Source organism: Sphingobium herbicidovorans (assembly GCF_002080435.1).
In the GTDB taxonomy this organism is placed as follows: Bacteria; Pseudomonadota; Alphaproteobacteria; order Sphingomonadales; family Sphingomonadaceae; genus Sphingobium; species Sphingobium herbicidovorans.
On sequence record NZ_CP020538.1, the window covers coordinates 1,251,872 to 1,306,543 of the forward strand.

A 54,672-nucleotide genomic window follows, 5' to 3' on the forward strand; every position below is an offset into this window, starting at 1 on the left:
AAAATATCGTGTTTTCTGCGGTGCAATAAGACTGCTAGGGGCAGGGAGCCATCCGGCCGCGTCCTCGTTATGCGGCCATCCATCCAAGAACCCGAGGAGTTCCGACATGGCCTTTGTTCTGCCTGACCTTCCCTATGCCAAGGACGCCTTTGGCGACATTCTTTCCGCCGAAACCTTCGATTATCATCATGGCAAGCACCACAATGCCTATGTGACGAAGGCCAACGAACTGGTCGCCGCCGATCCTGCATTGCAGGGCAAGTCGCTGGTCGAACTGATCAAGACCAGCAAGGGCGGGCTGTTCAACCAGGTCGGCCAGATCTGGAACCACACATTCTACTGGCTGTCGCTCTCCCCCGAAAAGAAGCAGCCGACCGGCACGCTGCTCAACCTCATCAACGAAGGCTTCGGCTCGGTCGATGGGCTGATCGAAAAGCTCAAGGCCGAGGCCGTGGGCCACTTCGCCAGCGGCTGGGCCGCGCTGATCCTGAAGGACGGCAAGCTGGAAGTGACCAGCTATCATGACGCCGACACCCCCGTCGCGCACGGCCACACGCCGCTGATGATCCTGGATGTGTGGGAACATGCCTATTATATCGATTATCGCAACCTGCGCCCCAGCTATGCCGATCGCGTGCTCAAGGAAGCGATCGACTGGGATTTCGTCGCGCAGAACCTGGATGGCGAAGGCGTGAGCCGCGCCGACCAGCCGGGCTGAACCCGTGCCGCCGCCCGCCGCCGCAAATGCGCGGCGGGCGGCATCGCAGGAAAAATTCTGCTGCCTTCCCAATGGTTTCTTAACCCGTTTGACGGATAAGACTTCCTAAAACGGGAAGGGTCGCATGAATATTGAGCTGTTGCAGAGCCAGCATGACGCCCTTCGCCTGTTGGCGGAGAGGGTGCTCCTTGCAATTGCCGATGAGGGCAGCCCCCGTCCGCTGGGCGCATTGCGCTGGCAGTTTGCGCGCGAACTGATGGCGCACCTCGCCCTGGAAGATCACATCTTCTACCCCTCCATGAAGCGGCGGGCCGATGATTCACTGCGCGAAACAGTCGCTCAGTTGCAGGTCGAGGTGGCGCCGCTGGCCCAGTCTTTTTCCCAATATATGGCGCAGTGGAACGACGACCGAATCGCGCGCGACTGGCGCAGTTTCTGTCAGGAGACCCGCGACATGATCGAAGCGATCATGCGCCGCATAGACAAGGAAAACCGGCTGCTTAAGGCCCTGACGATCGAAACGGGATCCAAAGCGCCCCAGATCAGACGGGCGGGCTGACGCCGCTGTCCGGCGGCGTGAGGCCCAGCATCGCGGACAGTTCGTCCAGATCAGCGTGCCGTTTTACCAGCAACCAATCCCGCGACTGCGCGCCGTTGACGACTGTAACCGCCCCTTTGGGACAAACGCCCAGGCAGTTGACCTCGATGATGCCCGCGGCAGCCTTGCGCCCCTTTTTCAGCGAAAGATGCTTGCGCAGCGCCTTGGCCAGTCGCTCGTCGCCATCGGGACCAAAGCCGCCGTCGAGCTTTTTGGAACATTTGCGGCAGACCAGCACGGCATTTTGCCAGTTGGAGCGGACATGGTCCTTCAATCGGCTGCCTCACGCGGCTTCCAGCTGCGCCGCTCCTCCGCCGAACGCAGCACTTCGTAAGCGGCCTGGATCGTGTGGAAGCGCACTGCGGCATCGGTATCGCCCGGCTTGACGTCGGGGTGATTTTCCTTCGCCAGACGGCGCCAGCTTTTCTTCACCGCCTCAAAATCGGCGTCGTCCTCAAGCTCCAGCGCCTTGAGCGCGTGCAGTTCGTCGCGCGAGCGGCTGCCGTCGCCCGGCCCGCCCCATCCATGATAGGCGCTGCTTTGAAACCCGTTCGCATCACGGCGTTCATCCCGCTCGCGCTGTTCCCGCTCTTCCTTGTCCAGGCCCTGAAAATAGTCCCAGTTGCGGTTATATTCAGCCGCATGATCGGTGCAGAAATACCAGCGCTCGGGGCTGTTGGGCGATTTGGGCGCAGGGCAGCCGCCGGGTTGGTCGCAACCGTGCCGATCGCACAGGCGCACCTGCTGCGCCTCACGCGATGCGCCATAGCTGCGCCAGCGGGGAAATCCCCAGTCATTTGATCGGCTGCTTCTTGCCATAATTCCAAACTAAGTAGGCCGTTGGCGGAAAGCCACCCCCGGCGAATGGTAAATTTCGGTCGCGTGCAGGCATTTCGCATCATGGCCCCAGATCCCGGCATTAGCTTTGCAACCGAGCGGGTCGCCGGGATGGCGATGCGACTCCCTATAATGCCAGAGGGCCTGTAAGCCGGGTTCTGTCCTCCCCTTAACAGGGAGTGGCGACCATTCCTCTAGGGGACGGATTGCTCCGCCCCTCAAGCAACCAACCCGGACGGTCTCAGCCGAAATCAGCCTAGCAGTCGAGCTGCGCGCCGCCCCTATTCGGTCTTGCTCCCGGTGGGGTTTACCGTGCCGCCTTCCGTTGCCGGAGACGCGGTGCGCTCTTACCGCACCCTTTCAATTTCGCTGGGCCGAAGCCTTAGCGACCTGCTTTCTGTTGCACTGTCCCTTGGATCACTCCAGCCGGCCGTTAGCCGGCACCGTCATTTCGTGGAGCCCGGACTTTCCTCGCCGTGGAAGTTACCCGCCACGCCGCGGCCGCCCGACCCTCTGGCAGCCACGCGCTATACACAGGGTTGCCGCCTTAGTCATCCCCCCTCGGCTTGGGCAGCAGCAGGCCGAGCAGGATAGCGCGGCATTCCCCGTCGATGATCCCGTCGATCAGTTCGGGGCGAAACCTTCGCTGGAACGCGACGACCGCCGCCTCCGGCTCCGTAATGTCATAGCCGAAACGCTCCAGCGCCAGCATGAAGCCCCCGTCGCTCCAATGCGGGTCCATGAGATTCCTGGTCGGGCGCGGCAGGGCAAGCCGTAACCTGGCCAGCTGCCCCCAGGGGAAAAGCTCGCCCGGATCCTGCTTGCGCGCTGGCGCCACGTCGCTGTGGCCCACGATATTGCCGCGCGTGATGCCGTGGCGCTGAACGATGGCGTGCATCAGCGGGATCAGCGATCCGATCTGCGCGTCCGGGAAGGGCCGATAGCCCCATTCATGGCCTGGGTTGACGATCTCTATCCCGATGCTCGCCGAATTGACGTCGTCGATGCCGCGCCAGTGCGACCGGCCCGCATGCCAGGCCCGTTTGCCTTCATCGACCATGCGGACGATCTCGCCCGTCTCGGTCACGACATAATGGGCAGACACTTTGGATTGGCCGCTGGCCAGCCAGTTTATCGCGCTCGGCGCGTCCGGCATGCCGGTATAGTGCAGCACCAGCATGGATATGGGCAGCTTGCGATCGTCGAAATTGGGCGACGGCGTGTCGATCATCGGCATATCGGTCATCGGAAAGGCAATCACCACCACATGTATTCGTCACGCCACGGCAGGGCGCGCAGCCGCAGGGCGGACAATGGCCGAGAGCGCCCGGCCGATCAAGCGCGCGCGTTTCATGTGGGCAATGCGATGAACGGATGCGCCGCGATGTGCGGCGTCAGACTGCGCGACGAAGAGGCGCGACCGCGACCCGGCTACCCTGGGGGCGACGCGCATAGGCGCCGCGAAATTCCGGATGGGGTATGAAATCTTCACTATGGCCGATCACGGTCTCGCCCGCCCCCAGCAGCAGCACCGATCGTTCGCTGCTGTGGCGGGTGAGCAGGCGGAACACCTGCTGCCGCCGTTCCTGCGTGAAATACAGCAGCACATTGCGGCAGAGCAGCAAGTCATATTCGCCCGACGGCGCCTTGGCGTCGAACAGGTTGTCCGTGCGAAAATCGATCATCCGGCGCAATTCGGGACTGGCGCGCCAATTATCGCCCACCGGTTCGAACCATTTGATCAGGTCGCTCACGGCCAGACCGCGCTGAACGTCCATTTGCGAGAAGATGCCGTTGCGCGCCTGCTCTATGGCGGCGCCGGAAATATCCGTCGCCAGTATCTCGATGCGCCAGCCCCGCCAGCGCGCCATGTCGTTGCGCAGTTGAAGGGCGAGCGAAAAGGCTTCCTGCCCGGTCGAACAACCCGCGCTCCAGATCCGCAAGACCCGGTCCCCCCGATCCGTATGAAAAGCAGGCAGGATGCTGCGAGAGATCATGTCGAAGATCTGGAGATCGCGGAAAAAGCTGCTTTCATTGTTGAGCAGCGCATTGACCACTTCATCCTCAAGCGCCGGATCGCGATTGCCCAGCAGCCCGGCGGCCAGTTCGTCCATGTCAGCCATACCGCGACTGCGCATGACGGGCTTCAGCGCGGTTTCCATGCGCCAGGCGCGGCTTTCCGACAGAATTTGCCCCGTGCGCGCCTCCAGCAGCGCGGAAAAGATGCGAGCGGCGCCGCGCAAGGATGAATCGGTCGAAAGGGTCAATGTGCCAAACCTCTGCTCTTTCCGCGTCTCGCGACGAAATCCATGATGGCATAGGGGTCCAGAAGAGCGCAGCTCAACCCCGCAGCCGCTACCGATCCGGGCATGCCCCAGACCACGCTGCTTGTTTCATTCTGCGCGACGATCCAGCCGCCCGCGGCGACGATGTCGCGTCCCCCTACGGTGCCGTCGCGCCCCATGCCAGTGAGCACGATACCCGCCGCGCCTGGCCCGTAGGCTTCCGCCATGCTGGCGAACATCGGATCGACGCCGGGCAGGTTGCCCCCGGCCGTGCGTTGAGGGTTCAGCACGACCATGACCCGATCATAAAGACCACGACGGACCTGAAGATTGGCGTCGCCCGGCGCAACATAGACCGTATCGGGCTTCAGCATCTCTCCCTGTTCGGCGACCTTCACCCGCAGGCTGGTCATCCGGGCGAGCTGTTGAACGAAATAGGGTGTGAAGCTGACCGGCAGATGTTGAGTGAGCAGGATCGGCACGCCGAGCGGCGCGGACATGCCTGCAAATAGCTGGCTCAGCGCATGGATGCCCCCGGTCGATGCCCCGATGCCCAGGCAGGCGAGCGGCGCATTCGCCTGCGCCGAAGCCATTTGCAGCGGCGGCGCGTCGCCCTGCGGAGCGGCATTCGCGCCGAACAGGCGGGACAGGCGTTCGATCAGCGATTGGGGAAACGTCTCGCCAAAGCAGCCGCTGCCGGGTTTGGCCAGAATGTCGCTCGCGCCAAGAGCCAGCGCTTCGATCGCAACCGCGCTGCCTTCCTGGCAATTGCCCGAAAGGATGACCACCTTCCCACGCGGATTGGCGCGCAGGAAGGCTGGCAGAGCCGCCAGCCCGCTCTGGCCCGGCAATTCTATGTCCAGCAGAACCAGATCGATATCGTTCCCGGCGATAAAACCCAAGGCCTGTTCGGCGCTGCTGGTCTTGTGAACGACGGAAAAGGCAGGATCGCCGGCCAATATCCGTTCGATGACGGTCCGCACGACGACCGAATCATCGACAACCATCGTGCGGACCGGCGGTCTGCTGTGGCTGGCCATGATCGGCATGACGGCGGTCATCTGGGGACTTTCGAACGAAAATGGGAAACGAAGAGCGAATGGAGAAAAGCGGTCGCTAAATGACGCCGACGATCGCCAGCTTGCTTTCAAGCGTCTCGCGATCAAAAGGTTTCATGACATATTCGTCGGCCCCCGCTTCCACTGCCGCCTTGATATGGCTGATGCCATTTTCCGTGGTGCAGAAGATGATCTTGGGCCGGGCGGTGACTTTCGCCGTGGCAAGCGCCTGAAGAAATTCCATGCCGCTCATGACTGGCATGTTCCAGTCCAACAGCACGACATCGGGCGCGGAAGCCTCACATTGGGTCAGCGCATCCTGCCCGTCGACCGCTTCGGTCACCGTCAGGTCCAGGGACTCCAATATGTGCCGCGCGACTTTGCGAATAACCTTGGAATCGTCGACTACCAGGCAGTTTTTCATGAAGCGTCCCTTAGATTTTTCTTCCTGTGCAGAAGAGATTAGCCGCCAAAGCCGAGTAATTCGTAAACGGCCCGGAAATTTATGCTGCCTGCGCCAGGAAACCGGATTCGATGAAACTGGCGAGCGATACGAGAAGGTGCGGCTGGCCGTCCTGTTCGACGATCGCCCGCGCATAAGGCGACCATGCACGGTCGAGCTGGCCGCGCAGGGGCAGGTCGCCTTCGGGCACCTGGCAGATGTCGTGGACGGCATCGACCATCAGGCCGTAGCTGTGCCCGCTGATGTCCGCGATGATCGCCAGACCGCATTGGGCCGACGGCGTGGGCGTGCCGCTTATCAGGGCGGGCACATCGATGATCGTGAGGACGCGGCTGCGCAGGGCCGACAGCCCCGCTACATGGGCGGGCATGCCCGGCACCGGCGAAATATCGGCGAGCTTCACCACCGCTTCCACCTCTTGCGCCGCAACGGCGACGCGGGTGCCGGCCAGGGTCGCCAGAAGATAAAGCTGGTCCATCGACTGTCTCCTTAACGCCGCGCGCCAGCGATGGCGGCCATCAGCGCATCCTGATCATAACGGTAAATGCTGCTGTCCTGCGGCCCCGTGGGCCGTGGCGAAGCGCGCAACTGCACGACGCGGCAACCCAATATCTCCGCCGCCTGAGACGAATCGCCGTCCGAACACAGCACGATATCGGCCGGATCGACCGCCTCGTCCTGCGGCAGGCCCAGAATGACCTCGTGCCCGGCCTGCCGGAGCAGCGGCGCCAATATCTCGCGCGTCCACCCATCCTGGCTGTCCGCCAGCACGCAGCGTCCGCGCGTCCGCTCCACAAGCGGGCCATCGGGCAAGGCGGCGAACAGGGCGAAGGGGTTGATGACTTCCAGATGTTCGCCGTCGATCACCGAAACGCCGCTGAGCAGGCCGTGCATCGCGACCATGTCGGGCACGGCAGGCATCTCCACGATATCGAGGACCGCCGCCACCGGATAGCAGGCTTCCCGCGTTCCATCGCGCAGGCGCAGCGCCGACACATGGTCCGCCGTAAAGGCGTGAACGCCGTTGACGACAGGCACCAGTCGGCCATCGAGACGGACGAAAGCGTGCGCTCCCGACCGGCCGAACGACGTCACATCGACATCCTCGACCCGCTCGACCAGCGACAGCTTGATCAGCCGCTTTTCGCCCGACAGCTCTTCAAAACGCAGCGCGGAGACCATCTCCGTCCGCGCCGCACGCTCATCCTCTTCTTCCGCCTGACGGTCGGCCCGGTCATCGGCAATATTCGGCAGGCAGGCGGCATTGGCCAGCCCCGCCGCATCCAGCAGCAGCATCGGCTTGCCATTGTCCGGCAGCGTCATGCCGGCATAAACGCCCGTCGCCATCACCAGCGGCGAAGCGGGCCGGATAACCAGTTCCTCATGATTGTCGACGGCGGCAACGCCCAGCGCAAAGGGCACGCCCGTAGCGGACCGCACGACCATGACGGCGCGGGGGCCAGCCTGCGCCGGCTTTTGCATCCCCAGAACATCTTCCAGGTCGATCATCGAATGCCGCACAGAGCGGATCGTCGCGATCTTGGCCCCGCCAACTTCGGCGACGTGCAGCGTTTCATTATTATCGTGCAATATTTCCACGACCGCCGCGCGCGGTATCGCGAAATGCAGCCCGCCCGAACGGATGATAAGGCCCGGAATGATGGTCAGGGTCAGGGGAACGCGCAGGATGATGCGCAACCCCCGGCCAGGTTCATTATGAAGCGCGATCATGCCGCCGATTCGTTCGACATTGGCGCGCACGACGTCCATGCCGACGCCACGGCCCGAAATCGCGGTGACGGCCTGCGCGGTCGAAAGGCCCGCATGGAAAATAAGGTCCAGCTTTTCGGCCTCGCTCATCTTCACCGCCGCGTCGCGCGAAAGCCTGCCCGCACCGACCGCCTTTTCCACAAGGCGGCCCGTGTCGATGCCACGCCCGTCATCGCTGATCTCGATCACGATCTGGTTGCCCGACTGCCGGGCCTGCAGCATGAGCGTGCCCGCTTCCGGCTTGCCCAGCGCACGGCGCTCCTCGGGCGTTTCGATGCCATGGTCGATGCTGTTGCGCACGATATGGGTGAGCGGATCAACGACCATCTCGACCATTTCGCGGTCCATCTCGACGTCGCCGCCTTCAAGGACCAGGTCGATCTTCTTGCCCAGGTCACGGCCAAGATCGCGGACCATGCGGGGGATGGCGGTGAACAGGCGATCGACGCGCTGCATACGGGTTTTGGAGATGGCGTCGCGCATGTCGGCCACACAGGTCGACAGCCGTTCGAACGCGCTTTCCAGTTCCGGGTCGCCCGTCCGTTCCCGCAACTTGCGCGACAGTTCGTTGCGGGCCAGCACCATGTCCGACACGCCATTCATCAACTGGTCGATCAGCGACAGCGGCAGGCGAATGGTGCGGGGTACGGCCTGCGCGCCGCCCAGCCGCGTGGTTTCCACCGCAGGGGCCGCCGCTTCGGGCGCTGCGCCTTGCACCGGCTGCGTCAGGGCGCCGATCAGATAATCGTCATTTTCGTCCGGCAGCGCCGCGCCGATCGCCACCGCTTCGGCCAGTTCGGCGATGCGGTCCATGATGCCCAGCACCGCGCTGACGGTAGCCGGATCGGCAGTGCGATTGCCATTGCGGATTTCCGACAGAACATCCTCGGCCGCGTGGCTCAAGCGCTCGAAGCGCGGCAGGTTCAGGAAGCCGCAGCTGCCCTTGACCGTATGGAAGAAGCGGAAAATAGCGTCCAGCCGGTCGCGATCGCCGGGGTCCGCTTCCCACGCGACGACCTCGCTTGCCAGGGCTTCCAGCGTTTCCTGCGTTTCAGCTATGAATTCCTGAAGTAGCTCGTCCATTCCCTTGGCCTTCACGGATGCGCGCGTCGGCACCATGGGGATGGCGTGGTTAAAGGCCCGTTAAAGACGTGCCGTTCACAACAAAAAGGGCGCCGCAACCTTCGTCGCGACGCCCTTTTTGCTTTTTAAGCGAAGGCTTAGTTCATCTTGTCTTCAACAGCGTCACCCGCCGCCTCGCCCGCTTCGCGGGTCGCGTCAGCCTTGTTTTCCAGGGCGTCGGCGGCGTTTTCAGCAGCAGCTTCGGCGTTGCCGGACAGGTTATCGGCCATGGCTTCCATATTATCGGCCTGGTTGTCGATGGCGTCCGCCTGATTCTCGTATGCGTTCTCAACCTGGTTTTCCTGCTTGGAATCGCATGCAGCAAGCGCGATCAAGCTGGCCAGGCCAAGAACTGAGACGATGGTTTTCACGGCGTTTCTCCTGTTGCGCCCCCCAGGGGCTGACGTCATTCGGCAAGAGGCCCGGCAGCACAGTGCACCCGGAACTCTGATCGCGATCAACTGGTCGCACGGCAGATGGTTCCCATCGCACGACTCCTTTCGTCGCAGAAACGACTTATTTTTTCAGATTGTCCCGAATTTCCCGCAGCAACAATATGTCTTCCGGCGTGGCTGCAGGCGCGGTTTCGCCCGGTTTCGGCATCAACCTGTTCACCGCCTTCACCAGCAGGAAGATGATGAACGCCAGGATCAGGAAATTGACGAGGACGGTCAGAAACTCGCCCCATCCCAGCATGGCGACGCCCGCACCCTTCAAATCGGCATAGCTGCCGGGATCGCCCTTGAACTCCGGCGGAATATCGCCAAGCCGGATGAAATAGCTGGAAAAGTCCGCACCCCCGAACAGGAAGCCGATCAACGGCATGATGAGATCATCGGTCACCGATTTGGTGATGGTGGCGAACGCCCCGCCGATGATGACGCCAACCGCCAGGTCGATCACGTTGCCACGGTTGATGAAAGTCTTGAATTCGGAAATCAGCCCCATTTACGAACCCCTTGTGGTGATTGCATGTTTAAGAGGATGAGACGTTGCGCCCGCATCCACAACCACCTATTTCCGTCCTCGTCACAAAGCCGAGGATGTTCCATGACGATCCTGCGCCGTTTTTCCCCTGCGTTTCTCTTACCCTTGCTGTCGGCATTCGCGCTGTCCGCCTGCGGCATCAATAGCGTGCCAGCCGCCGAAGAGGTGGCCAAGGCGAAGTGGGCCGATGTCCAGGCCCAATATCAGCGCCGCGCCAACCTGATCGGGAACCTGGTCGCCACCGTCAAGGCGGCCGGCAAGCAGGAGCAGGACACTTTGGTCGGCGTGACCGAGGCCCGCGCGAAGGCGACATCCATCCAGGTCAGCGCCGATGATCTTTCGGACCCGGCCAAGGTTCAGCAGTTCCAGCAGGCGCAGGCGCAACTGGGGCAAGGGCTGGGCCGGTTGCTCGCTTCGGTGGAGGCCTATCCAGACCTGAAGGCCAACCAGAATTTCCTCGACCTCCAGTCGCAACTGGAAGGGACGGAGAACCGCATCGCCGTGTCTATCCGGGATTATAACGAAGCGGTCCGCGCCTATAATACCCGCATTCGCACCTTCCCCGACGCGATCGGCGCGAAGATCATCCATGGCGCAAAGCCGATGACGCCGTTCCAGGCCAGCACGCCGGGAGCAGATGAAGCGCCCAAGGTCGATTTCGGTAACTGAAAGCGCACATGCTCCGCCGCCTGATCCTGATCCTTGCGCTGCTGGTGTGGATACCGGCGGCGCAGGGGCAGACTTTTCCCAAGCTGACGGGCCGGGTGGTGGACGATGCCGCGCTGCTTTCACCCGCGCAGGAACAGGCGCTGACCCAGCGGCTGGCGGCATTGGAAAAGGAAAGCGGCCGACAGTTGGTGGTCGCCACGCTGCCCAGCCTGCAGGACTATGACATATCCGATTATGGCTATCGCCTGCTGCGCGCGTGGGGCATCGGCGACAAGGAACGCAATGACGGCGTGCTGCTGATCGTCGCACCCAAGGAGCGCAAGGTGCGCGTCGAGGTGGGCTATGGACTGGAGGGCATTTTGACCGATGCCCTGTCGTCCCAGATCATCCGCAATTCCATCACGCCGCGCTTCAAGGCAGGCGACATGGCGGGCGGTATCGAGGCCGGGACCAACGCCCTCATCACGCTGCTCAGCCTGCCGGCCGATGAGGCGCGGGCACGCGCGCTGGCGGCGGAAAAGGCGCAACAAGGCAACCGGGGCTGCGGCAGCCCGCTCATCCTGATCTTCTGGATCGCTATTGCAGCCTTCATCATCGTGCCGACCATCTTCGGACGGCGCGGCGGCAGGCGCTATCGCGGCGGCGCGGGACCAATCGTCATCTGGGGGCCGGGCGTCGGCGGATCTGACTGGGGATCGGGCAGTGGCTGGGGCGGCGGCGGCGGCGGTTGGGGCGGCGGCGGCTTTTCCGGCGGCGGCGGCAGCGGCGGCGGCGGCGGCGCATCGGGGGGATGGTGATGCGTCTTCGCTTGAGCCAGGCCGATCATGAACTGGTCACCCGGGCGGTGGCCCAGGCGGAACAGGAAACCGATGGCGAGATCGTGACGATCGTCGCCCGGCGATCCGATGCCTATCATGATGCGGGGCTGCATTGGGCCATCGGCGCTGTATTCGTGGCGCTTTCCATCGCGGCGGCTTTCCCCGCGCATTTCCGGGCGCTCTGTTCCTGGCTGCTGCTCAGCTGGGAGCATGAAGTTGAAGACTGGAAGCTGCTGACGGTCCTGCTGGGATTGCTCATCGTGAAATTCCTGGCCGTGCGCTACATCCTTGCCTGGATGCCGCTGCGGCTTGCGCTCACGCCCCGGACCACCAAGGCGCGGCGGGTGCGGCGGCGGGCGATGACCCTGTTCCGTGCGGTAGCGCTGGGCCGGACGAAGGCGCAGACGGGTGTCCTCATCTATCTTTCCCTTGACGAGCACCGCGCCGAAATCATCGCGGACGCCGCGATCAATCAGAAAGTGACCCCGGACGTCTGGGGCGATGCGATGGCGGCGATGATCGACGCGGTGCGCGACGGCCGCACTGGCGAAGGCATGGCGGAAGCCGTCCGGCAGGTGGGTGCGGTGCTGGCCCGCCATTTCCCGCGCAGCGCCGACAACCCCAATGAATTGCCAGACAGGCTGATCGAATTATGAGCGAACAGGACATGGCCGCCGCAGAAGAAATCATGTGGGAAGGCCGTTTCATCACCGCCAAGCGGCGCGGCAGGTGGGAATATGTCGGACGCGCGCGTGGCATCCACGCCGCCGTCATATTGGCGATCGACGAGGATGCGGACGGCACGCGCCATGTCCTGCTGGTCGATCAGTTCCGCGTACCGCTGGGCCGCCGTTGCATCGAGCTGCCCGCTGGCCTTGTCGGCGATGATGAGGAAGGCGAGGAATCCGCCCTGGCCGCAGCGCGCGAGCTGGAGGAGGAAACGGGGTATCGCGCTGGGCGGATGGAGGCGGCGGGCGATTTCTACAGTTCGCCCGGCATGGTGTCGGAAAGCTTCTGCCTGTTCCGCGCCCATGACCTGTGCAAGACCGGCGAAGGCGGCGGCGTGGATGGCGAGGATATTCGCGTTCACCGCGTCCCCCTCGCCACCCTCGCCAGCCAGATCGCCACCTGGCGCGCCGAAGGTTTCGCCATCGATGTAAAGCTGCTGCTGCTGCTGGGCGCGGACATGGCGCGTTAGGCGTCAGGCCGTCACGGCACCCTGTACCAGTCGGCCACACGATCCAGCGCCAGGGTCAGCACCAGCTTGCCCGCCCGGCTTGGCCAGCCCAGCGCGCGTTCCGCCGCGACCAGCCCTTCGCCCGCACAGGCGACGCGCCATAATATGTCGCTGAGCCCCGGTCCTGCAGCGGCGATGGCGGCATGGAAGCGTTCGCGCGCCGACAATTGGGCAACCGTCGGATCGGGCGCGCCTGCCCCGCTCCTTCTACCGCCGCTGGCGGGCGCAGCGTCCCACCGCATGGTGACGCGGGGGCCAAGGCCAGCCCTGTCCCAGTCCGCACGCAGCAGTTCGCCCGCGCGATATTGGCGTTCATTCAAATGCCCCCGCGCGTGGAGCCATGAGATCGGCGATTCGCCGATATTCACCGCGACCGTCTGGACATGTCCCTTTGGATCCTCGATCTTCTGTTCAATGAACTGGCCTGGCATCTCGCGCCTCCTGACAAGGGAATGATAGGAAGGCCTTGCCATGACGAACCAATTGTAGGAAAGATCAAAAACCAAATAGGTAAAATATGGAACAGGCATGATTACCCGCATCAGAGAGGTCCGCAAGGCGAAGGGGCTGACGCTGGAGCAGGTCGCTGCCCTTTGCCAGCCGCCGACCACGGCGCAGACGATCGGCAGGCTGGAAACGGGCACGCGAACCGTATCGGTCAACTGGCTGAACCGCATAGCAATGGCGCTGGGCGTCGGATCGTCCGAACTGGTGGCGCTGCCGGGGCAAAGCGTCGTGCCGGTCGCCGCGCTGCTGGGCCCGGAAGGCGCGCGGGCGCCGACCCGCAGCCTGTCCTTTCCGCCGCCGGCGCCTGCCGACGCGATGATCGGGGTGCAGGTGTCGGCCAGCATCGGCGATTATCGCAGCGGCGACGAAATCTGGTGCCGCCGGATCGGCCCCGATGAATTTACCAGCGCGCTCAACCGCGACATGCTGCTGCCGCGCCATGCCGGGCGCTTCGTGTTCGGCAGGCTGATCGGCCGCGAAGGCGACAGGCTGCACATCCTGCCGCTGGGCAGCGGCAGCCGCCAGCAGGTAATCAGCGACCCGCCCTGGGGCGCGGTCGCGGTTCAGTTGGTGAGACAATTATAGCCAAGGCGATGCTTCAGCCCTAACTCTCAATTAACCGCGATGTCCTAAGGGAGACGGCATGACGCTGAATGTCCTTACGCTATCGACGCTCTTTCCGGACATGAGCCGGCCCAATTTCGGGGTGTTCGTCGAGCGCCAAGCCCGCGAGCTAGCCAGCCGCCCCGATGTGACGGTGACGGTCATAGCGCCGCTGGGCGTCCCCATCTGGCCGATCGGCCTTTCCAGTCACTATGCCGCCCTCCGCGCCCTGCCGCGCAAGGAAAGATGGCAGGACCTGACCGTCTATCGCCCGATTTTTTCCACCATTCCCAAGATCGGCGCGCGCATGAACGTGCGCAACATGACGGGGGCCATATTGCCGCTGGTCCGGCATCTGCACGAACAGCAGCCTTTCGACGTCATCGACGCCAGCTTCTTCTTCCCCGATGGGCCGGTGGCGCAGCGTCTGTCGCGGGCGCTTGGCATTCCCTATTCGGTCAAGGCGCGCGGCGCGGACATCCATTATTGGGGCAGGCGCAGGGACACGCGCGGCCTGGTCAAGCGAGCTGGGGACGGCGCGTCCGGCCTGCTGGCGGTATCCAGCGCGATGCGCCGGTCGATGATCAAGATGGGCATGGATGCCGAAAAAATCCGCGTCCATTATACCGGCGTCGATCTGGACCGCTTCGAGATAGCCGATCGCGCGAGCGCCAAGGAAGCGTTGGGATTTGAAGGGCCGGTGATCCTATGCGTCGGTGCGCTTATCCCGCGCAAGGGCCAGGAATTGCTGGTGCAGGCGCTTCCCCGCCTGCCGGGCGTCACGCTGCTGTTCGCGGGACAGGGGCAATATCGCCGCGCGCTGGAAAAACAGGCGGAGGAACTGGGCGTCGATCGGCGCATAGGCTTTCTGGGGTCGGTTCCGCACGACCGGCTGCCGCGCATCTACGCCGCCGCCGATGTCATGGCCCTGCCCTCCTCGTCCGAAGGGCTGGCCAATGCCTGGGTCGAATCGCTCGCCTGCGGCACGCCGATCGTCATCACGGATGTAGGCGGAGCGCGCGAACTGCTCGACCGGCCGGAAGCGGGCCATATCGTAGATCGGGACCCGGACGCCATCGTGACGGCCATCGGCGACATCCTGACGAACCCGCCCGAACGGGAAGCAGTGCGCGACACGGCGCTGCGTTTCACCTGGGAAGCGAATGGCGACCTGCTGCTCCATCACCTGAAGGGCATCGCGCGGGGCGGTTAAAGCAGCAGCCGTGCCTTGCCGTCAGGGGTAAGGAAATGCCCGCCGTCAAAGGGCAACTCGCCCCAGCGCCATGGCGTCAGTTCATCATAAGCCGGGTTTGAGATCGGCGCATGGCGACGCAGGTTCAGCAGCCTTTCGCCCTCATTCCGGTAAGCGGTCAGCCGGGCATGTTCACGATAGATTTCGGCGGGCCGCTCATAGTGAAAGGCGTCATGCCATCCCATCGACCGCGCGACCTGGGTCAGGCTCCACCAGTCCGGCCTTGCTTCACCGGGCAGGGGGAAAAGGCGGCGTTGGCGGCTGATCAGCCGGTCAGCGCCCGTAATCGTGCCGTCCTTTTCGATCCAGACGGGCGAAGGTAGCGCCAGCATGCCCTCAAGCGGCAGGCCCGGCTCAAGCCAAGGCGTCGACAGGATGACAAAGGGCGCCTTGGGCAACGCCGCGCGCAGCGGGTGGCCCACGGGCGGCAGTCCGCCCAACAGCCATAGCAGCCTGATCCGTCCATCCTCGATCGCTTCCACCAGCGCCGCGCCGGTCAGGCCGGGCTGCTCCGCCATCCGATGCGCGCCCCAGAAGCGGGCGGCCTGAGCGATGGAGTCGGTTGAAAAGTCCCGATGCGCGGCGAGTTGTCCGCTGTCGCACCCCACTTCACGCGCGCCCATCGCATTGGGCGAGCGGGCGATGCCGACCGGCGCGGCGCCGGGGGTTCCGATCCAGCCCATCGCCAGATGCAGGTTCAGGATCGCCTGGGGCAGGCGCTGATCATGCTCCTCGTCCTCGGCCGGACCGTATAGCGTCACTACGCGCCGCGTTGAGGCGAACATATCGTAGAAGGCGCGGACGTCGGCAGGGGCCAGTCCGCAGCGCCGGCCCACCGACCAGAGATCATGATCGGACCGCAAGCGGGTCCAGAAATCCTCCGACACCGTCACATGGCGCGACATAAAATCAGCCGCCAGCAGACCGCTGTCATGGCCGTGCAGCAGCAGGCCAGACAGCAGTGCGGCGGCGCTGCCCGGCGCGATGGGCAGGTGCAGATCCGCCGCAACTGCCGGCGCATCCTCCCCATCGGTCAGCAGGATGAGCCTGGCATTCCCCTGCTCACGCGCCGTCCGAATGCGATCAACCAGCACCGGATGCCGCAGCAGCGTGGATGCGCCCACGGCAAGGATCAGGTCGGCCCGTTCCACATCCTCATAGCTTCCGGGCACGACATCTTCACCAAGTCCAGCCCGATAGGCGGCCTCCATGCCACCATCGCGCCAGCACGGCCCATCGATATGGGCGGAGCCGACAAAGCCCTTCATCAGCTTGTTGGCGACATAATAATCTTCGGTCAGCAGATTGCCTGCGACATGCATCGCGACGCTGTCGGGGCCATGCCTGCCGAGAACATCCTTCAGACGCCGGGCGGCGTGACCGATCGCCCGCTGCCAGCTGATCCGCTGGCCAGCCAGCATCGGGTGAAACAGCCGCCCATCGAGGGGCGCCATCGCGGTGAGCGCATCGCTTTGCGGGCACAGCAGGCCGCCACTGGCCGGATGCACCGGATCGCCTTCGTAGGACAGGCTGCGTCCTTCGCCCGTCACGGCGCGCACGCCACAGCCGACCGCGCACTGACCGCAAAGCGTTCGGACGATAGCCATAAGTCTGCGTCAGCCGGGCCGAATCATTTCTGGCACGCGACGATGGCGGCGATGACGGAAAGCGTTTCCTGCGGATCGCGCACGCGCACGGTGTCCAGGCCAATCTGCTTGGCCGGATAGTCGTTGCCGCCGGGAAAGATCGCGTCGCCGATGAACATCGTGGCGTCCAGCGCAATGCCGCTCGCGTCACGCAGCTTTTTCAAGCCATAGCCCTTGTCCACCCCTTCCCGCGTGATGTCGATCGACGTTGCGCCGCCCATGTTGATCGACAGGCCCGGCAGGCGTTCACGCAAATCGGCCTGGATGATGCGGCGCTTGGCGAAGTCCGGGTCCCATCCTTCCTTCGCACGGACCGGCGCCTGCTGTCCCAATGCGGAAAAGGTGATCTGGCTGCCGCGATCCTCGATCCGCTCGCCCCATGTTTCCTGGGGAACGAAGCCGGTCGCTTCGAGAGATTCGTCGAAGGCCTTGAAAATCTGCTGCTTTTGCCCGTCATCGAACAGTTCGGCATAGACCGGCGACCATGCGCCGTCGCGATGCGTATAGAGCTTGGTGCCGGTGGTCGGCATCAGCCACAGCCGCGACAGGTCCGCGCGGGCCGGAAGGCGGCTGGCGACCTGCTTGTCGAATTGCGGCCAGTCGCCGCCCGAAATCACCGCGACATGGGCGACCGTCAGCAGATCGGCGAGCGCATCGCCCATGTCCTGTTCAAGAGGCTGCTTGCTTTCCGCCAGCGTTCCGTCGAGATCGAAGGCGATCAACTCTTTCATGGGGGCAAGCTCCTGGAATCCTTGTCGGCCGCAGCTACCATCAATTGGCGGATCGGCAAATCCATAGGCCCAAGGAAATGACGCAGCGCATGTTTGATGAGGTAGGAAGCGATTGGACGCTGCTCGGCCGCGGTAAAAGCTCTCAAGTGTTCAGGATCGGCGGGGGCGAGGTCATCAAGATTTTCCACGATGCCGTGTCCGAAGAGATGATAGCGCGGGAAATGGCTGCGGCGGGGATGGCGGCATCGCTGCGCCTGCCCACCGCCGCGCCGCGCATCCGCGCGACTGTCGGGGAGAAGCCAGCCCTGATCTACCCGGAGATTATCGGCCTGTCGGTTGCAGCGGCGATCCGCAGGAAGCCGCTGTCGGCGTCCAGGCTGCTGCGGGACATGGCGAGCCTGCTCCACGCCGTCCATCGCCAGCCCGTGTCAGGATTGCGCAGCGTCAAGTCCGTGCTGGTGACCGATATCGACTATGGTCCCGCCCCCGATGCCATCAAGCGGGCGGCTATCGAATATCTGCATCGCCTGCCCGACGCCGGGCAGTTGCTGCATGGCGATTTCCATATCGACAATATTCTGGTCAGCGACGGCGATCTGGTCATCCTCGATTGGGCGAAGGCCGCGACCGGCGCGCCAGCCGCCGATGCGGTGCGAAGCGAAATGCTGATGCGCTTTGGCGAGGGGCCTGCCGATCCGGTCACGACATTGTGGCGCGATTGGGCGGCGCGCTGTCTGAGCAAAGCCTATCACAAGGCAAGCGGCGTCGGCGAGGATGCGTTGCGCCAGTGGCGGCCCGTCGTCGCGCTCGCCTGGTTAAGGGCGCGTCCGCCCGTCCGCACCGACGCCTTTCACCGCTATCTGAATAAGGCGCTGCGCAGCGCCGGGCTGCCGACGATCAGCTGACGCTGGCCAGAGCGCCGCGCCTGACGCGTACCTGACCTGCCCCTTCCGCAGAGGGCGGCTCCGCACAGAGGCGATCGACCGCATTGCTCACCAGCATCGCAAGGCCCTGATCGCTGAGCAGGCCCCCGCGTATCAGGCAACGGTCGATCAGCACCCGGCGGAAGGCCGCGTACAGCGTCTGGTCAGGCGCGCCCGGGTCTATCCAGAACTCGTCCAACGTGCCCTTGTAGACGACGCCCGGCACCTTGTAGACCGCATGGCCCAGCACCAACACCGGCTTGCCCTTGTTGAGCGCCAGCGTGCCCACGGTGCTGTTGACCGTGATGACGCCGAGTGAGCGCCCCACCACCTGGGCAATGTCCAGATCAGCCAGATAATAGACGCGATCTGCCACGCCATAACGCGCGGCAAGGCGCCGGGTCAGCCGCTCCCAAGCGACCAGCCCGGAATCGAGCGGATGGCGCTTCACCAGCAGAGATGTGCCTTCCGGCGCATAGCGGGCAAAGCTCTTTATCACGAAGCGCAGTGCCGCGCGCATGTTGCCGAAGGGCGAGTGGACACGGATCTGGTAATCGGAATCGAGTTGCAGCGGCAGGGTGAAGAAAGCCTTGTCCTTCACCTTGTCCCATTCGTCGCGCGAGGCGCGCACGTCGCTCTTGCGCAGCATCAGCTTCTTCAACCATCCGGCGGCCTCCAGCAGGAAGCTGTGCGGCCGGTGGGTGCGGTAGAAGGGAAAGACCGGCCACATAATCGCCGACGCCAGCCCGTTGCGGGTGGTGTTGACCGCGCGCTGCCGGAAAGTCGATGGAACCTGCGGTTCCCGCCCGTCTTCAGGCGGCAGATCGCGTGCCTGATCCAGATACCATTGCGGGTCGAGCGGCAGGGTGGAGTTGCCGTTCACGCCATCCTTCTGCAACGTCATGAAGTCCGGGCGGATATAGCCTTCCTCCAGCACGTGAACGCGCAGGCCGCGCAACCGCGCCATCTTGTGCGCAGACGCATGATAGGGGCGGCAGTCGCCATAGAGGATCAGGTCGGTGACGCCATGCTGGACGATGAAATCGTCGAAAAAGAGCGGCCAGTTGCGAAAGGAGCCGCGATAGTCCGTCGCTTCCCCCGGCCAATCGACCTTGTCGCCGCCATTGATGTTGATCCGCAGCGCTGCATGCCCCCGCATCCGCAGTGCGTCGGCCAGCATCGCAAAAAACGGTCCGTGGGGGCCCTGCAGGAAAAGGAAGGTCTTGGTCTGGCTGTCAGCCATGAAGATACTCGGCGGACAATGTCATAAATCTTTGCAATTTCCCCTGTAGCGTCCGTAGCCGGATGAGCCATGAAGTAGGTGACGTCGATCCGCTGCCCAGACGTTCCACCATGATTTCGGGGCCGCAGGGCAACCGGGTTACCGGGTCCAGATAACGAGGATAGAGAATCAAGGCCGCGGCGACAAGCTGGTCAATGGTCAAGCTGCGCCCGCGCCGTCCATTAGGCTCGGCCAGGTCACGCGTCAGGCCCCAGCCTGCATAGAATGGCATGCCATGCACCGTCACTGGCCGGTCGCGCAGCAGCGCCTCGAACCCGGTGAGTGACGACAGAACATGCACAGCATCCACCGCCTGCACCAGCGTCATCAACGGCGCGCCGGTGTCCAGGACGTCGGCATGCCGATGCACCACCGCATCGCTCAGATGGCCGCGCCGCAGCCCCGCCTGCACGTCGGGATGAGGGCGGTAGATGATATGAGCGTCGGGTTCGGCCTGCCGCACCCGCTGCAACAGGTCGAGATTGCCCGCGACCCCCGCCCCGCCCAGCTGCACCGACAGGTCGTCCTCCACCTGACCGACGACCAATACGGTCCGCCGACCGGGCGGGAGGTCGAACATACGGCCCGCTTCCTGGCCATATTTGGTCACGCCCGACGCCCGTATCGCCGCGCGCAGGCGGCGCGCACGTTCGATCAGCGCGGGCGGAAAATCATGGGTCGCGAGCAGGCTTTCCAGATCGCTGGGCCGTGACGCATCATAATAGATGCCCTGCCGGTCGATCACCACAGAGCCCGGCGGCGTCAGTGCGGCGCCAAGACCCTTGGAGCGTAGGAAACCATCTTCGACGCGGGCGATCGGAACGGCCTTCGCACGGGCTTCTTCCAGCAGATCGGCAGGAACGCGCGAGGGCCAGACCGCCAGCGATCCCCCTGCCCGCCTTGCCCGTCGCAATGCCGCTGGAGCGGAAAGGAAGGGGGCGAGCGGTCCCCGTCCCACAGGAACCGCCGCATCGCCTCCCGCTTCCAGAGCGCCATGCCGCTGGCGGCGGCGATGTCGCGATTGCCGTCGAGATGCCTTCGCCAGTCGGCAAGTTGCCGCACAGCATCCTCAGCGCTGGCGACCGCACCGTTGAAACAGTCGCGATAGGTTGCCGCCGCGATCGCCTGCCTTGCTGCATCGCGCAGCCGTTCCGGCGCAATCACGGTCCCGTCAGGACCATGCACCGGCACGCCCAGCAGGCCGCCAATAATCGCCAGCTCGTCCTCCACAGGGGCGTGCACCGAGCGCGCCTGCGCCAGCAGGCTCCACGGATCGACAGGTCTGGAAGGCTCGCGCGCGGGAAGGATTGCGATTTCCGCAGGGCCCAGCCCCTGACCATCGAACGGGCAGCCAGCACGTGCGACCAGTTTCACGCCGTCGCGCCGATGGCCCCAGAATGTTCCGCCAACACGCGCCTGCGCGATCTGATCGAGCAGGCTGTCGGGCACTGCCAACGCATCATGGACGGCGTCGTTGACGATGCTGACTGCCGCAACGGTCCGCGCTATCCCGGGAAAGGGCGGCGAACGCAGAAAGGGTCGCGCCTTCATCCTATGAAGGCCGCATCGCGCGCAGCGGAAAAGTTATGGCGTAAACTCATAACATGCACAGGAATTTCATGATCGTCCCCCGGAACGACGTCAAGCGAAGGCGCAAGCCGTCACATCGTCCAGCAGCCGGGTGATGACGTCGAAATAGTCCGACCAGCGCGGCGCGCGCCAATCGCCGATGCGCGCCATCTGGGCGGCACGCTCCGGCGAATCCGGCTGGCGATAGGCATCGATCATCCGCATCCAGCCGAGCCCGTCGAGCGGGTCGAGATAGTCCGGCGCCGCTCCGCCCACTTCCCGGTGCGCGACGATATCGCTGCAGATCACCGGCACGCCAACCGACAGCGCCTCGATCACCGGGATACCGAAGCCCTCCTCGAAAGACGGCATCAGCATCGCCCGCGCCCCCGCGACCAGCGCATGCATTTCCGTATCGGGCACGCTGCCCGCCTCGATCACATGGCCGCGCAATATCTCCGCGCGCTCCAGCATGTCGACGACATTCTCATTTTCCCAGCCGCGCCGACCGATCAACACCAGCACCGGCGCACCGTCCCCCAGCCGCTCCACCAGCCGCCGCCAGACGTTCAGCAGCAGCAGGTGATTTTTGCGCGGCTCGATGGTCGAGATATAGACGAAATAGGGCCGCGTCGGCACGGCATGGCTCTCGCCGCCAAAAAGGTCGGGCGGGTCCGCGCCGAAATGAGCGACGCAAAGCTGCCTGCCCTCCAGCCCGCGCGTCATGTGCGGGGCGAGCGCGTCGATGGTCGCCTGGCTGTTGCCGATAATGCCGTGGGCGAAGCGATCGATCGTCCGCACCCGGCGCAGATGCTCCTCCGCCCCCTGCGGCCGTGCGAATTCAGGGTGAGTGAGCGGGATGACATCATGCACCAGCGTCACGAAACGCGCGCCTTCCGCGCGCAGGATCGCGCCGACCTGATCGGGATCGTCCAGATGGTGGGGCGACACCTGCAAATAGACGCGTGGCCGGGTGGCGCGCGGCACCGGGCGCGGACGCAGCGCGATCAGGTGCTTGATGACCGCCGCCCTGCTCGCCGCCTCATCCTTGGCAGTGCTGTTACGCCACCGCGCCGCCGTGAAGGCCAGGAACTGGCGCACGGCGGCCTCGTTCAGCCGCCCATAATAGCCCCCCGCCGGATGCACGGCGGCAAAGGCGAGCCTGTCGGGCATCCGTTCCAGCAATTCGCGCGCATAGACATATTCGACCCGGTCGATGCCGGTCGGCGCGGCATGGAAACTGCGCGACAGCAGGCGCGAGATGTCAAGGATGACCTCCGCCCGTCCCTCGGCGGCGGAGAAATATTGGCGCGCGGGCTTGGACCGCAGCGCCAGCCGTGCGCCGGGCGCCTTGAACGGCTTCAGCGCCATGTCAAAGCCCGTGCGTTCGCAACTGACCGGTCATGGACTGAAGCAAACAGATCAGAACTGGGCACGAATCTCTTCCGCCAGCGCCTCAAGAGCCGCCGCGTCGGCGAAATTGCCTTGTGCATGGGCGGAAAAGCCGGTCGGCCCGCCCGCCCATCGCGGCACGATATGGAAATGCAGATGATAGACGGTCTGCCCGGCCGGTGCGCCGTTGAACTGCGCGACATGGATGCCGTCAGGGTTCAGCGCCTTGCGCGTGGCCGTGGCGACCTTCTTCACCGTGGCCATGACCTGCGCCAGCGCCTCATCCTCTACTTCCAGGATGTTGCGCGCCCTGGACCATTTGGAAATGACCAGGCTGTGCCCCTTCGACTGCGGCTGGATGTCGAGGAAGGCATATGTATGCTCATCCTCATACAATTTGGTCGAAGGAATTTTCCCTTGCAGGATCAGGGCGAAGACATTGGCTTCGTCATAGGCGCCGTCCAGGCTCATGCCACTATTCCTCAGCTCAGATAATGAGCCGTGGTCTTAGCGGCGACTTCCTCCGCAGTCACGCCCGGCGCGAGTTCGACAAGCTTGAACGGGCTGTCATGATCGGGACGCTGGAACACGCAAAGGTCGGTGACGATCATGTCGACCACATTCTTGCCCGTCAGCGGCAGGGTGCAGGCCGGAATGAACTTGGGATCGCCGCTCTTGGACGTATGCTCCATGACGACGATGATCTTCTTGACGCCCGCGACAAGGTCCATCGCGCCGCCCATGCCCTTGATCATCTTGCCGGGGATCATCCAGTTGGCGATGTCGCCATTTTCCGCGACTTCCATCGCGCCCAGCACGGTGAGGTCGATATGCCCGCCGCGAATCATGGCGAAGCTGTCGGCGCTGGAGAAATAGACGCTGTTGGGCAGCTCGCTGATCGTCTGCTTGCCCGCGTTGATGAGGTCGGCATCCTCCTCGCCTTCATAGGGGAAGGGGCCGATGCCCAGCATGCCGTTTTCCGATTGCAACGTCACTTCGACGCCAGCGGGAATGTGGTTCGCCACCAGCGTCGGGATGCCGATGCCCAGGTTTACATAGAAGCCGTCCTTCAGCTCCTTCGCCGCCCGCGCGGCCATCTCGTCACGAGTCCAAGGCATCAGGCGGTCTCCCTCTGGCGAACAGTGCGGAATTCGATTTTCTTGTCGTATGGCGCGCCGATAATCATGCGCTTCACATAGATGCCGGGCAAATGGATCGCGTCGGGATCAAGGCTGCCAACGGGCACGACCTCCTCGACTTCGGCGACGCAGATCTTCGCGGCGGTGGCCATCGGCTGGTTGAAATTGCGGGCCGTCTTGCGGAAGATCAGGTTACCGCTTTCATCGGCCTTCCAGCCCTTGATGATCGCGACGTCGGCGAAAATGCCGCGCTCCAATATATATTCCTGCCCGTCGAATACCTTGACTTCCTTGCCCTCGGCGACGGCGGTGCCCACGCCGGTCTTGGTGTAGAAGCCCGGAATACCTGCGCCGCCTGCACGGCAACGCTCCGCCAGCGTACCCTGCGGACAAAATTCCACTTCCAGTTCACCTGAAAGATACTGCCGCTCGAACTCCTTGTTCTCGCCGACATAGGAAGAGATCATCTTCTTGACCTGCCGGGTGCGCAACAGCTTGCCCAGCCCTTCGCCGTCAATGCCCGCATTGTTGGACGCGATAGTGAGGTCCTTGACCCCCGAATCACGGATCGCGTCGATCAAACGCTCGGGAATTCCGCAAAGTCCAAAGCCGCCAGCGCAAAGATGCATCCCATCGAAGAGAAGACCCTCCAACGCAGACGCAGCATCGGGGTACAGCTTCTTGACCATCGCTTTTCCTCCTCTGAAGGCGTCCAGCCCATAGGGGGAAGCAGCCGGAGGGTCAATTTGCTGCGCACGCGAAAAAATAAAACCACAAGCCCGTTTGCCGCCGGCGCAGTCCGCCTATCCATTTCGGCTCTCAACTGCGCCCGAAACGAACGGCAGTCCTGTTCAGATCAACCCGGCAAGCGGGCTGGACGGATCGGCATACATGCGCTTGCCCATCCGCCCCGCGCGATAGGCCATGCGCCCCGCCTCGACGCCAGCCTTCATCGCCGCCGCCATCAGCACCGGGTCCTTGGCCTCCGCAATGGCGGTGTTCATCAGCACGCCGGTACAGCCCAGCTCCATCGCCTCGGCCGCTTCGGACGCGGTGCCCACGCCCGCATCGACCAGCACCGGCAGCTTCGTGCCTTCGACGATCAGCCGGATCGTCACGCGGTTCTGGATGCCGAGGCCGGACCCGATCGGCGCGCCCAGCGGCATGATCGCCACCGCGCCCGCATCCTCCAGCCGCTTGGCGGCGATCGGGTCATCGACGCAATAGACCATCGGCTTGAAGCCTTCCTTGGCCAATATCTCCGTCGCGCGCAGCGTCTCGACCATGTCGGGATAGAGCGTCCGCGCCTCGCCCAGCACCTCCAGCTTGACGAGATCCCATCCGCCAGCCTCGCGCGCCAGCCGCAGCGTGCGGATCGCCTCCTCGCCGGTATAGCAGCCCGCCGTGTTGGGCAGGTAGGTGATCTTCTTCGGGTCGATGAAGTCGGTCAGCATCGGCGCGTTGGGGTCCGACACATTGACGCGCCGCACAGCGACGGTGACGATTTCCGCCCCGGACGCCTGGACCGCCGCCGCATTCTGCTCGAAATTCTTGTATTTGCCGGTGCCGACGATCAGGCGCGACCGGAAAGTCTTGCCCGCCACGGTCCAGCTGTCTTCATCGACCGCCGACACATCGCCGCCGCCCACGAAGTGCACGATTTCCAGTTCGTCGCCATCCTCCACCAGCACCTGCGTCAGGGTGGAACGGGGCACGACTTCAAGGTTCCGCTCCACCGCCACCTTTTCAGGCACGAACCCCAGTTCGCTCGCCAATTGGGCCAGCGTGAGGCCCGCGCGCACGCGGCGATGTTCGCCGTTGATGCGGATGGATAGGGTTCCGTCGACGTGCAATGCTTTGTTCCCGGCAAAGAAGGTGTCTCGACTTGGCGCGACACGAAAGGCTAAAGGTCAGGGCGCATATAGGGGCGGCAGTGCCCCACTCGCAACCATAAGGGGGACTGCCATGGCCGAGGCGCGCAAAATCTATGTGTTGAACGGCCCGAACCTCAACATGCTGGGCACCCGCCAACCGGAAATCTACGGCTACGATACGCTGGACGATATTGCCGAGCGGATGGAGGACGCGGCGACCCGCGCCCATGTCGAGGTCGATTTCCGCCAGTCCAACCATGAAGGGCATCTGATCGACTGGCTCCAGGAAGCGCATGAAGAAGGCGCGCATGCCGTCATCATCAATCCGGGCGGCCTGACCCACACATCCGTCGCCCTGCATGACGCGATCAAGGGCATCAGCGTCCCCGTGATCGAGGTTCACCTGTCGAACCCGCACATGCGCGAACCATTCCGCCACAAAAGCTATGTCGGCATGGCGGCGAAAGGGACCGTGGCCGGCTTTGGCGCAATGTCTTACATGCTGGCGCTCGAAGCGGCGCTCGAATTGTAGGCGTCCGGTCATTTTGGCGCTCAAAAGTTGCGCTTGGCCCCAAATACGCATAGGCGCGGGCAGCAGTAACGATATTCACCGTCCAGGGACTTCAAATGAACGACAAGGCTGAAAAGGGCGCAATGCAGGTGGATGTGCAGCTGGTGCGGGATCTCGCCGCGCTGCTCGACGACACCAACCTGACGGAAATCGAGGTAGAGGACGGCGATCGCAAGATCCGCGTCGCGCGCAAGGCCGGCGGCGGCGGCGGCGCACCCGCCTATATGCACGCGCCAGCCCCGATGGCCGCGCCCGCAGCGCCTGCGCCTGCCGCCGCCTCTGCTGAACCTGCGCTGCCGTCGGGCAACGCCGTGCGGTCGCCGATCGTCGGCACCGCCTATCTGGCCGCCGAGCCGGGCGCGGAGCCCTTCGTCAGCATCGGTTCGACCGTGAAGCAGGGCGAAACGCTGGTCATCGTCGAAGCGATGAAGGTCATGAACGCCATTCCGGCTCCCGCATCGGGCACGGTCAAGGCGGTGTTGGTCGAAAATGGCCAGCCGGTCGAATATGACCAGCCGCTGATCGTCATCGAATAAGGCCGCGTAACTCCATGGCCATCGAAAAGCTGCTGATCGCGAACCGCGGCGAAATCGCGCTCCGCATCCATCGCGCCTGCCACGAAATGGGCATCAAGACGGTCGCGGTCCATTCCACCGCCGACGCCGACGCCATGCATGTGCGGCTCGCCGACGAGGCGATCTGCATCGGCCCGCCCGCGGCCAAGGACAGCTATCTGAACATCGCCGCGATCATATCGGCCGCCGAAATCTCCGGCGCGGATGCGATCCATCCGGGCTATGGATTCCTGTCGGAAAACGCGCAGTTCGCGGAGATCGTGGAGGCGCACAACATCGCCTTCGTCGGTCCCAAGCCCGAACATATCCGCATCATGGGCGACAAGGTGGAAGCGAAGCGGACTGCCGGTGCGCTGGGCCTGCCGCTGGTCCCGGGATCGGACGGCGCGCTGTCGAGCTTCGATGAGGCCAGGGAGGTCGCGGCGAAGATCGGCTATCCCGTGCTGATCAAGGCGGCATCAGGCGGCGGCGGGCGCGGCATGAAGGTCGTGCCGTCCGAAGACCAGCTTGAAACGCTGATGAAGCAGGCGGGTTCGGAGGCGAAGGCCGCCTTTGGCGACGATACCGTCTATATGGAAAAATATCTGGGCAACCCCCGGCATATCGAATTCCAGGTGTTCGGCGATGGCAAGGGCAACGCCATCCACCTGGGCGAGCGCGACTGTTCGCTCCAGCGCCGCCACCAGAAGGTGCTGGAGGAAGCGCCCTCCCCCGTCCTTTCCACCGCCGAGCGCGACCAGATGGGCGAAGTGGTGCGCAAGGCGATGGCCGACATGGCCTATCGCGGCGCGGGCACGATCGAGTTCCTGTGGGAAAATGGCGAATTCTACTTCATCGAGATGAACACCCGCCTGCAGGTGGAACATCCGGTGACCGAGATGATCACCGGCATCGACCTGGTCCGTGAACAGATCCGTGTAGCCGAGGGCAAGCCGCTGTCGGTCGAGCAGCAGGATATCGAGTTTAACGGCCACGCCATCGAATGCCGTATCAACGCCGAAGATCCCCGGACCTTCGCCCCGTCGCCGGGCACGGTCACCAGCTATCATGTGCCGGGCGGCATGCATGTCCGCGTCGATAGCGGCCTGTATCAGGGCTATAGAGTGCCGCCTTATTATGACAGCATGATCGGCAAGCTGATCGTCTATGGCCGCACCCGCGAAGGGGCGATCATGCGGTTGCGCCGCGCGCTGGAGGAATATGTGATCGAAGGCATGAAGACCACGATCCCCCTTCACCAGAAGCTGCTGCAGGACCCGGAGTTCCTGAATGGCGACTACACGATCAAGTGGCTGGAGGAATGGCTCGCCCGCGACGAATAAGCGGGCCGGGGTTTTCAGATTTGTTCAGTGGGGGGAACGGGAATGCAAAAGGGAAAGATCGTCTTCACGGGCCACTTCCTTGAATATTTCATCATGTCGCTCGGCCTGCTTCTGCTGTGCGTGGTCACGCTTGGGCTGGCGCTCCCCTATTACGCCTATTGGAATTTCAAATATTTCTTCTCGAACATGGAAGTCGAGCTGTATCAGGCCGGCAATCCCATCGAGCACAGCAGGTAACCGGGCATGAAGGCGACCATCTGGCACAATCCTCGTTGCTCCAAGTCGCGGGCCGCGCTGACGATTCTTCAGGAAACGCCAGGGGTTGATGTCGAGGTGGTCGAGTATCTCAAGACCCCGCCCACCCGTGCCGAAATCGAAGCGGTGCTGGCGAAGGCAGGCGTCCGCCCCTCGCAAGCGCTCCGCAAGGGCGAGGCTGTGGTGAAGGAAATCGGCCTCGACGTGACGGATGAGGCGGCGGTGCTGGACGCCATGGCGGCGCACCCGATCCTGATCGAGAGGGCCATCGTGATTACCGACAAAGGCGCGGTCATCGCCCGGCCGCCCGAACGCGCAAGCGAAGTGCTTTAAAGACAAGCCAGGACTCGGCAGGTCGGCTCTGGCCCGTATTTTCTACCGCACCCGCCAGCGATAATCTTCTTCCCGCACCTCGGTAACGGCATATCCTTCCGGATCGCGCGCGGGACGGAAACGGTAACGCTCCCTGATGATGCGGCAGGTCATGGCGTCAACCTCCGCATAGCCGCTCCCTTCGATTATCTCGCATTTGTCGATACGGCCTGACGGACCGATGGCATATCGGACGCCAATTTTCAGCCGGCCTACCCCACGCAGCCAATCGGGGAAATCGGAGTTCCGAAAACGCCCATCGGTTTGCCTGGCGCGCGAAAAGTCGCCGCCGTCGCCGGTTCCGTTTCCATCACCATTTCCATCGCCTCGCCCCGATCCGCTGCCGCGTCCCCCGTCGCCGGAGCCGACGCCGTTCGCCGCTTCCGGGGATACAGCTGGGGCAGGCAGTGCTGGCGCAGGCAAAGAGACGACAGGCGGAGGCGCGACAATTGCGCTCTGTTCAATCACCCGCCTTGGCTGCACCTGCGGCGCAGCTGTGGAGCCGCCAGCGGGTTGGGCTTCCAGTGGCTTTTCCGTTTTTGGGCGTTCCGGCTCGATCTCGGCCGGCGCTGCGAGATTCAGCAGCGTCAGCGGCGCGTCATCCTTGATCGCGCGCCATAAAGGGCCGATGCGCAACCCCATGATCAGGGCATAGCCGATAAGAAAATTGACGATGAGCGCAGCGATCGCCGGAGCGACCTTGCCCGATCCCGGCCACCGCTGCGCCCATATATTCTTCATCCTGATGTTGCCCGTGCATCTTGCAGGGCGGTCTGCCGGTTAACGGTAAACGCGGCGGCCGTTGCGATCGATATAATATTCACGACCGCGACGGTCACGCTGCCACCGCCGATCGCCGTCCGACGTCGCGACGCCCACGGCCGCGCCGCCTGCCGCGCCGATCGCCGCACCTTCGGCAACGCCAAGGCCAGGAACCAGTGCGCCCGCGACCGCGCCGCCCACTGCGCCGAACCCGGCGCCGCGCAGGCCGTCACGCGTCGTTTCGCGCGCACAACCGCCGACGGTGGCCGCCGCCGCCAAACCTGTAACCAGCAAAATCATTTTCTTCATGGCTCGTCTCCATATTGGTGAGCTAAGAACGATGGAGACGGCGATAAGTTCGATTAGATCGTTGAGGCCCCAACGCTTTTCGATGCGCGCCCTGCCTGCAGAGCCAAGGCGGACGGGTCAACAACCGCACTGGAGCGCCCCGGGATAACCCGCTATCCCCTGCGCCATGTCCCAGAATCACCTCTATCTTGTCGATGGCAGCGGCTATATCTTCCGCGCCTATCACCAGCTTCCGCCGCTCACCAACAAGCATGGCCAGCCGGTCGGCGCGGTCTATGGCTATACCACCATGCTGTGGAAGCTGGCCGAGGAGCTGGGCAAGGCCGAGGGGCCGACCCACCTCGCCGTGGTGCTGGACAAGGGCAGCCATACCTTCCGCAACGACATGTACGACCAGTATAAGGCGAACCGCCCGCCAGCGCCCGAAGACCTGGTCCCGCAATTCCCGATGATCCGCGACGCGACCCGCGCTTTCTCGCTCCCCTGTATCGAGGAAGCAGGGTTCGAGGCCGACGACATCATCGCCAGCTACACCAAGGCCGCCGTCGCGGCGGGTTGGCACGTCACCATCGTCAGTTCCGACAAGGACCTGATGCAGCTCATCCAGCCCGGCGTCGACATGTACGACACGATGAAGAATGAGCGGCGCGGCGCGGATTATGTCATGACCAAGTTCGGCGTTCAGCCCGAGCAGTTGGGCGACGTCCTCGCGCTGATGGGTGATAGCGTCGATAATGTCCCCGGCATCCCCGGCATCGGCCCCAAGACCGCCGCGAAACTCATCAGCGAATATGGCAGCCTGGAAGCGGCGCTGGAGGCTGCCCCTTCGATGAAGAAGTCGAAGATGCAGGAAAATCTGATCGCCCATGCCGACATGGCTCGCCTGTCGCGCAGGCTGGTGGCGCTGCATGACGCGATGGACCTGCCCGAACCGCTGGAGGAGCTGACGCTCAAGGGCATCCCGCCCGAACCGCTCCAGAATTTCCTGGAGCATCATGGCTTCAAGTCGCTCCTGACCCGGCTTGGCGCGCCCACCGCTGCCGTGGCGGTAGCGACCGCCGCGCTCGCCGTCACCGAATCAACGCCGCCTGCCGCCCCAATTCTCGACGAAGAGCCGCCGATCGACCGCAGCCTTTACGAAACGGTAGTGACGGAAGAAGCGCTCGACCGCTGGATCGCCGCCGCGCATGCGGAGGGCTTCGTCGCCGTCGATACCGAAACCGACATGCTCGATTGCGTGTCCTGCGCGCTGGTCGGCATCAGTCTGGCCGTCGGCCCCAACGCGGCCTGCTACATCCCGGTCGGCCATGGCGGAAAGGACATGTTCGCGGAAAAGCCCGACCAACTGCCCAAAGACCTGGTCCTCGCGAAGTTGAAGCCGCTGATGGAGGACGACAGCGTCCTCAAGATCGGCCAGAACCTGAAATATGACCTGACGGTCATGCGCCGCCACGGCATCGAGATCGCCCCCTATGACGACACCATCGTCATGAGCTTTGATCTGGACGCGGGACAAAGTTTGGCGGGGCACGGCATGGACGAAGCGGCCCGTACGCACCTCAACCATGTCTGCATCAGCTTCAAGGATGTCTGCGGCAGCGGTAAGAGCCAGATCAGCTTTGCCGAAGTGCCGCTGGACAAGGCGACGGAATATGCGGCCGAGGATGCGGACGTCACGCTGCGGCTGTGGAAGATTTTCAAGAACCGGGTCGCCAATGAAGGCGCCAGCCGCGTCTATGAACTGGTCGACCGACCGCTGGTTTCCGTCATCGCCCGGATGGAGCATGAAGGGATCAAGGTCGATCGCGAGCAGCTATCCCGCCTTTCCGGGGAGTTCACCACCGAAATCGCCAAGCTGGAAGGCGAGATTCACGCAATCGCGGGCCAGCCCTTCGCCATCGGATCGACGCAGCAACTGGGCGCGATCCTGTTCGACAAGATGGGGTACAAGGGGGGCAAGAAGGGCAAATCGGGCGCTTATTCCACCGACGTCACCATCCTTGAGCAATTGAAGGCGCAGGGCGCGGAGATAGCAGGCAAGATCCTTGACTGGCGGCAGCTTTCAAAGCTCAAGTCCACCTATACCGATGCCCTTCAGGCGCAGATCAACCGGGACAGCAGCCGCGTCCATACCAGCTATTCGCTGTCGGGCGCGCAGACCGGTCGCCTGTCCTCGACCGATCCCAACCTCCAGAACATCCCGATCCGCACCGAAGTCGGCCGCCAGATCCGCCACGCCTTCGTCGCCGAACCGGGCAACGTCATTCTCGCGGCGGACTACAGCCAGATCGAACTGCGCCTTGCGGCCCATATCGCTGACGTGCCCGCGCTTCGGGAGGCATTCCTGGCTGGCGAGGACATTCACGCCGCCACCGCGCAGCAACTGTTCGGAGAGGTCAATCGCGACACGCGCGGCCGGGCCAAGACGATCAACTTCGCCATCCTCTACGGCATTTCCCGATGGGGCCTTGCCGGGCGGCTGGAGATCAGCGCCGACGAAGCGCAGGACATGATCAGCCGCTATTATGAACGCTTCCCCGGCATCAGCCTCTACATCACCGAAACGCTCGAAAAGGCCCGTGCGCGGGGATATACCGAAACGCTATTTGGCCGAAAGACATGGTTCCCGCGCATCAAGGCGCCCATCCAGCATGAGCGTCAGGGCGCCGAACGCGCCGCCATCAACGCGCCGATTCAGGGCACCAGCGCCGACATCATCAAGCGCGCCATGGTCCGCATGGGACCGGCCCTTGCTGCCGAAGGGCTGCACGATGTGAAGATGTTGCTACAGGTCCATGACGAACTGGTGTTTGAATTGCCAGAGAGCCAGGTCGAACCGGCAAGCGCCGTCATCCGCCGGGTCATGGAAACCGCCGCCGAGCCGATCGTGAAGCTGAGCGTGCCGCTGGGCGTGGAAATCGGCCATGGCGCAAGCTGGGGGGCGGCGCATTAGCACCTGTTCCGTCATCCCAGCGAAAGCTGGGATCTCAGACGACAGGGCACGGCATAGCGTCACGAGATCCCAGCCTTCGCTGGGACGACGCGCCTCTCAATTCCGCGCGTAGCGGTCTTCATAGCGGACGATGTCATCTTCGCCCACATAGGATCCGGTCTGCACCTCGATGAACACCATCGGGATGCGTCCGGGATTTTCCATCCGGTGCACCGCGCCTACAGGCACATAGACGGACTGGTTCTCCGACAGCAGTTGCACGTCATCACCCACCGTCACCTTCGCCGTGCCTTCCACGACGATCCAATGTTCCGACCGGTGGAAATGGCTTTGCAGGCTGAGCGACGCGCCCGGCAGCACGGTGATGCGCTTCACCTGAAAGCGCGGGCCCACGACAAGGCTTTCATACCAGCCCCATGGCCGGTGATCCTTCGGGAAAGCCTCGGCCTGCGGCGCGCCCTTGCGCTGCAAGGCTTCAACGACCAGCTTCACATCCTGCGTGCGGGACTTGTCCGCGATCAGGACCGCGTCGTTCATCGCCACGGCCACGATATTGTTCAGCCCCAGCCCCACAATCTCCAGCCCGTCGCTTTCCGACCGCAGCAGCGTGTCACGGCAGTCGATCGCCGTCGCCGCCCCGGCCGTTGCGACGCCCTGCTCGTCCGGCTGCGAATGGCTCCACACCGCGTCCCAGCCGCCCAGGTCCGACCAGTCGGAATCATAGGGAACGACTGACAGATTGTCCGCCCGCTCCATGATCGCATAGTCGATCGCGACATTTTCGGCCTGGCTCCACGGCTCCGCCGCCAGCCGCAGGAAACCAAGGTCGCTTTCCGCCTGCTCCACCGCCGAACGGACCGACGCCAATATGCCGGGCGCATGCTTTTCAAACGCTGCGACCAGATCCTTCGCAGCGAACAGGAAAATACCGGCATTCCACAGATAATTGCCCGTCGCCAGCATCTCTTGGGCGCGCGCGATATTGGGCTTTTCGACAAAGCTCGCCAGCTTCACCGGCTGACCCGAACCATCGGGCTTCGCCGCAGCCTCCAGATAGCCATAGCCCGTTTCCGGCCGGGTCGGGCGTATGCCGAACGTCACCAGATCGCCGCGTCGGGCCGCCGCCAGCCCCTTGCCCACCGCAGCATGGAATGCCGCGACATCCGGCACGACCTGATCGGACGGGGCCACGAGCATGACCGCGTCCGGCTCCTTGGCCAGCAGATGCAGCGCCGCCGCCAATATGGCGGGCGCGGTGTTGCGGCCCTCAGGCTCGATCAGGATGGCCGCCGGGTCGATATTTTCCAGCGCCAGTTGCTCCGCGATGATGAAGCGGAACAGCGAGTTGGTCAGCACAAGCGGCCGGGAGAAGGCGAACTGCTCATTCTCCCCGGACAACCTGCGCGCGGCCGAACGGAACAGCGTCGTTTCCCCCAGAAGCGGCACGAACTGCTTGGGATAGGATTTGCGCGACAGCGGCCACAGCCGCGTGCCGGAGCCGCCCGCCAGAATGACCGGGGTGATGTGAAATGTGTCGGCGCTGGAAATCGGCATGGTCCTGTTCACGCAAAGGAAGCTGACGAAGCTCTAGCCGCCGACCGCGCGCACCTCCAACCAAAAAAGGACGGCGCGATGGCCGTCCTTCCGGTTAATCGAAAAGCTCCTCCAGGAAGCTCTTCTTCCGTTTCTTCTGATAATATCGGCCATCGTCTCGGTAATCCCGGTCCGGCCGATAATTTTGCTGTGGCGCGACGCTGGGCGCTGCGCCCTGTCCGGATCGCTCGATGATCTTGTCCAGTTCCCCGCGATCGAGCCATACGCCCCGGCATTGGGGACAATAATCAATCTCAACCCCCTGCCGGTCCGTCATGGCGAGGCCGACATGACAGACCGGGCAGAGCATGGCCGAGACGGCCTCGGCAGTCCGCATCATTATTCCCTTTCGCCCGTCAGGCTGAGCAGCATCTGGAAGAGGTTCACGAAGTTCAGGTAAAGCGACAGCGCGCCCATAACCTGCATCTTCGCCGCGACCTCGTGCCCCGCATAGTGGAAATATTCCGACTTGATGCGCTGCGTGTCCCAGGCGGTCAGGCCGGTGAAGACGACGATGCCGATGATCGAGATCACCATCTGCATGGCCGACGAGCCGATGAAGATGTTGATGAGGCTCGCGACCAGGATGCCGATCAGGCCCATGATCAGGAACGACCCGAACTTCGACAGGTCACGCCCGGTGGTATAGCCCCACAGCGACATCGCCAGGAACATGATCGAAGCCGAGAAGAAGGCCTGTGCGATGCTGCCCCCGGTGAAGACCAGGAAGATGCTGGCCAGCGACACGCCCATGACCGCCGAAAAGGCGTAGAAGGCCATGCGGGCGCCAGCCGTCGTCATCTTTTCGATGCGAAAGCTGAAAAAGAACACGAAGGCCAGCGGGGCGAAGATCGCGACCCACTTCAGGGGCGTGCCGAAAATCGCGGCCGCCAATACCGGTGTATTGCCGATGAATGCGGCGACCAGGCCTGTGATGACCAGACCGATACCCATGTTACGGAAGACGCCCAGCATGTGACTGCGCAGGCCGGCGTCATATTGCGCCGCCTGCGTCGTCCCATAATTCGGTGTACGAACGGGATTGTTCACGGCGTTGAAACTCCATCCTTCAGAATAATTACGTGGATCGAGTGGCCCGGCGCGGTCTTCGTGAGGCTATGAGAGGGGGCGCATAGCCCACGAACCTGCACCGAGCGCACTCGATGCGGTCCGACATCACGTCCAGCTTCCCAAGGGAAGCCATACGCCAGAGGGGCCCGGCCCGCACAAGCAATATCGGTGGTGAAACGCCCAAGCGCAAGGGACCGGCCAATCGGCAACAATTTTTTACAAAAATGGAGGAAGGGCCGCTTGGTCGCTCCTTAACGTCATCCCGGCGAAAGCTGGGATCTCAGGCGATAACATGTGACCTCGAAGAAGACCCTGCTTACGCCGGGATGACGATGAAGTCTTTTCCGCTTGCTCCTCCAACCACGATCCCACCAGTTGACGCCTGCATCGAACCACCGCATGGCTTCGCGCTATGAGCGACCAGTTCACCCCCGCCGAACAGCATGCCGACGCGCCCCTGCGGCTCTTCAACAGCCTGACCCGCACGGTCGAGCCCTTCGCCCCGATCGAAGCGAACCATGCGCGCGTCTATAGCTGCGGCCCGACCGTCTATAACTATGCCCATCTTGGCAATTTGCGCGCCTATGTCTTTACCGACACGCTGCGCCGCACGCTGCTGTGGAAGGGGCTGGACGTCACCCACATCATCAACATCACCGATGTCGGCCATCTGACCAGCGACGCCGATGCTGGCGACGACAAGATGGAGGCCGCCGCCCGCGCGCAAGCGAAGAGCATCTGGGACATTGCGGCCCATTATACCGACGCCTTCAAGCGCAATATCGCCGATCTCAACATCATCGCGCCCAGCGAATGGACGGTCGCGACCGACTATGTCCCGCAGATGATCGAGTTCGCGAAGAAGATCGCGCCCGCCCATTGCTACGAACTGGACACCGGCCTTTATTTCGACAGCAGCACGGTTCCCGATTATGGCGCGCTGGCTGGCGGGCGGGACGATGCGGCCCATGCCCGCATCGATCCGGTCGCGGGCAAGCGCAACCCGTCCGACTTCGCCATCTGGCGCAAATCCCCGCCCGGCGAACAGCGGCAGATGGAATGGGATTCACCCTGGGGCAAGGGCGCGCCGGGCTGGCACCTTGAATGTTCGGTGATGAGCGAAGCGCGGCTTGGCCACCCGTTCGACATCCACACCGGCGGCATCGACCATCGCGAAATCCATCACCCCAATGAAATCGCGCAGAATCAGGCCTATTGCGCCTGCAATGACGCGCAGCCCGGCTTTACCGGCGCAAAATGGTGGATGCACAACAACTTCCTGGTCGATCGCCAGGGCAAGATGAGCAAGTCGAAGGGCGGCTTCACCACCCTGTTCTCGCTGATCGATGCGGGGGTGCATCCCCTTGCCTACCGGCTGCTGTGCCTGGGCGCGCATTACCGCAGCGAGCTTGAGTTCAGCGCCGATGGCGTCGCCGCCGCGCTTACCCGGTTGAAGCGCCTCATCATGAGCGTCGAAAATCTCAAGAGCCGTGCGGAGGGCGTCACCTGGCAGTCGCCCCGCCTCGATTATCTGCGCGCCAATCTCCATCCCAAGCTCGCGCCGCTGCTCGAACAGTTCGACGCCGCGCTGAGCGACGATCTGATGACCCCCCGCGCGCTTCCGCTGCTTGAGGAGGCGATCGCGCTCAAGAAGGTGCCGGTCGATGAGAAGCTCTGCCTGCTCGCGGCCTTCGATCAGGCGCTCGGACTGAACCTGCTGACGCTCAGCCGTGCCGACCTGCGGCTCCAGCCCAGGGATGTGCAGATCACGACGCAGGAGATCGAAGCGGCGCTCGACCGCCGCCAGGCCGCGCGAGCCGAAAAGGACTTCGCCCTGTCCGACGAAATCAGGGACAGCCTGATCGCGCGCGGGATCGAAGTGATGGATGGCGATCCCCTCCGCTGGGAATGGCGTCTTAATCTAGGGTAAAATCTCTATTTACCAGAATGTTACGGTAACGGCCTAATCAGCCAAGCGGTGCTGATGTTGCGCCAGCCCGGCTGGACAGAAGGCCGCGAACGGCGCACCTTCCGGCCATGAAAATGCACATTCTGGCGATCATGACCGCGTTTGCCGCGGCAACCCCTGCTCCGGCTGCAACCGCGCAGGTCTTCATGTTCGAAACCGGGACCACCCTGCTCGCCAAGTGCCGCAACAAGGCGCCGGAATATGCGCTGGCCTGCACCGCTTACATTGTCGGGGCCGTTGACGGCATCAAGAAGGACGTATTCATCGGCCGCGCCCAGCCCAATTGCTGGCCCAACCAGATGCAGGCGGACGACGTGCGGCGGATCGTCGTCACCTATCTGGAACGCTATCGGGACCAGCGGAACGCCCCGGCATCGGTGCTGGTCAGCGTCGCGCTGAACGGGCGTTATCCCTGCGAGAAGTAAGGCGGGCCGAATTGCCTCCCGGCCCCAAAACGCCTTCCACAGCTATAAACTTGCGTTAGCCCCTTCATCATCGTAGGTGCGCCCCCTATTTTTGCATTTTTGGGAGACTCACTGTGACGGCGAAGTGGACGCCGGAAAGCTGGCGGGAGCATAAGGGCATTCAGATGCCCGTCTATCGTAACACGGAGGCGCTTGCCGCCGTGGAGGGCCAGCTCAGCCAGTTTCCCCCGCTCGTCTTTGCAGGCGAAGCGCGCAATCTTAAAGCTGAACTCGCCAAGGTCACCAATGGCGAGGCTTTCCTGCTGCAGGGCGGCGATTGCGCCGAAAGCTTTGCCGAGTTCCATCCGAACAATATCCGCGATACGTTCCGCGTGCTTTTGCAGATGGCGGTGGTGCTGACCTTTGCGTCCAAGCTGCCGATCGTGAAGGTCGGCCGCATGGCGGGCCAGTTCGCCAAGCCGCGCTCGGCCGATACCGAGACGATCGGCGGCGTGGAATTGCCCAGCTATCGCGGTGACAATGTCAACGATATCGGCTTCACCCCGGAATCGCGCGAGCCTGACCCGGACCGCATGATCCGCGCCTATAACCAGTCGGCTGCGACGCTCAACCTGCTGCGCGCTTTTTCGACCGGCGGCTATGCCAGCCTTGACCGCGTGCATGGCTGGATGCTGGATTTCATGGGCCGCAGCCCACTGGCCGCGAAGTTCGACGCTGTCGCCGATCAGATCGGCCAGGCGCTCGACTTCATGCGCGCCTGTGGCCTGTCGCCCGAAACGGTGCCGCAGCTTGGCGGAACCAGCTTCTACACCAGCCATGAGGCGCTGCTGCTACCCTATGAGCAGGCGCTGACGCGGCAGGATTCGCTGACCGGCGACTGGTACGACACGTCCGCGCACATGCTCTGGATCGGCGATCGCACGCGGTTCGAAGGTTCGGCGCATGTCGAATATCTGCGCGGCATCGGCAATCCGATCGGCATGAAGTGCGGCCCCAGCCTTGAGCCCGACGCGCTGATCCGCCTGCTCGACATACTGAACCCGTCGCGCGAGGCGGGCCGGATCACGCTGATCACGCGCTACGGCCATGACAAGATCGAGGCTGGCCTGCCCAAGCTGGTCCGCGCCGTGATGCGCGAAGGCCATCCGGTGGTCTGGTCCTGCGATCCGATGCACGGCAACGTCATCAAGGCGGCCAATGGCTACAAGACGCGTCCGTTCGACCGCATCCTGGCCGAAGTGCGCGGCTTCTTCGCCGTCCATCGTGCAGAGGGCAGCTTCGGCGGCGGGATCCATGCCGAAATGACCGGGCAGAATGTGACGGAATGCACCGGCGGCGCCATCGCCATCACGGACGAAGGCCTTGCCGACCGCTACCACACGCATTGCGACCCGCGCCTCAATGCGGCGCAGAGCCTGGAACTCGCTTTCCTGCTCGCGGAAATGCTGAACGAGGAACTGAAGGAACGCCGGGCAGCCGCCTGATCCTTTCGCAATCGAGAAAAACAGTCCCGCCGCGACGATTGTTCGCGGCGGGATTTTTTTACGGCAGGACCATACCCACCGTGGTCGAGCAGGGCGCACATTGCAGCTGGGAAAGCCGCGCACATGTGAAAAAGGTCTATGCCATCTATCGGCCCATTTTGCAGGGATTTGCCACGGGCTGCGCGGCCCTGCGCTCCCTTCCGCAGCGGGCGCCGTCACATGGGCGTAACAATGTCATGATTGGGCGCTTGCTTTCGCGGTGCAGCAATATAGCCTCCGCTCATGGCAAAGGAACCGCAGTTGGCGACCATCGCCGTCTACAGCCTCAAAGGGGGTGTTGGCAAAACCACCTTCGCGATCAATCTCGCCTGGGCGTCGGCCAACATCTCGAAAAGGCGCACGCTGCTGTGGGATCTTGATCCACAGGCGGCGTCGAGCTGGCTGCTGTCAACCGACGCCGAAAGCCGCGATGCCGCGCAGGCGATCTTCAGCAAGGATGTCGATGTCCGCAAGCTGATCCAGCCTTCAACGGTAGCGGGCCTTGACCTGATCGCCGCCGACACATCGCTGCGCAGCCTAGACCACCTGTTCCGCGAAATGGACAAGAAGAAGCGGCTCGCCAAGCTGATCGAGAGCCTTGGAAAGGCCTATGATCGCATCATCCTGGACTGTCCCCCCGGGCTGACCGAAACCAGCGAGCAGGTGCTGCGCGCCGCGGACATGATCGTGATCCCGGTCATCCCCTCTCCCCTCGCCCAGCGCGCCATGGGGGAAGTCGCCCGCTATCTGGTGCAGCGTGGCGGCACACATCCGCCGATCATGCCCGTATACTCCATGGTCGATCGCCGCCGTGCGCTCCATCGTGCGGCAATCGAGGCCCAGCCCGACTGGCCGGCCATCCCCATGGCCAGCGCCGTCGAACAGATGGCGGTACGCCGCAAACCACTGGGCGCCTTCGCCGCCAATTCGCCATCCGCCCAGGCATTCGCCCGCATGTGGACAGGCATCGAACGGCAGCTGTAGACGCGTTAGGACCGCGCTTTCCGACTATCTATCGACATCAGCAGTTAACGCATGTCACGCGCCGTCAGGCGGCGATGTCGTAGGGCCGGATTTCGCCGGTCAGGTAGAGATTGCGCGCCTTCGACCGGCTCAACTTGCCGGAGCTGGTGCGCGGCAGGGTGCGCGGCGGCACCAGTTCCACGACGCAGTTCATGCCCGTGATCGCCCGGACCCGTTCGCGGATCTGGTCGCGCAGGCGCGTCCGTTCATCATTATCGGAGGTCCGGCAATGCACCAGCACGGCGGGGGCTTCCTCGCCACCCGGAGTGGTGATGGCGAAGGCGGCGATGTCACCCTGCTTGAAACCGGGCAGCTGCTCCACCGCCCATTCGATGTCCTGCGGCCAGTGATTCTTGCCGTTGATGATGATCATGTCCTTGGCGCGGCCGACGATATAGAGATAGCCGTCGCTGAGATATCCCATGTCGCCCGTGTCCAGCCAGCCGTCGGCCATGCAGGCGTCGGTAGCTTCCTGATCACGGAAATAGCCGACCATCAGCGACGGGCCGGTCGTCCATACCTTGCCGATCTGCCGCTCGTTCAGCTTGGCCCCGTCCTCGTCACGGATCTCGACGATCATGTCGCGCGCGGGCTTGCCGCAGTTGACGATGGAGCGGAAGCGCTGCGGACGTCCTTCGGTCGCGTCGCCGCCGGACAGGTCGGTTTCCTCAACCAGCTCGACGATGATACCTTCGCCCGGCGGCATGATCGTGACCGCCAGCGTCGCTTCGGCCAGGCCATAGCTGGGCAGGAACGCACGGGGGCTGAAACCCGCGTCGGCAAAGGCGTCGACGAAGCTCTGCATCACATCGGGCCGGATCATGTCCGCGCCATTGCCCGCCAGCCGCCAGCGCGACAGGTCGAAACGGTCCTGCGCCTTGGTCTGGCTGGACATGCGGCGGGCGCAAATATCATAGCCGAAGGTCGGCGAATAGCTGATCGATGTGCCTTCGTTGCGGCTGATAAGGTCCAGCCACGCCAGCGGGCGGCGCGCGAAATCCTCGGTCTTCATATAATCGGTCGATACCTGGTTGGCGACGACCGACAGGAAGCAGCCGACCAGCCCCATGTCATGATACCAGGGCAGCCAGCTGATGCAGCGATCGCTGTCCTGCAATTCCATGCCATGGCTGTGCGCGGCCAGATTGCTCAGCAGCGCATGATGCGTCACCGCGACGCCATGGGGGAAACGGGTCGAACCGCTGGAATATTGCAGATAGGCGATTTCATGCGGCTGGGCCTGCGGCAACTCCACAGGGCTAACATCCCGCGCGATGAAATCTTCAAACGCGATGCTTTCGACATTCTTCTGACGGCCGGACTCTCCGGCCATCTCCTCCAGTTCCTTGGGGAACAGGAACAGCATCGGGTCGCAGCTCGACAGCTGGACATTCAGCTGGTCGATATAGCTTTCCTTGCCGCCGAAGCTGGTCGGCAGCGGCAGCGGCACTGGCCATGCGCCAGCATAAATGATGCCAAAGAAAAGCTGCGCGAAATCGGGACCGGTCTCGGCTACCAGCGCGACGCGATCTTCCGGCTTCACCCCATGGGCGATCAGCCGATGGGCGCAGGCGACCGCATCGTCCCGCAATTCGGCAAAAGGATAGGCCCGCGCGAGATTGCCGCGCGCGTCGTGAAAATTCAGGCCGCGCTGCCCCTGCGCCGCATAGTCGAGCGCTTCACCCAGCGTCCCGAAATCGGAAAATCGCCGGGGAAGGACGTCATTGGTCGGCGTCGGTGCCATCATGCTTTGCGAACCCGTCATATTGGTGTCACCCAATTTCAATCTTGTCATCCGGGCGGCCCGCTATCATCTTTGCAGCACGGATGCACCGGATAGTTGCATTCCAGTGTCGCCTTCTACAGCACAAGGCGCGGTAAAATTCCGGCCCCACTGTGGCATAATCAAGGCGGCAGTTGCATAAACGCTCGCCATGAAGGCGCTCACATGACCGGCAAACGGCCCCGTCCCCCGCTCGATAGCGACAGCATGCGCGATATGGCCTTGCGCTATGTCAGCCGTTTCGCGACCAGCCGGGCCAAGCTGCTTGCCTATCTCAATCGCAAGCTGAAGGAGCGCGGGTGGGACGGCGAAGGCGCGCCGCAGCCCGAGCAGCTTGTCGAGCGGCTGGCCGAACTGCGCTATGTCGATGACCGCAGCTTCGCGGTGATGAAAAGCGCTTCCTTGACCCGGCGGGGCTATGGCGCCCGCCGCGTTGCCGAAACACTGCGCGCAGACGGCATCGCCGAAACCGATCGCGAAGAGGCGGACGTACAGACCCAGGGCGAGGCATGGGCTGCAGCCGACCGCTTCGCCCGCCGCAAGCGCATCGGCCCTTATGCGCAGGCGAGCCCTGATCCCAGGCAGCGCGAAAAATGGATCGCCGCCTTCCTCCGCGCGGGCCACAGCTATGTCATGGCGCGCCGCTGGACCGACGCTGTCCCCGGCGAGCCGCCAGAACCGCAGGAATAACGGGGTTAACGCGAAGCCGCGCGAACGGAAACTGTGGCGCCCGCCCCTGCCGATAGGCTAACCCATCGGCATGCGGATCATCCCCACCCTGTTCCTCGCCCTTCTGGCCGCCTGCTCCCAGACAGCGCCGACATCCGAAAAGGCGCCCGCTGCAACGACGCAGCCGAGCGCCGCTCTACCGCTCATGATTCAGGGCGCGAAGGGCACGCATCGCTTCACCGTTGAAACCGCCCTGACCGCAGATGAGCAGGCACAGGGCCTGATGTTCCGCAAGTCGCTGGACGCCGACGGTGGCATGCTGTTCCCGATGAATCCGCCGCGCATCGCCAGCTTCTGGATGAAGAATACGGTGATCCCGCTGGACATGCTGTTCATCCGCACCGATGGCAGCATCGCCTTCATCGCCGCCAACACCGAACCCTATTCACGCGAACCTGTGTCGGCAGGCGTTCCTGTCATCGCCGTCCTGGAACTGCGCGGCGGGCGGGCGGCGGAGCTTGGCATAGCGGAGGGGGATCGCGTCTCCTGGGGCCGGTGCGCCGACCCGGCGGGAAAGAGCCGTCCGGGCGTCGATTTCTGCCCGACGCAGGCGCGCTGACGCCATATCCGCCTTGCCAATTCCTTGCCTCGGGCTTAAGCGCAAGCCCCATGGGAATCCTGGCCAATATCTTCACCTGGTGGAATGGCGCGACCATCGGCACCGCACTCTACACCTCCCGCAAGGGCAAGAAGGTGGGCGAGGACCATCAGGGCAATATCTATTATGAAGGCGGCACGGACGTCCACGGCCGCGCCCGCCGCTGGGTGATCTACAACGGCAACAACGACGCCAGCCGCGTGCCGTCGGAATGGCATGGGTGGCTGCATCACACGATTGACGGCACGCCGGAAAGCCTGCTGCCCCCCGCGCGCATATGGGAACGCGACTATACGCCCAATGCGACTGGCACCGCCAATGCCTACCGGCCTTCGGGTGCGCTGGAAAAGGGCGGTCAGCGCCAGCGCGCGACCGGGGACTATGAAGCGTGGAGCCCCGACGCATCATGATTCGGCGTCGGGCGGGGACGGCCCTGCCGATCCTGCGCCTTGGGTCGATCCTTGCTTCCCTGTCGATGCTGATCGCGTGCGGCGGCGACGAACTTCCGACCGCCAACCAGACAGGACCGGTGAAGATCAAGGGCGAGAAGATCCGCAACGGAGACTCCTCGGCCCTGCCCGGCACTCCCATGGAGGAGCGCGTCGCCGTCATCGGCCTCCTCAACAAGCGCAACGGCATCACCACCGACCTCACCATGAAGCCGGGCGACGCCCTGCGCGCGGGCGACGCCATCGTCCGCCTGCAGGCGTGCGAGACGTCCGCTCCGTGGGAAAATGTGCAGGAAACCGGGGCCTTTGTGCAGCTCGACGTCCGCAGCACCGCCGACAATAAATGGCGCCGCAACTTTTCCGGCTGGCTGTTCAAGGAACGGCCCGACCGCAATGTCGTGCAGCACCCGATCTATGACGTCTGGGTCAAAAGCTGCACGATGTCGTGGCCCGAAAGCGGCCCTGACACGGTGAAACTGGGCGGCAAGGGCGAACGTCCCGCCGGCGCATCACCGGCCAGCGGCGCGAACGCCAGTTCCGCCCAGGAGCCGGAGCCTTCCGCGAGCACGGACCTTCCCACGCCCAGCGGCACCCCGCCCAGCGCACCTTCCAACAATCCCAGATAATCGCGCTGGCTGATCTCGATCGCGCCCAATGACCGCAGATGTTCGGTCATGAACTGGCAATCGAGCAGGGTGAAACCGGCAAAGAGCATCCGGGCCGTCAGCCAGGCGATCGCGACCTTCGACGCATCGGTCCGCCGCGACACCATGCTCTCGCCGAAAAAGGCTTGCCCCAGCGCCACGCCGTAAAGCCCGCCCACCAGTTCCTCGCCGTCCCAGACCTCAACCGAATGGGCAAAGCCGATCTCGTGCAGATGGCGATAGGTCTGCTCAATCTCTCGATTGATCCATGTCGATGGCCGGTCCTCCGCCGCTTGCGCGCATAGCGAAACGATGCCGCCAAAGTCGCGATTGGCCGTCACCCGAAACCGCTCCCGCCGGATCGTCCGCGCCAACGAACGGGACAGATGAAAACCACGCAGCGGCATGATCGCCCGCCGCTTCGGCTCGATCCAGTAAACCTCTTCGGCGTCCCGATCGTCGGACATGGGAAACACGCCGATGGCATAGGCCTGCAACAGGACCAGGGGATCGATCGTCATCAGGTGAAGGCTTAGCGAGCGGAGCGCCGGGGCGCTAGGGTCACTTTGCGCGCGCGGCGCGGCTGGCATGGTAGAATGGGTGGATTTAAGACTGTCGGGTTTCGGTTGGGATTGGGTAATAGTCGCTATGGCTCATGTCGCCGGAGCCATCCACAGCGCCTCGTGCGGAAACGGCAGCCGGACGCTGGCTGCGAATTTTTTGCCATCGATCTCGATGGCCCCCTTTTCTTTACGGCTTGCTAGAAATGTCCGCAAAGCTGGTAGCTCAGCCGATGATATAAAAAGGCTGTATGAGTCACCTCGCTTGCGAGTGACAGGATCATCTAGGCCCGGCCAGCGCTTCGGCCAGACGATGGATCGATCAGTAGCATATTCGTAGGGCCATATCATAACCTCAACTTTATCTGGCCACCAAACTTGAGCTGTGGAAGGTCGGAAGCCTCGAAGCTGATCGAAGGCTTTCGTAATCGCTGTCGGCACTTTTTCACGCACCGATTCATCATCCAGCGACCCATAAACCGAAATATAAAACGGCCCCTTGTTCCCGTAGACGAGCAGTGTGTTTTCGGGCTGATCTGTAGCACTGGCTGCATCATAGCCACCTGCGAGCGCCGCCAATTCAGGATTTGCGAAGGCTCCAATCAAGTCTGCTCGTTGGTTGTGATCCAGCTTGGTTGATTCAAAACCCGATTTAGTTCGAAAGATTGCGGTTCCGTCACTGTAAAGAACGAAGGCAGGCGAGTCGGAGCCGACCACCATAAGCCAAGGGTCGGACGTTAACAGGACAATCAAGGGATATGGTGTTGGGGAGGCTCGCGCCGCTGCAAGCGCTAGCGGCCGATGAAAGAAGACGACCTGCTTTTGATCGGCTTTGACAAATATCTTGTTTTTGGAGCCTGCGTCGTCATCGCAAGCAACTATCAACAAAACAACCGCTGCCAGCGCCAAGTAAATATGTGGTGTTCGCCTCATCAGCGGAAGATGAACGAGTGACTGCTTTCAGGCAAGCTACGGTGAACGCGAAGGTCACCCTTTGGTCGTGAGCGGCCGTCAGGAGATCAGCAGCCGTGCACAGCATTTTCATTGATGGGCGCGAGTTGATCCGCCAGGCTGACCCCATGGCACGCAAAGGCCGGGAAGCGCCCTCGCCCCCGGCCTTCACATGATCCGCAAACCGGGAGCGTCAGTCGCCCCACAATTCCTTCAACTTGCTGAAAAAGCCGGTCGATTGCGGGCATTCTTCGCCGGTTTCCGTGTCTCGGAATGCTTCTAGCAATTCGCGCTGCTTTGCGCTGAGCCGGGTTGGCGTTTCCACTTCGACCTGGATGACCAGATCCCCCTGGCCCCTGCCGTTCAGCACCGGCATGCCTGCGCCGCGCTGGCGGATCTGCTTGCCTGACTGGATGCCGCTGGGGATTCGGATCTCGTGCCGCTGGCCATCGAGGCCGGGCACTTCGATGCAGCCGCCGAGCGCCGCCGTGGTGAAGCTGACCGGCGCACGGCAGAAAAGCGTCGTGCCATCGCGTTCGAACAGCGAATGCCGCTTCACATGCAGGAAGATGTAGAGGTCGCCCGCTGGCGCGCCACGCGCGCCTGCCTCGCCTTCGCCCGACAGGCGGATGCGCGTGCCGTCATCGACACCGGCGGGAATATTGACCGACAGCGTCTTGGGCTTGTCCACCCGTCCTTCGCCGCGACAGGAGCGGCAAGGGCTTTCGATCACTCGGCCCGCGCCATGACAGCTGGGGCAGGTGCGCTCGACCACGAAGAAGCCCTGCTGCGCCCGCACTTGGCCATGACCGCCGCAGGTGCCGCAATTCTTGACCCCGGTGCCCGGTTGCGCGCCCGATCCGTCACAGCTTTCGCACGCGGCGGATACTTCGATCTCTATCTCGGTCTTCTTGCCATGATAGGCTTCGTCGAGCGTGATCTCCATGTCGTAGCGCAGGTCAGCGCCGCGCCGCTGCGCCTGACGGCCGCCGCCGCCAAAGCCGCTCTGGCCGAAGATCGTCTCGAAAATATCGCCCAGATCGGAAAAGCCGCCCGCGCCACCGCGTCCGTTGAAACCGCCGCCGCCGCCGCCATTTTGCGCGTTGGTATAAGCCTCATGACCATAGCGGTCATAGGCTGCGCGCTTCTGCGGGTCTTTCAGGCATTCATAGGCTTCTGACACGGCCTTGAACCTGGCCTCGCCATCGCTGCATCCCCCGGTCTTGTCCGGGTGATATTTCATCGCCAGCTTGCGATAGGCGCTCTTGATGGCCGTGGCGTCCGCCGTGCGCTCCACCTCGAGCAGTGCGTAATAGTCCAGTTCGGTACTCATTGGGGCCCCCGCCCGCTCTGCCCGTCACCCCAGCAAAAACTGGGGTCTCTCTCGATCACGGGCATCAGATCACAGGAGGGAGAGAGATTCCAGCCTTCGCTGGAATGACGGGTATTCAGCATCAGCTTCAAGCCTTGTTGTCGTCCACTTCCGAAAATTCGGCATCGACGACATTATCATCCGCCTTGGGAGCCTCAGCGCCCGGCGAAGCGGCTCCGGCCTGCTCCTTCTCGTAGATGGCCTGGCCCAGCTTCATCGCCACCTGGGCAAGCTCCTGGGCCTTGGCCTTCATCGCTTCGACGTCGCCGCCTTCAACAGCCGACTTGGTCGCGGCGATCGCGGTCTCGATCTCGGACTTGAGGCCCGCGTCCACCTTGTCGCCATGCTCTTCAAGCTGCTTCTCGGTGGTGTGGACCAGGCTTTCGGCGTTGTTCTTCGCCTCGGCCGAATCGCGCTTCTTCTTGTCCTCTTCGGCGAAGCGCTCGGCATCCTTCACCATCTGTTCGATGTCGGAGTCCGAAAGGCCGCCCGACGCCTGGATGCGGATCTGCTGTTCCTTGCCGGTGCCCTTGTCCTTGGCATGGACGTTGACCAGACCGTTGGCGTCGATGTCGAACGTGACTTCGATCTGCGGCACGCCGCGCGGCGCGGGCGGGATGCCGACCAGATCGAACTGACCGAGCAGCTTGTTGTCCGCCGCCATTTCACGCTCGCCCTGGAACACGCGGATCGTCACCGCCTGCTGATTGTCATCAGCGGTCGAATAGACCTGTGACTTCTTGGCAGGGATCGTGGTGTTGCGGTCGATCATGCGCGTGAACACGCCGCCCAGCGTCTCGATGCCGAGCGACAACGGGGTCACGTCGAGCAGCAGCACGTCCTTGACGTCGCCCTGCAACACGCCCGCCTGAATCGCCGCGCCCATGGCGACGACTTCGTCGGGGTTGACGCCGGTGTGCGGTTCCTTGCCGAAGAATTCCTTCACGGCCTCGCGCACCTTGGGCATGCGCGTCATGCCGCCCACGAGCACGACTTCGCTGATCTCGCTGGCGGAGATGCCTGCGTCGGCCAGCGCCTTCTTGCATGGGTCCATGGTGCGCTTGATGAGGTCGGTCACCAGCCGCTCCAGATCGGCGCGAGTGATGTTCTTCACCAGATGCTTGGGACCATTCTGGTCAGCTGTGATGAAGGGCAGGTTGACTTCGGTCGATTGCGCCGACGACAGCTCGATCTTCGCCTTTTCGGCCGCTTCCTTCAGACGCTGAAGCGCCAGCTTGTCCTTGGTGAGGTCGATGCCCTCATCCTTCTTGAAGCCTTCGGCCAGATATTCGACGAGCTTGGCGTCGAAATCCTCGCCGCCAAGGAAGGTGTCGCCGTTGGTCGACTTCACTTCGAACACCCCGTCGCCGATTTCCAGGATGGAAATGTCGAACGTGCCGCCGCCAAGGTCATAGACCGCGATGGTCTTGCCGTCCTGCTTGTCGAGGCCGTATGCCAGAGCGGCTGCGGTCGGCTCGTTGATGATGCGCAGCACTTCCAGGCCCGCAATCTGTCCCGCATCCTTGGTCGCCTGACGCTGGGCGTCGTTGAAATAAGCCGGAACGGTGATGACCGCCTGCGTCACGGTTTCGCCAAGATAGCTCTCGGCGGTTTCCTTCATCTTCTGAAGCGTGAAGGCGGAAATCTGCGAAGGCGAATAATCCTTGCCGCCCGCATTGACCCACGCGTCGCCATTGCCGCCCTTGACGATCGAATAAGGGACCAGTTCCATGTCCTTCTTCGTCGTCGGGTCGTCGAAACGGCGACCGATCAGGCGCTTCACCGCGAAAACGGTGTTGTCCGGATTGGTGACGGCCTGACGCTTGGCAGGCTGGCCGATCAGGCGCTCGCCATCCTTGGTGAAGGCGACGATCGACGGCGTAGTGCGCGCGCCTTCCGCATTTTCGATCACCTTGGGCTTGCCGCCATCCATCACAGCAACGCAGCTGTTGGTGGTGCCAAGGTCAATGCCGATTACTTTTCCCATCTCGTCCTCTTTGAACCCCAATTTCATTCAGCGGTTGACGGCCCCATACCTCACGAAAGCGCCAAGGCAAGGCCGTTTGCGGATGGGATATAGGCGCGATCTTTCTTGGCACAAGAAGTGGGTGCGATTACCGTGACAACCGACCGGAAACGAGACAGTCACGAAAGCTTGATCATGCGCCCTTCCCTATCCTTAATCGCACTGGCCGCCCCGCTCGCGCTGGCGGCCTGCGGCGATCCCGCCCCGACCTATATCGATCAGGCGTGGGTACGCCTAAGCCCCAACAAGGACACGCCGTCGGCTGGCTATTTCGTGGCGCATGGCGGGGACGCCGCGACTCAGCTGCGCGGCGTGCTGACCGACTATGCGCTCAAGGTCGAAATGCATGAGAGCATGAGCCATGACGGCATGGTGATGATGCAGAAGATCGATTCGGTGGACATCCCCGCCAAGGGCAAAGTCGCCTTCGCGCCGGGCGGCAAGCATCTGATGATCTGGGGCGTCAATGATACGGCGATCAGCCGGGGCAAGATGACCTTCACCTTCCTGCTTGCCAATGGCGACCGGCTGCTGGTGGACGCGGTCATCCAGAAGCCCGGCGCATCTGCGCCCGCGTCCAAGGAAAAGCCGAAAGCACATTGACCAGCCGCACGCTGACCCCGGCCGAAGTCTCCCTAGCCCGGTCGGTTTTCGGCGACGCCATCGCCTATGGCCGGGTGCGGGCGCATAACCGCAAATGGTGGCCGCTCCAGCCGAGCCGCGTCACCATGGCGCCGGACGGCGACCTGTGGTTCCATCCGGCAAGCGGCATGTTCTGCGCCGATTTTTGCGAGCAGCCGCTGCACCTTCAAGGTCATTTCATCCATGAGATGACCCATGTGTGGCAGGCGCAGCGAGGCGGCAAATGGTATCTGCCGCTGATGCGGCACCCCTTCTGCCGCTATGGCTATGAAATCGTGCCGGGGCGTCCTTTCCACCGTTACGGGCTGGAACAGCAGGCGGAGATCGTTCGCCACGCCTTTCTGATGCGCAACGGCGCGCGGGTAGAGGGGAAACCGGCACTGGACGTCTATGAAGCGCTGCTGCCGTTCGCCGCTGGCTGCTGACTGTTCCCGCGCCGACGCCCGCAGGAGATTTCCCTGCCGATTTACGCTAATGTGCGGCGATGCGTTTCCTTGCCCCCATCCTGCCGCTGGCCGCGTTTCTCGCCACCCCCGCGCTGGCTGACGGCCAACCGGCGGAACGCCCGGGCCATTATTATCTGCGGGGCGTCATGGAGACGGGGTCGGAGTTGCTGCTCCACCCGGACGGACGGTTCCAATGGTATCTCGTCTATGGGGCGCTGGACCTGTTCGCCGAGGGGCGCTGGCAGGAAAAGGATGGCGCGGTGCTGCTGACATCGGAAAAGACGAAGGATGTGCCGCAGCCAGGCTTTGAAACGCTGACGCTGACCGTCAAGGATAGCGCGCTGATTCCGCCCGATGGCCGGGGGGCCTATGTTCGCCCGTCCGATGTGAAAGACTAAGGCGAGCTTAGCCCACCGCAGCCTCCAACAGGCGAATGCTGCCCGCATCGGCGTCGATTTGCGCCCGCACGCCCAAGGGCAGGCTGAACTGGTTCGCCACATGACCGATGGCCGCGCCCTGGAATGCGGGGACGCCCAGGGGTGCAAGATGCTGCTGCAACACCTCCGACAGGGTGAAGCCGCCATAGGAAGCATCGGCCGCGTTGCATCTGGCGCATTGGCCGAACACCACGCCAGCCACCTTGCCCAGCACGCCCGCCAGCGACAGCTGCGTCAGCATCCGGTCGATGCGGTAGGGCGCTTCGCCAACATCCTCCAGGAACAGGATCGCGCCGCTGAAGTCCGGCAGCCAGGGCGTGCCCATCAACGCCGCCAGCACCGTCAGGTTACCGCCCAGCAAGCGCCCGGTCGCCTGCCCGCCGCGAAAGGTGCGGATGCGACCGCCCAAGGGCACCAGTCGGTCTTCCCGGACCTGCGGATTGACCAGCGAGGGCGTAGCGCCATCGAAGGCGACGGCGCGAAAGGCGTCCCAGCTGAACTGCGACCAACTGCTCGCCGCATTGGGACCGTGAATGGTGGCAAAGCCCGCCCGTGCGGCAAAGGCCAGATGCAGGGCGGTGACGTCGCTGAACCCGACCAGCAGCTTGGGATGGGCGCGGATGGTGGCGAAATCCAGATAGGGCAGGATGCGCGCGCTTCCCCATCCGCCGCGCACGGCGAACACCGCCCGGACATCCGGGTCAGCGAACATCGCATTGACGTCCGCCCCGCGATCGGCATCCTTGCCCGCCAGATAACCGTATCGTTCCATCAGATGGCGGGCGGGTTTTGGCTTCAGGCCCATGGCGGCAACGGTCTCCATGACCAACGCAAGGTCGAACGCGTCGTCGGTAAAGCCCGCCGGTTCGATCAGCCCCACCGTGTCCCCCGGACGCAGCCGGGGCGGTTTGGTCACGACCGGCGGCGGAGCCTTGGCCGCGAGCAACGCGCCGCCCATGCCCGCCAGCATCATGCGCCTGTCCAATCCTGCGAACCCGCTCAAAAGGCGCTCCCGTCCTTGCGACGATATGCGCCCCCGGACCATCGAAGGTCGATGTCGGGGTAATGCGCGTCGCCTGTCGGCACGCGTCCGAAAGCCAGGAACGCGCAATCATCTTCGCTTTCATTGACCAGGTGATGGCCATTGGGCTCGCCCTTGGGAAAGGCGGCCATGTCGCCTGCCCGCATGGAAGTGCGACCTTCATTCTCCACCAGCACGGCCTCGCCGCTCAACAGGACGACAAATTCGTCCTCATCCTCATGCCAGTGCCGTTGCGAGGACGCTGCTCCGGGTTTCAGCACGACATGACTGACGCCGAAATCCGCAAGCCCGCTGTGGCGGCCCAGCCTGCGCACCCAGCGCCCACCCACGGCTGCGGCGAATGGCGGCGGGTAACCGGTACTGTTACTCTGCTCGATGGCTTCAAGGTCGATCTTGGGCATGGATCCTTGTCCTCCGTCTGGCAAAGGCGCTCGGCTTTCGCTAACGCAGCGCCATGAGCATGACCAGCACCAATGCCGACGTAGTGGACATCGCGCGCAGGCTGATCGCCTGTCCTTCGGTCACGCCGGCGCGAGGCGAGGTCTTCGCCGTTCTCGAAGCGATGCTGGTCCCGCTCGGCTTCACCGTCGACCGCTTTGTGGTAGGCGAAGCGCCCGACGGGCCGGTCGAAAATCTGCTGGCCTGGCGGACGACGGGCGCGGGCCCGCATTTCGCCTTCGCCGGGCACCTGGACGTAGTGCCGCCGGGCAATGGCTGGACAAGCGACCCCTTCACGCCGGAACTGCGGGGCGACCTGCTCTATGGTCGCGGCGCGGTCGACATGAAGGGTTCGATCGCCGCCTTCGTCGCTGCGCTTGGCGGCATCTCCGAAGAATTGCCGGGCACGATCAGCCTCATCATCACCGGCGATGAAGAAGGACCGGCGGTCTATGGCACGCTGGCGCTGATGGACCGGATGGCGGCCCATGGCCTGCGCCCGGACCTTTGCCTGGTGGGAGAGCCTACTTCGTCGCAAAGGCTGGGCGACGTCATCAAGATCGGCCGGCGCGGCTCGGTCAACATGTGGATCAGGGTTGACGGCGCGCAGGGCCATGTCGCCTATCCGCATCTGGCGGACAATCCCATCCCCCGCCTCGTGCGCATCCTCGCCGCCATCGACGCGCTGGTGCTCGACAAGGGCAATGACTGGTTCCAGCCGAGCAATATCGAGATCACCGACCTCGACGTCGGCAACCCCGCGACAAACGTGATCCCGGCAGCGGCGAACGCGCGCATCTCCATCCGTTTCAATGACCTGCATAGCGGCGCGGAGCTGATCGAGCGAATCAGCGCCATCGCAGCGGCTGAAGGGGGCATCGTGACGGCGAAGATCAGCGGCGAGCCTTTCCTGACCGAGCCGGGCGCCCTGTCCGATCTGGTCGCCGGGGCGATCCGCGAAGTAACCGGGGTGGAAGCTGAACTGTCCACCACTGGCGGGACGTCCGATGCCCGTTTCCTCTCACGCCTGTGCGCCGTGGTGGAATTTGGCCTCAACAATGCGACGATGCACAAGCTGGATGAAGCGGTTGCCGTGCAGGACCTTCAAGACCTGACGCGCATATATGAACTCGTCGTTCGCCGCGCGCTGGGCGGCTGACGGTCAGACGGTCAGACGATGCGCCGTTGTTCCTGCCGGAGCGTAGCGAACCGCGCCAGATAATCCGATTCGCCAGTCGGCCGGGCGAAGTGATAGCCTTGGAACAGCGTGCAGCCGATGACGCGCAGCATGTCCATCTGCGCTTCAGACTCGATGCCTTCCACCACCACTTCCATGCCCAATCCCTGGATCAGTCCCACGACGGCGCTGCAAATGGTCCGCGCTTCGGCTGAACTGGCGATGTCGCGCACCAGGCTGCGGTCGATCTTGACCCGATCGATCGGCAGTTCCTTCAGGCGCGAGAGATTGGAATAGCCGGTCCCGAAATCGTCGATGGTGATCCGCGTCCCTTCCTTACGCAGCGCGCGGAGCTGGCCAAGGACGCGCTCGTCCAGTTCCATCGCCAGCGATTCGGAAATCTCCAGTTCCAGCATGTGCGGGGGCGTCTGATAGGATGCCATGGCGTGTCGCAGCCGCAGGAAGAAGTCCGCCTGCGACAGTTCACGGGACGAAATGTTTACGGCGATGCGCTGCCCGATGTCCGCCTTCGCCCAGCGCGCCGCGGTTTCGCACACGCGGCTCATTACCCAGTCGCCCAGCGCGACGATCGCGCCGCTTTCCTCCGCTACCGGCACGAAGAAGCCGGGCATGACCAGATCACGCTCTGGATGCGCCCAGCGGACCAGCGCTTCGGCGGTGACCACCCGGCCGCTGACCACCTCTACCTGGGGCTGGAATTCCAGGATGAATTCATCGCGTTGCAGGGCGAGCAGCAGGTCGCGCTCCAGCTCTGCGCGATCGGCGGCCTCCAGCGCCAGTTCGGCGGTGAACATCTCTGCACGGTTACGGCCCTGATGCTTGGCATGATACATGGCGATGTCGGCCGACCGCAGCAGGGCGGACAGCGTGTCGCCATGATCGGGGTAGCAGGCGATGCCGACCGAAGCGCCCAGTTCGACATGCTGGCTGCCAAGGTCGAATCGTTCGCTGAGGGCGAACTGAATGGCGCGGGCGATGCGGCTTGCCGCTTCCCGTCCGGGCAGGTCGGGGAAGAACATGGTGAACTCATCGCCCGCCAGTCGGCCTAGCACGGCATCGCTCAGCCCCGCGCTGACCTGCGCCATCACCACTTCGCGAAGACGCCCCGCAACGCGCGCCAGCAATTGATCGCCCGCGGCATGGCCCAGCGTGTC

Annotated in this window: 60 protein-coding genes, 1 other RNA gene and 1 pseudogene (1 of these 62 running past the window's edge); 27 read left to right on the top strand and 35 right to left on the bottom strand. The window is 63.5% G+C overall.

What is annotated here, in order from left to right; genetic code table 11:
• Positions 1-106 precede the first annotated feature (106 nt).
• Both B6S01_RS06070 and B6S01_RS06075 read left to right on the top strand, forming a co-directional pair.
• Entirely contained in the window at positions 107-718 is a 612-nt protein-coding gene (locus B6S01_RS06070; RefSeq protein WP_037464779.1) for a superoxide dismutase, read from the top strand.
• Between the two features lie 124 nt (positions 719-842).
• The gene (locus B6S01_RS06075; protein ID WP_037464777.1) at positions 843-1,277 is read left to right on the top strand and encodes a hemerythrin domain-containing protein; all 435 of its coding nucleotides are present in this window, start codon (positions 843-845) and stop codon (positions 1,275-1,277) included.
• On the opposite strand, the gene B6S01_RS06080 is transcribed toward B6S01_RS06075, so the two are convergent.
• The 11 genes from B6S01_RS06080 to mscL all read right to left on the bottom strand — a co-directional run bounded on the left by B6S01_RS06080 (position 1,261) and on the right by mscL (position 9,799).
• Positions 1,261-1,590: a hypothetical protein gene (locus B6S01_RS06080; RefSeq protein WP_037464775.1), complete on the bottom strand. Its 330-nt coding sequence runs from the start codon at positions 1,588-1,590 to the stop codon at positions 1,261-1,263. The genes B6S01_RS06075 and B6S01_RS06080 overlap by 17 nt on opposite strands.
• Positions 1,587-2,135: a J domain-containing protein gene (locus B6S01_RS06085; protein ID WP_037464773.1), complete on the bottom strand. Its 549-nt coding sequence runs from the start codon at positions 2,133-2,135 to the stop codon at positions 1,587-1,589. The genes B6S01_RS06080 and B6S01_RS06085 overlap by 4 nt, the downstream gene beginning before the upstream one ends.
• 149 nt (positions 2,136-2,284) lie before the next feature.
• Positions 2,285-2,670, bottom strand: an RNA gene (rnpB, locus tag B6S01_RS06090) — RNase P RNA component class A.
• Positions 2,671-2,700: 30 nt separating this feature from the next.
• Positions 2,701-3,399, bottom strand: a complete 699-nt coding sequence (locus B6S01_RS06095; protein ID WP_037464772.1) for an N-acetylmuramoyl-L-alanine amidase — start codon at positions 3,397-3,399, stop codon at positions 2,701-2,703.
• Between the two features lie 148 nt (positions 3,400-3,547).
• Positions 3,548-4,396, bottom strand: a complete 849-nt coding sequence (locus B6S01_RS06100) for a CheR family methyltransferase (protein WP_231567982.1) — start codon at positions 4,394-4,396, stop codon at positions 3,548-3,550.
• A gap of 20 nt (positions 4,397-4,416) precedes the next feature.
• Positions 4,417-5,499, bottom strand: a complete 1,083-nt coding sequence (locus B6S01_RS06105) for a chemotaxis protein CheB (protein ID WP_037464769.1) — start codon at positions 5,497-5,499, stop codon at positions 4,417-4,419.
• Between the two features lie 55 nt (positions 5,500-5,554).
• Positions 5,555-5,920 (bottom strand): response regulator, encoded by a 366-nt coding sequence (locus tag B6S01_RS06110; protein WP_037464765.1) that lies wholly within the window; start codon positions 5,918-5,920, stop codon positions 5,555-5,557.
• 79 nt (positions 5,921-5,999) lie between these two features.
• Complete coding sequence (locus B6S01_RS06115) at positions 6,000-6,437, bottom strand: chemotaxis protein CheW (protein WP_037464763.1); 438 nt, start codon at positions 6,435-6,437, stop codon at positions 6,000-6,002.
• An 11-nt stretch (positions 6,438-6,448) separates the two neighbouring features.
• Entirely contained in the window at positions 6,449-8,812 is a 2,364-nt protein-coding gene (locus tag B6S01_RS06120) for a chemotaxis protein CheA (RefSeq protein ID WP_037465220.1), read from the bottom strand.
• A gap of 137 nt (positions 8,813-8,949) precedes the next feature.
• Positions 8,950-9,222, bottom strand: a complete 273-nt coding sequence (locus B6S01_RS06125; RefSeq protein WP_037464760.1) for a hypothetical protein — start codon at positions 9,220-9,222, stop codon at positions 8,950-8,952.
• A 145-nt stretch (positions 9,223-9,367) separates the two neighbouring features.
• Positions 9,368-9,799 carry a large conductance mechanosensitive channel protein MscL gene (gene mscL, locus B6S01_RS06130; protein WP_037464757.1) on the bottom strand — a complete coding sequence of 144 codons (432 nt, stop codon included), beginning with the start codon at positions 9,797-9,799 and terminating at the stop codon, positions 9,368-9,370.
• 102 nt (positions 9,800-9,901) lie between these two features.
• Between mscL and B6S01_RS06135 the strand changes: the two genes are divergently transcribed.
• The 4 genes from B6S01_RS06135 to B6S01_RS06150 are packed head-to-tail and all read left to right on the top strand — an operon-like array spanning position 9,902 to position 12,523.
• The gene (locus B6S01_RS06135; RefSeq protein WP_037464755.1) at positions 9,902-10,507 is read left to right on the top strand and encodes a LemA family protein; all 606 of its coding nucleotides are present in this window, start codon (positions 9,902-9,904) and stop codon (positions 10,505-10,507) included.
• Between the two features lie 8 nt (positions 10,508-10,515).
• Positions 10,516-11,304, top strand: a complete 789-nt coding sequence (locus tag B6S01_RS06140; RefSeq protein WP_037464752.1) for a TPM domain-containing protein — start codon at positions 10,516-10,518, stop codon at positions 11,302-11,304.
• Complete coding sequence (locus B6S01_RS06145; RefSeq protein ID WP_037465218.1) at positions 11,304-11,981, top strand: TPM domain-containing protein; 678 nt, start codon at positions 11,304-11,306, stop codon at positions 11,979-11,981. The genes B6S01_RS06140 and B6S01_RS06145 overlap by 1 nt, the downstream gene beginning before the upstream one ends.
• A complete protein-coding gene (locus tag B6S01_RS06150) occupies positions 11,978-12,523 on the top strand; it encodes an NUDIX hydrolase (protein ID WP_037464750.1) in 546 nt (181 codons plus the stop codon). Before B6S01_RS06145 ends, B6S01_RS06150 begins: the two co-directional genes overlap by 4 nt.
• 11 nt (positions 12,524-12,534) lie before the next feature.
• Here the strand turns inward: B6S01_RS06150 and B6S01_RS06155 are convergent, their stop codons facing one another.
• Positions 12,535-12,993, bottom strand: coding sequence for a DUF6456 domain-containing protein (locus tag B6S01_RS06155; protein WP_037465215.1), 459 nt, complete (start codon positions 12,991-12,993; stop codon positions 12,535-12,537).
• Positions 12,994-13,090: 97 nt separating this feature from the next.
• Between B6S01_RS06155 and B6S01_RS06160 the strand changes: the two genes are divergently transcribed.
• Both B6S01_RS06160 and B6S01_RS06165 read left to right on the top strand, forming a co-directional pair.
• Entirely contained in the window at positions 13,091-13,654 is a 564-nt protein-coding gene (locus B6S01_RS06160) for a helix-turn-helix domain-containing protein (RefSeq protein ID WP_037464748.1), read from the top strand.
• Positions 13,655-13,712: 58 nt separating this feature from the next.
• Entirely contained in the window at positions 13,713-14,885 is a 1,173-nt protein-coding gene (locus B6S01_RS06165) for a glycosyltransferase (protein ID WP_037464745.1), read from the top strand.
• On the opposite strand, the gene B6S01_RS06170 is transcribed toward B6S01_RS06165, so the two are convergent.
• The gene (locus tag B6S01_RS06170; RefSeq protein ID WP_037464742.1) at positions 14,882-16,531 is read right to left on the bottom strand and encodes a molybdopterin-dependent oxidoreductase; all 1,650 of its coding nucleotides are present in this window, start codon (positions 16,529-16,531) and stop codon (positions 14,882-14,884) included. The genes B6S01_RS06165 and B6S01_RS06170 overlap by 4 nt on opposite strands.
• A gap of 23 nt (positions 16,532-16,554) precedes the next feature.
• The gene (locus tag B6S01_RS06175; protein ID WP_037464740.1) at positions 16,555-17,301 is read right to left on the bottom strand and encodes an HAD-IIB family hydrolase; all 747 of its coding nucleotides are present in this window, start codon (positions 17,299-17,301) and stop codon (positions 16,555-16,557) included.
• A gap of 89 nt (positions 17,302-17,390) precedes the next feature.
• Between B6S01_RS06175 and B6S01_RS06180 the strand changes: the two genes are divergently transcribed.
• Positions 17,391-18,206 (top strand): phosphotransferase family protein, encoded by an 816-nt coding sequence (locus B6S01_RS06180; RefSeq protein WP_037465212.1) that lies wholly within the window; start codon positions 17,391-17,393, stop codon positions 18,204-18,206.
• Here the strand turns inward: B6S01_RS06180 and B6S01_RS06185 are convergent.
• The 8 genes from B6S01_RS06185 to thiS all read right to left on the bottom strand — a co-directional run bounded on the left by B6S01_RS06185 (position 18,199) and on the right by thiS (position 25,459).
• Positions 18,199-19,467 carry a capsule biosynthesis protein gene (locus tag B6S01_RS06185; RefSeq protein ID WP_051908217.1) on the bottom strand — a complete coding sequence of 423 codons (1,269 nt, stop codon included), beginning with the start codon at positions 19,465-19,467 and terminating at the stop codon, positions 18,199-18,201. The two genes, B6S01_RS06180 and B6S01_RS06185, sit on opposite strands and share 8 nt — an antisense overlap.
• A complete protein-coding gene (locus B6S01_RS21995; RefSeq protein WP_322788862.1) occupies positions 19,460-20,356 on the bottom strand; it encodes a capsular polysaccharide export protein, LipB/KpsS family in 897 nt (298 codons plus the stop codon). The genes B6S01_RS06185 and B6S01_RS21995 overlap by 8 nt, the downstream gene beginning before the upstream one ends.
• Positions 20,269-21,057, bottom strand: coding sequence for a hypothetical protein (locus tag B6S01_RS22000; protein ID WP_322788861.1), 789 nt, complete (start codon positions 21,055-21,057; stop codon positions 20,269-20,271). Before B6S01_RS22000 ends, B6S01_RS21995 begins: the two co-directional genes overlap by 88 nt.
• A gap of 90 nt (positions 21,058-21,147) precedes the next feature.
• A complete protein-coding gene (locus B6S01_RS06195; protein ID WP_037464735.1) occupies positions 21,148-22,446 on the bottom strand; it encodes a glycosyltransferase family 4 protein in 1,299 nt (432 codons plus the stop codon).
• Between the two features lie 51 nt (positions 22,447-22,497).
• Positions 22,498-22,938 (bottom strand): HIT family protein, encoded by a 441-nt coding sequence (locus B6S01_RS06200; RefSeq protein ID WP_037464732.1) that lies wholly within the window; start codon positions 22,936-22,938, stop codon positions 22,498-22,500.
• A gap of 11 nt (positions 22,939-22,949) precedes the next feature.
• Complete coding sequence (locus tag B6S01_RS06205; RefSeq protein WP_037464729.1) at positions 22,950-23,585, bottom strand: CoA transferase subunit B; 636 nt, start codon at positions 23,583-23,585, stop codon at positions 22,950-22,952.
• On the bottom strand, positions 23,585-24,295 hold the full coding sequence (locus B6S01_RS06210) for a CoA transferase subunit A (protein ID WP_037464726.1): 711 nt from the start codon (positions 24,293-24,295) through the stop codon (positions 23,585-23,587). The genes B6S01_RS06205 and B6S01_RS06210 overlap by 1 nt, the downstream gene beginning before the upstream one ends.
• A 162-nt stretch (positions 24,296-24,457) precedes the next feature.
• On the bottom strand, positions 24,458-25,459 hold the full coding sequence (thiS, locus tag B6S01_RS06215; protein WP_081570305.1) for a sulfur carrier protein ThiS: 1,002 nt from the start codon (positions 25,457-25,459) through the stop codon (positions 24,458-24,460).
• 112 nt (positions 25,460-25,571) lie between these two features.
• Between thiS and aroQ the strand changes: the two genes are divergently transcribed.
• The 5 genes from aroQ (at position 25,572) to arsC (ending at position 28,536) form a co-directional block, all read left to right on the top strand.
• Positions 25,572-26,012 carry a type II 3-dehydroquinate dehydratase gene (aroQ, locus tag B6S01_RS06220; RefSeq protein ID WP_037464724.1) on the top strand — a complete coding sequence of 147 codons (441 nt, stop codon included), beginning with the start codon at positions 25,572-25,574 and terminating at the stop codon, positions 26,010-26,012.
• Between the two features lie 95 nt (positions 26,013-26,107).
• The gene (accB, locus tag B6S01_RS06225; RefSeq protein WP_037464721.1) at positions 26,108-26,587 is read left to right on the top strand and encodes an acetyl-CoA carboxylase biotin carboxyl carrier protein; all 480 of its coding nucleotides are present in this window, start codon (positions 26,108-26,110) and stop codon (positions 26,585-26,587) included.
• Between the two features lie 14 nt (positions 26,588-26,601).
• Positions 26,602-27,948: an acetyl-CoA carboxylase biotin carboxylase subunit gene (gene accC, locus B6S01_RS06230; protein WP_037464719.1), complete on the top strand. Its 1,347-nt coding sequence runs from the start codon at positions 26,602-26,604 to the stop codon at positions 27,946-27,948.
• Positions 27,949-27,990: 42 nt separating this feature from the next.
• A complete protein-coding gene (locus tag B6S01_RS06235) occupies positions 27,991-28,185 on the top strand; it encodes a hypothetical protein (RefSeq protein ID WP_037464716.1) in 195 nt (64 codons plus the stop codon).
• A 6-nt stretch (positions 28,186-28,191) separates the two neighbouring features.
• On the top strand, positions 28,192-28,536 hold the full coding sequence (gene arsC, locus B6S01_RS06240) for an arsenate reductase (glutaredoxin) (protein WP_037464713.1): 345 nt from the start codon (positions 28,192-28,194) through the stop codon (positions 28,534-28,536).
• A gap of 42 nt (positions 28,537-28,578) precedes the next feature.
• Here the strand turns inward: arsC and B6S01_RS06245 are convergent, their stop codons facing one another.
• Positions 28,579-29,316 carry an energy transducer TonB gene (locus B6S01_RS06245; protein WP_051908216.1) on the bottom strand — a complete coding sequence of 246 codons (738 nt, stop codon included), beginning with the start codon at positions 29,314-29,316 and terminating at the stop codon, positions 28,579-28,581.
• Positions 29,317-29,355: 39 nt separating this feature from the next.
• Positions 29,356-29,646 carry a hypothetical protein gene (locus B6S01_RS06250; RefSeq protein ID WP_037464710.1) on the bottom strand — a complete coding sequence of 97 codons (291 nt, stop codon included), beginning with the start codon at positions 29,644-29,646 and terminating at the stop codon, positions 29,356-29,358.
• Between the two features lie 166 nt (positions 29,647-29,812).
• Between B6S01_RS06250 and polA the strand changes: the two genes are divergently transcribed.
• A complete protein-coding gene (gene polA, locus B6S01_RS06255) occupies positions 29,813-32,599 on the top strand; it encodes a DNA polymerase I (RefSeq protein WP_037464707.1) in 2,787 nt (928 codons plus the stop codon).
• A gap of 96 nt (positions 32,600-32,695) precedes the next feature.
• Here the strand turns inward: polA and B6S01_RS06260 are convergent, their stop codons facing one another.
• The 3 genes from B6S01_RS06260 to B6S01_RS06270 form a co-directional block, all read right to left on the bottom strand.
• Entirely contained in the window at positions 32,696-34,153 is a 1,458-nt protein-coding gene (locus B6S01_RS06260; protein ID WP_037464704.1) for a mannose-1-phosphate guanylyltransferase/mannose-6-phosphate isomerase, read from the bottom strand.
• A gap of 94 nt (positions 34,154-34,247) precedes the next feature.
• On the bottom strand, positions 34,248-34,529 hold the full coding sequence (locus B6S01_RS06265; RefSeq protein WP_037465203.1) for a TFIIB-type zinc ribbon-containing protein: 282 nt from the start codon (positions 34,527-34,529) through the stop codon (positions 34,248-34,250).
• Between the two features lie 2 nt (positions 34,530-34,531).
• Positions 34,532-35,242: a Bax inhibitor-1/YccA family protein gene (locus B6S01_RS06270; RefSeq protein WP_037464701.1), complete on the bottom strand. Its 711-nt coding sequence runs from the start codon at positions 35,240-35,242 to the stop codon at positions 34,532-34,534.
• A gap of 433 nt (positions 35,243-35,675) precedes the next feature.
• On the opposite strand from B6S01_RS06270, the gene cysS reads away from it, so the two are divergent.
• From cysS to B6S01_RS06290, 4 genes are all read left to right on the top strand, one after another.
• Entirely contained in the window at positions 35,676-37,193 is a 1,518-nt protein-coding gene (gene cysS / locus B6S01_RS06275) for a cysteine--tRNA ligase (protein ID WP_037464699.1), read from the top strand.
• 107 nt (positions 37,194-37,300) lie between these two features.
• A complete protein-coding gene (locus tag B6S01_RS06280) occupies positions 37,301-37,657 on the top strand; it encodes a Rap1a/Tai family immunity protein (RefSeq protein ID WP_051908215.1) in 357 nt (118 codons plus the stop codon).
• Between the two features lie 113 nt (positions 37,658-37,770).
• Positions 37,771-39,141: a class II 3-deoxy-7-phosphoheptulonate synthase gene (locus B6S01_RS06285; RefSeq protein ID WP_037464695.1), complete on the top strand. Its 1,371-nt coding sequence runs from the start codon at positions 37,771-37,773 to the stop codon at positions 39,139-39,141.
• 282 nt (positions 39,142-39,423) lie between these two features.
• Complete coding sequence (locus tag B6S01_RS06290) at positions 39,424-40,164, top strand: ParA family protein (RefSeq protein WP_037464693.1); 741 nt, start codon at positions 39,424-39,426, stop codon at positions 40,162-40,164.
• Between the two features lie 64 nt (positions 40,165-40,228).
• Here B6S01_RS06290 and B6S01_RS06295 read toward each other — a convergent pair whose 3' ends face one another.
• Positions 40,229-41,950: a fatty acyl-AMP ligase gene (locus B6S01_RS06295; RefSeq protein WP_174525894.1), complete on the bottom strand. Its 1,722-nt coding sequence runs from the start codon at positions 41,948-41,950 to the stop codon at positions 40,229-40,231.
• Between the two features lie 201 nt (positions 41,951-42,151).
• Here B6S01_RS06295 and B6S01_RS06300 point away from each other — a divergent pair, with 201 nt between their 5' ends.
• The 4 genes and pseudogenes from B6S01_RS06300 to B6S01_RS21580 form a co-directional block, all read left to right on the top strand.
• Positions 42,152-42,676, top strand: coding sequence for a regulatory protein RecX (locus tag B6S01_RS06300; protein WP_037464691.1), 525 nt, complete (start codon positions 42,152-42,154; stop codon positions 42,674-42,676).
• 70 nt (positions 42,677-42,746) lie between these two features.
• The gene (locus tag B6S01_RS06305) at positions 42,747-43,274 is read left to right on the top strand and encodes a DUF192 domain-containing protein (protein ID WP_037464689.1); all 528 of its coding nucleotides are present in this window, start codon (positions 42,747-42,749) and stop codon (positions 43,272-43,274) included.
• 50 nt (positions 43,275-43,324) lie between these two features.
• Positions 43,325-43,723: an NADH:ubiquinone oxidoreductase subunit NDUFA12 gene (locus B6S01_RS06310; RefSeq protein WP_037464686.1), complete on the top strand. Its 399-nt coding sequence runs from the start codon at positions 43,325-43,327 to the stop codon at positions 43,721-43,723.
• A 245-nt stretch (positions 43,724-43,968) separates the two neighbouring features.
• Positions 43,969-44,139: pseudogene (locus tag B6S01_RS21580) on the top strand (DUF2155 domain-containing protein); the annotation flags it as partial.
• A 35-nt stretch (positions 44,140-44,174) separates the two neighbouring features.
• Here B6S01_RS21580 and aat read toward each other — a convergent pair.
• The 4 genes from aat to dnaK all read right to left on the bottom strand — a co-directional run bounded on the left by aat (position 44,175) and on the right by dnaK (position 49,276).
• On the bottom strand, positions 44,175-44,927 hold the full coding sequence (aat, locus tag B6S01_RS06320; RefSeq protein ID WP_037464681.1) for a leucyl/phenylalanyl-tRNA--protein transferase: 753 nt from the start codon (positions 44,925-44,927) through the stop codon (positions 44,175-44,177).
• 132 nt (positions 44,928-45,059) lie between these two features.
• Positions 45,060-45,899, bottom strand: a complete 840-nt coding sequence (locus B6S01_RS06325; RefSeq protein WP_156103348.1) for a hypothetical protein — start codon at positions 45,897-45,899, stop codon at positions 45,060-45,062.
• A gap of 211 nt (positions 45,900-46,110) precedes the next feature.
• Entirely contained in the window at positions 46,111-47,250 is a 1,140-nt protein-coding gene (gene dnaJ / locus B6S01_RS06330; protein WP_037464676.1) for a molecular chaperone DnaJ, read from the bottom strand.
• A gap of 127 nt (positions 47,251-47,377) precedes the next feature.
• Positions 47,378-49,276: a molecular chaperone DnaK gene (dnaK, locus tag B6S01_RS06335; protein ID WP_037465198.1), complete on the bottom strand. Its 1,899-nt coding sequence runs from the start codon at positions 49,274-49,276 to the stop codon at positions 47,378-47,380.
• A gap of 174 nt (positions 49,277-49,450) precedes the next feature.
• Here dnaK and B6S01_RS06340 point away from each other — a divergent pair, with 174 nt between their 5' ends.
• Genes B6S01_RS06340 through B6S01_RS06350 form a run of 3 tightly spaced genes read left to right on the top strand, consistent with a single transcriptional unit; the run spans position 49,451 to position 50,801 of the window.
• The gene (locus B6S01_RS06340; RefSeq protein WP_037464674.1) at positions 49,451-49,918 is read left to right on the top strand and encodes a copper chaperone PCu(A)C; all 468 of its coding nucleotides are present in this window, start codon (positions 49,451-49,453) and stop codon (positions 49,916-49,918) included.
• Positions 49,915-50,382, top strand: a complete 468-nt coding sequence (locus B6S01_RS06345; protein ID WP_037464671.1) for a hypothetical protein — start codon at positions 49,915-49,917, stop codon at positions 50,380-50,382. The genes B6S01_RS06340 and B6S01_RS06345 overlap by 4 nt, the downstream gene beginning before the upstream one ends.
• A gap of 59 nt (positions 50,383-50,441) precedes the next feature.
• The gene (locus tag B6S01_RS06350; RefSeq protein WP_037464668.1) at positions 50,442-50,801 is read left to right on the top strand and encodes a hypothetical protein; all 360 of its coding nucleotides are present in this window, start codon (positions 50,442-50,444) and stop codon (positions 50,799-50,801) included.
• Positions 50,802-50,808: 7 nt separating this feature from the next.
• Here the strand turns inward: B6S01_RS06350 and B6S01_RS06355 are convergent, their stop codons facing one another.
• Positions 50,809-51,798, bottom strand: coding sequence for a S66 peptidase family protein (locus B6S01_RS06355; RefSeq protein ID WP_407695201.1), 990 nt, complete (start codon positions 51,796-51,798; stop codon positions 50,809-50,811).
• Positions 51,799-51,839: 41 nt separating this feature from the next.
• Positions 51,840-52,283, bottom strand: a complete 444-nt coding sequence (locus B6S01_RS06360) for a cupin domain-containing protein (protein ID WP_037464664.1) — start codon at positions 52,281-52,283, stop codon at positions 51,840-51,842.
• A 53-nt stretch (positions 52,284-52,336) separates the two neighbouring features.
• On the opposite strand from B6S01_RS06360, the gene dapE reads away from it, so the two are divergent.
• Positions 52,337-53,479, top strand: coding sequence for a succinyl-diaminopimelate desuccinylase (dapE, locus tag B6S01_RS06365; protein ID WP_037464661.1), 1,143 nt, complete (start codon positions 52,337-52,339; stop codon positions 53,477-53,479).
• 11 nt (positions 53,480-53,490) lie between these two features.
• Here dapE and B6S01_RS06370 read toward each other — a convergent pair whose 3' ends face one another.
• Positions 53,491-54,672, bottom strand: partial view of a putative bifunctional diguanylate cyclase/phosphodiesterase gene (locus B6S01_RS06370; RefSeq protein WP_037464658.1) — the 3' portion only. 495 nt of this gene lie beyond the right edge of the window; 1,182 of the gene's 1,677 nt are visible here — the last part of the coding sequence; its start codon lies beyond the right edge, outside the window; the stop codon is at positions 53,491-53,493.

Excerpts from the sequence above, each read along its gene's own strand:
- B6S01_RS06355 (WP_407695201.1), bottom strand. The coding sequence starts at position 51,798 with ATGGGCGGCGCGTTGCTCGCGGCCAAGGCTCCGCCGCCGGTCGTGACC.
- B6S01_RS06295 (WP_174525894.1), bottom strand. The coding sequence starts at position 41,950 with ATGATGGCACCGACGCCGACCAATGACGTCCTTCCCCGGCGATTTTCC.
- B6S01_RS06280 (WP_051908215.1), top strand. The coding sequence starts at position 37,301 with ATGAAAATGCACATTCTGGCGATCATGACCGCGTTTGCCGCGGCAACC.
- dapE (WP_037464661.1), top strand. The coding sequence starts at position 52,337 with ATGAGCATGACCAGCACCAATGCCGACGTAGTGGACATCGCGCGCAGG.
- arsC (WP_037464713.1), top strand. The coding sequence starts at position 28,192 with ATGAAGGCGACCATCTGGCACAATCCTCGTTGCTCCAAGTCGCGGGCC.
- accC (WP_037464719.1), top strand. The coding sequence starts at position 26,602 with ATGGCCATCGAAAAGCTGCTGATCGCGAACCGCGGCGAAATCGCGCTC.
- B6S01_RS06155 (WP_037465215.1), bottom strand. The coding sequence starts at position 12,993 with ATGCCAGGCCAGTTCATTGAACAGAAGATCGAGGATCCAAAGGGACAT.
- B6S01_RS06205 (WP_037464729.1), bottom strand. The coding sequence starts at position 23,585 with ATGCCTTGGACTCGTGACGAGATGGCCGCGCGGGCGGCGAAGGAGCTG.
- B6S01_RS06070 (WP_037464779.1), top strand. The coding sequence starts at position 107 with ATGGCCTTTGTTCTGCCTGACCTTCCCTATGCCAAGGACGCCTTTGGC.
- B6S01_RS06120 (WP_037465220.1), bottom strand. The coding sequence starts at position 8,812 with ATGGACGAGCTACTTCAGGAATTCATAGCTGAAACGCAGGAAACGCTG.
- B6S01_RS06160 (WP_037464748.1), top strand. The coding sequence starts at position 13,091 with ATGATTACCCGCATCAGAGAGGTCCGCAAGGCGAAGGGGCTGACGCTG.
- B6S01_RS06175 (WP_037464740.1), bottom strand. The coding sequence starts at position 17,301 with ATGAAAGAGTTGATCGCCTTCGATCTCGACGGAACGCTGGCGGAAAGC.
- B6S01_RS06095 (WP_037464772.1), bottom strand. The coding sequence starts at position 3,399 with ATGACCGATATGCCGATGATCGACACGCCGTCGCCCAATTTCGACGAT.
- B6S01_RS06195 (WP_037464735.1), bottom strand. The coding sequence starts at position 22,446 with ATGGCGCTGAAGCCGTTCAAGGCGCCCGGCGCACGGCTGGCGCTGCGG.
- aroQ (WP_037464724.1), top strand. The coding sequence starts at position 25,572 with ATGGCCGAGGCGCGCAAAATCTATGTGTTGAACGGCCCGAACCTCAAC.
- cysS (WP_037464699.1), top strand. The coding sequence starts at position 35,676 with ATGAGCGACCAGTTCACCCCCGCCGAACAGCATGCCGACGCGCCCCTG.
- B6S01_RS06150 (WP_037464750.1), top strand. The coding sequence starts at position 11,978 with ATGAGCGAACAGGACATGGCCGCCGCAGAAGAAATCATGTGGGAAGGC.
- B6S01_RS06265 (WP_037465203.1), bottom strand. The coding sequence starts at position 34,529 with ATGCGGACTGCCGAGGCCGTCTCGGCCATGCTCTGCCCGGTCTGTCAT.
- B6S01_RS06165 (WP_037464745.1), top strand. The coding sequence starts at position 13,713 with ATGACGCTGAATGTCCTTACGCTATCGACGCTCTTTCCGGACATGAGC.
- B6S01_RS06245 (WP_051908216.1), bottom strand. The coding sequence starts at position 29,316 with ATGAAGAATATATGGGCGCAGCGGTGGCCGGGATCGGGCAAGGTCGCT.
- B6S01_RS22000 (WP_322788861.1), bottom strand. The coding sequence starts at position 21,057 with ATGAAGGCGCGACCCTTTCTGCGTTCGCCGCCCTTTCCCGGGATAGCG.
- B6S01_RS06360 (WP_037464664.1), bottom strand. The coding sequence starts at position 52,283 with ATGCCCAAGATCGACCTTGAAGCCATCGAGCAGAGTAACAGTACCGGT.
- B6S01_RS06235 (WP_037464716.1), top strand. The coding sequence starts at position 27,991 with ATGCAAAAGGGAAAGATCGTCTTCACGGGCCACTTCCTTGAATATTTC.
- B6S01_RS06110 (WP_037464765.1), bottom strand. The coding sequence starts at position 5,920 with ATGAAAAACTGCCTGGTAGTCGACGATTCCAAGGTTATTCGCAAAGTC.
- B6S01_RS06145 (WP_037465218.1), top strand. The coding sequence starts at position 11,304 with ATGCGTCTTCGCTTGAGCCAGGCCGATCATGAACTGGTCACCCGGGCG.
- B6S01_RS06075 (WP_037464777.1), top strand. The coding sequence starts at position 843 with ATGAATATTGAGCTGTTGCAGAGCCAGCATGACGCCCTTCGCCTGTTG.
- aat (WP_037464681.1), bottom strand. The coding sequence starts at position 44,927 with ATGACGATCGATCCCCTGGTCCTGTTGCAGGCCTATGCCATCGGCGTG.
- dnaK (WP_037465198.1), bottom strand. The coding sequence starts at position 49,276 with ATGGGAAAAGTAATCGGCATTGACCTTGGCACCACCAACAGCTGCGTT.
- B6S01_RS06290 (WP_037464693.1), top strand. The coding sequence starts at position 39,424 with ATGGCAAAGGAACCGCAGTTGGCGACCATCGCCGTCTACAGCCTCAAA.
- B6S01_RS06115 (WP_037464763.1), bottom strand. The coding sequence starts at position 6,437 with ATGGACCAGCTTTATCTTCTGGCGACCCTGGCCGGCACCCGCGTCGCC.
- accB (WP_037464721.1), top strand. The coding sequence starts at position 26,108 with ATGAACGACAAGGCTGAAAAGGGCGCAATGCAGGTGGATGTGCAGCTG.
- mscL (WP_037464757.1), bottom strand. The coding sequence starts at position 9,799 with ATGGGGCTGATTTCCGAATTCAAGACTTTCATCAACCGTGGCAACGTG.
- B6S01_RS06140 (WP_037464752.1), top strand. The coding sequence starts at position 10,516 with ATGCTCCGCCGCCTGATCCTGATCCTTGCGCTGCTGGTGTGGATACCG.
- B6S01_RS06085 (WP_037464773.1), bottom strand. The coding sequence starts at position 2,135 with ATGGCAAGAAGCAGCCGATCAAATGACTGGGGATTTCCCCGCTGGCGC.
- B6S01_RS06260 (WP_037464704.1), bottom strand. The coding sequence starts at position 34,153 with ATGCCGATTTCCAGCGCCGACACATTTCACATCACCCCGGTCATTCTG.
- B6S01_RS06310 (WP_037464686.1), top strand. The coding sequence starts at position 43,325 with ATGGGAATCCTGGCCAATATCTTCACCTGGTGGAATGGCGCGACCATC.
- polA (WP_037464707.1), top strand. The coding sequence starts at position 29,813 with ATGTCCCAGAATCACCTCTATCTTGTCGATGGCAGCGGCTATATCTTC.
- B6S01_RS06185 (WP_051908217.1), bottom strand. The coding sequence starts at position 19,467 with ATGGCTGACAGCCAGACCAAGACCTTCCTTTTCCTGCAGGGCCCCCAC.
- B6S01_RS06180 (WP_037465212.1), top strand. The coding sequence starts at position 17,391 with ATGTTTGATGAGGTAGGAAGCGATTGGACGCTGCTCGGCCGCGGTAAA.
- B6S01_RS06200 (WP_037464732.1), bottom strand. The coding sequence starts at position 22,938 with ATGAGCCTGGACGGCGCCTATGACGAAGCCAATGTCTTCGCCCTGATC.
- B6S01_RS06105 (WP_037464769.1), bottom strand. The coding sequence starts at position 5,499 with ATGACCGCCGTCATGCCGATCATGGCCAGCCACAGCAGACCGCCGGTC.
- B6S01_RS06350 (WP_037464668.1), top strand. The coding sequence starts at position 50,442 with ATGCGTTTCCTTGCCCCCATCCTGCCGCTGGCCGCGTTTCTCGCCACC.
- dnaJ (WP_037464676.1), bottom strand. The coding sequence starts at position 47,250 with ATGAGTACCGAACTGGACTATTACGCACTGCTCGAGGTGGAGCGCACG.
- B6S01_RS06135 (WP_037464755.1), top strand. The coding sequence starts at position 9,902 with ATGACGATCCTGCGCCGTTTTTCCCCTGCGTTTCTCTTACCCTTGCTG.
- B6S01_RS06170 (WP_037464742.1), bottom strand. The coding sequence starts at position 16,531 with ATGGCTATCGTCCGAACGCTTTGCGGTCAGTGCGCGGTCGGCTGTGGC.
- B6S01_RS06305 (WP_037464689.1), top strand. The coding sequence starts at position 42,747 with ATGCGGATCATCCCCACCCTGTTCCTCGCCCTTCTGGCCGCCTGCTCC.
- B6S01_RS06340 (WP_037464674.1), top strand. The coding sequence starts at position 49,451 with ATGCGCCCTTCCCTATCCTTAATCGCACTGGCCGCCCCGCTCGCGCTG.
- B6S01_RS06210 (WP_037464726.1), bottom strand. The coding sequence starts at position 24,295 with ATGGTCAAGAAGCTGTACCCCGATGCTGCGTCTGCGTTGGAGGGTCTT.
- B6S01_RS06325 (WP_156103348.1), bottom strand. The coding sequence starts at position 45,899 with ATGAGGCGAACACCACATATTTACTTGGCGCTGGCAGCGGTTGTTTTG.
- B6S01_RS06300 (WP_037464691.1), top strand. The coding sequence starts at position 42,152 with ATGACCGGCAAACGGCCCCGTCCCCCGCTCGATAGCGACAGCATGCGC.
- B6S01_RS06250 (WP_037464710.1), bottom strand. The coding sequence starts at position 29,646 with ATGAAGAAAATGATTTTGCTGGTTACAGGTTTGGCGGCGGCGGCCACC.